This is a genomic window from Anoxynatronum buryatiense (genome assembly GCF_900182905.1).
GTDB classification, from domain to species: Bacteria; Bacillota; Clostridia; order Peptostreptococcales; family Tindalliaceae; genus Anoxynatronum; species Anoxynatronum buryatiense.
On sequence record NZ_FXUF01000007.1, the window covers coordinates 115,344 to 173,014 of the forward strand.

The following is a 57,671-nucleotide window of genomic DNA, read 5'->3' on the forward strand; positions in this document are numbered from 1 at the left end:
TCCTGCTGCCCATTCATGATTATCAGGAAAGTGAGGAAAAGGAATGAAAAGAACCCTTCTGCTGGTAGATGATGAAAGGCAAGTGATTCGTTCCCTGGAACGACTGCTAATGGACACTGACTATCGGGTTTTGTCTGCCCTCAGTGCACAGCAGGGGCTGGAAATACTGGAGAAAGAAACCATCAATCTGGTAATGAGTGATATGCGCATGCCTGAAATGGACGGGTATGAGTTCCTCAACATTGTCAAAGAGCGGTATCCCCACGTGATTCGAATAATGCTCACCGGGTATTCAGAGGAGAACGTGGTGTTGAAGGCACTGGAAGATAATACGGTAAAAGTGTATCTTTTCAAACCCTGGAAAAATGAAGAACTGATGGAAACCCTTCGCCAGATTTTTGAAACCTATGACCTTCTCAACAGTTCCCAGTTGCTGGAGATAATCAACAATGCCTCTTTTCTGCCAACCATCGAAGATGCCTACTGGGAAATCATACGGGCCATGGATCATGAGAGCGACCTTTCCAAGATTGCCTCCTATATTGAAAAAGACTCTGCCATTGCCAGCAAAGTACTTCGACTGGCCAATTCTGCCTATTACGGAGCGCGAACAGGCTCCCTGCATAAGGCGGTGACTTACATCGGGCTGAAACACACCCGCCATCTGGTGAGGTCCACCGCCATTATCGGATTCTTCCAGGGAAGTCATCATGCACGTTCGCTCATGCAGCGTCTTTGGAAACAGGCAGCCCTTTCCCATCGGCTCTATCATCATCTCTACCAACATCATCTAAACCACAAGATGCCTGAAAACAACATACCGGCAGCCCTCCTTCACAACATCGGCGTCATGTTTTTACTGGGACATTTTGGAGAAGGTTACGCAACCCTGTTGTTGCAAGCCGATGAAAAGAAACTGGCCCTGGAGGAATGTGAACGGCAGGCCTATGGCAACACACACATGGAAGCAGGCGGGTATCTCCTCAGTTGGTGGAACTTCCCCTTCCCGGTGGTGGAGGCCGCCCTGTATCACCATGCGCCTTTTGATCACCGGGTGATCAACACTGAAGTGACAGCAGCCGTTCATCTGGTTAACCGATATTCCCATCAGCTGCTGGGGTTTCCCCAATACGACGGGTATGACGATCGGGTTTTTGATTACCTGGGCGTGAATCAACAGCACTTTGAAAAAAGCCTGGAGAGTATATCCCTTGAAGAGGAGGCTTAACCCATGGATCAACGAGATGCCGTTCTTTTTGTAGACGATGAAATCAATGTGCTCAGTTCCCTTAAGCGGGGAATGATGGACGAACCTTATACCTGCTACTTTGCCTCCAGCGGGAAAGAAGCGCTGGTCATTCTGGAGGAAAAAACCATCAGCGTCATTGTCACTGATATGCGCATGCCTGAAATGACAGGGTTGAAACTGCTGCAGGAGGTGACCAAAGTATCGCCTGATACCGTTAAGATTGTACTTTCAGGATACACCCAGATTCAGCAGATTCTGGCCACCATTAATACGGTGGACATCTTTAAATTCATCACGAAACCATGGAAAATGGAAGAAGAGTTTAAAGTCATTATTCAACAGGCAGTGGCCTATTACCGCATGAAAAAAGAGCACGAGCAACTGAAACATGACCTGGAAAACCGGAACAAAGTATACCGCAACATGCTGGCCACCATGACAGGACGGGTGGCAACGGCCCAAAAACAAGTACAACTGGTGGGCGCTTTGGCAGAAAAGATGCTTGAATATGCACACCGTCATCAACACACCGAAAGCGCCGGAATCAGGGCCATGCTGGAGCAACAGCCCGTGTTTTTCCAGACTTTAGAAAAAATCATTTTGATGCAGGCAGATCAACAAACAGCTGACGAACTGGAAGCGTGGTTAAGAACTGAGCTGAGCCGGTCATTTTCCCTGGAAAAGGTGACAACCGGCAGGTTGCCGGCAGAAAAGAAAACCGGGGAAGTGGAAAAAAGACCAGTACCGGGCAGTACCGACGGCAGGCTGATGGCCGGTGGGATGAAGATGATCCTGGACATGCTGCCGCCAACCCTCCGGGATCAGCCAATTCTTCTGGAGACCACTCAACCCAGCCATCATATTTTTCATTGCCTGTTGCGAATCCCCCTGGGAGAAGGAGAGGCCGCCCAGATAGACCCCGACTGCATCCAGTACCTGAACATGGTTCTTGGAAAAGCGCTGGAAACTGTTGAGATTCATTTTTCAGCAGTTAATGAAGCGCATCATCTGGTGATGAAAATGACAACACCCCTGAAAGAACCTTCTTAAATGACGATTTTCAAAATCGCAGTTCCAAAATGCCGGTTCCAAAATGGAAGTTCCAATCACAATCGAACAGCGGCAAAGATACACGGGAGCTGATTCAACGATGAAAAGAGGCGGTACAGATGAAAATAATGTTTGACAGGGAGGGTTCCGTTGAGGGCCTGAACGCCCTGTTAACGACATTGTGTCAGGAAGAAAATGTCACAGGGGTTATGATTTTTGCTTGTGAATCCAACGAGTTCACCCCTGAAAAAGTAGACTCCTTGCTGTTAAACTGCATCAAACCTCTGTGGGGAGGCGTTTTCCCTGAAATTATTTATGAAGCTGAAAAGATATCAAAGGGAACCCTTGCCGCCGGCTTTACCTGCCCGCTGAAAACCGTCGCCATTGATGATCTTAAAAACGATTCCGCCGCCATCAGGCAAGTCATAGAAAACGCTTACGAAAAAGAAGATTTGCGGGAGCAGACCATGTTCATCTTCGCCGACGGGCTCAGTGGGTGCATCGAAACACTGCGGGACAGTCTGTTTCAGTCTCTGGGTGCCATGCCCAACTACATCGGGGGTGGTGCAGGATCCCTCCAGTTCATTCAAAGGCCCTGCATCTTTACATCGGAAGGATTGAAAGAAAATGCCGCTGTGCTGGCCCTTGTTCGTCAAAAAAGCGGTGTGGGTGTCGCCCATGGGTGGGAGCCCATATCGGAACCCCATAAAATAACGGCCGCTGAGGGTAACCGAATCATTTCAATTGACTGGCAGCCGGCGTTTGAAGTCTATCAGGAGATGGTGGAGAGCCTTTCGGGTAACAGTTTTCAGGAGTATGATTTTTTTCACCTGGCCAAAAACTACCCGCTGGGAATCATGAACATGAATCTGGAAATGATCGTGCGTGACCCCATCGCAACCAACTCAGAGAAAGACCTGATCTGTGTGGGAGACGTGCCGGTGAATGCCATTATCCACGTACTCAGAGGCGACCGGGAGTCATTGCTGCAGGGAGCGGCGGCAGCCAGAAAAAACGCTGAGATCAATTTCGAAACTGTCACCGGCCAACAGGCTGAAACAGCTGTAGCCATGCTTGTTATCGACTGTATTTCCAGGGTGCTGTACTTAAACCATGACTTTGAGGAAGAACTGAAAATTGTCAAAACAGAAGCGACAGTGATGGGAGCCCTGACACTGGGAGAATTTGCCAATCTGCGCAGCGACAATCTGGCCTTTCACAACAAAACCATCATCACAGCCCTTCTTCAGTAAAAGAAAAAAAGCAAAGAAAACAAGTAAAGAAAACAAGTAAAGAAAAACAAAGTGAAAACTGATCAGAAGCGGTTCAGATAAGTATTTGTAAGCCCGTCCACACCAGCAATCAGTCAGCGGACCACTTTTAAAAAAAACAGAAACATTTTGATGGTTTTTTCGTTAAGATATACGTTAAGACATGCAGTAAGATATAGGCCGTACAGAGGGCAGCATCAAAGGCAACATTAAGAGCATTAGGAAACAGCTGCACATAAAAACCGATGCCCCGCTGCAGGCAAGCGCGCGTCATAAAGGCATTAAACGCAATGTGCAGGTAAAGGAACACCGTGAAAAGAGGTGGTGAGGGTTGATGAAATATCTGATACCGTTGTTGATCATTGGTGTTATTCTCATCTGGCTGGGGTTTTATGGATTTGGCATCCTCATGATTCCCCAGGGCGCTTTCCCCGTCACTGTTTTCAAAGTGGTGGGGCTGCTGTTCATTCTGCTTTTCATGGGAATGGCCCTGCGGGTTTTGGTGGAACGGCTGAAAGAACTGAAAGAGGAGGAAGATGATGATTATCGTCAATACTGATTTTATCACTGGAAAAGAACTGGAAACCCTGGGAATGGTGAAGGGCTCTGTGATTCAGGCCAAACATGTGGGCAAAGACATCATGAGCGGCCTGAAAGGGCTGGTGGGCGGAGAGCTGACGGCCTATTCAGAAATGATGAACGAAGCACGGGCGAAAGCCACCAAAAGAATGGTTGAAGAAGCCCAGACCATGGGAGCCGATGGCGTCATCAACGTACGGTACACCTCTGCGGCTGTGATGCAGGGAGCAGCAGAGATCCTGGTGTATGGAACCGCCGTCCGGTTTCGGTAGACCGGGGCAAGCTCCACAAACGTGAGTGCCTGAAGGCATTTGTGAAAGTCGGTGCCAACACCCTTTAAATGGCATCTGATTGTTGTGTTGACAACAATTGGAAATCATTTGGAGGGTGTTTGTCTGTTCATGTGAAACAAAGGGGAGATGACCTAAAACCGTCCACAAGATCCACAATATCTATAGAGGCCATAAGGGTGATGTTCGAGAGTTCCGTTAAGCACCACTGAGAGCACAGCTCGTTCGTTGGAAAGAACATCGGTGGACGGAATGATAAATGATGGAATGCTGGAATGATTGAAGCGGCAGTCAATGGGATAAAAAATGAATGATACTGGATGAAAACCATATTAATTACAGACGATAACAGAACAACTAATCGAATTTTACAAAAAACATTCACATTTATATTGACCCATTTTGCCTGTCTGTGATAGGATGAGGATGCATTGAAAGGAGTGGGAATCATGTCGACAACAGCCATCGTAGGAGCCCAGTGGGGCGACGAGGGAAAAGGAAAAGTAATTGATTATCTGGCAAGCCAGGCCGAAGTCATCGTTCGTGCCCAGGGAGGCAATAACGCCGGTCACACAGTGGTGGTGGAAGATACCAAATACACCTTTCATCTGATGCCCTCCGGCGTGCTCTATGACGGTACCCTGAACCTCATTGCCAACGGCGTCGTCTTCGACCCGGAAGGGTTTTTGAAAGAAATCGAAAAACTGGAATCTCAGGGAGTCACCATCAGCCACCTGTTCATTGACGAACGGGCGCATCTGATTTTCCCTTACCATAAGCGCATTGACGAACTGCAGGAAGAAGCCCGGGGCGAAGAGTCCATCGGCACCACCAAGCGGGGTATTGGGCCCTGCTACATGGATAAAATCGAACGCACCGGCATTCAGGTGGGCGAGCTGCTTCGACCGGAACGGCTTCAGAAGTTCATTGCCAAACAGGTGGCCCGCAAAAATGCCATTCTGGAAAAAATCTATGAAACAGAGGGCTTCGATCCCCAGGCTATTTTTGAAACCTACCAGGCCTATGGAGAGAAGCTGGCGCCTTTCATTACCGACACCAACCGGTTGCTTCATGAAGCACTGGACTCAGGGAAAAAAGTGTTGCTGGAAGGTGCACAGGGAGCACTGCTGGACATTGACCTGGGCACCTATCCCTACGTCACATCCTCTCACCCCACCACAGGCGGTTTCTGTACCGGTGCGGGCATCGGGCCCAATCAAATCGATGAAGTCGTGGGCATCGTCAAGGCCTACACCACCCGTGTGGGGAAAGGCCCCTTTCCCACAGAGGAAGATAACGCCACCGGTGACGCCATTCGCATCAAAGGCAATGAATTCGGCACCACCACCGGACGCCCCCGCCGCTGCGGCTGGCTGGACGGCATCATGCTACGCTACACGGCCCGCATCAACGGCATGACAGGGATTGCCCTCATGCTGCTGGATGTGCTGGATCAGTTCGATGAAATCAAGTTCTGCACCGGCTATGAACTGGATGGCCAGGTGAGCACTCATTTCCCCGCCAGCCTGGCAGATCTCGACCGCTGCCAACCGGTTTACCAGACCCTGAAGGGCTGGAAAACCGACATCACCGGCATCACTGCCTTTGAAGACCTGCCGGCAGAAGCCAAGACCTATGTGAAAACCATTGAAGATTTCACCGGTGTTCCTGTCAAGCTGATTTCTGTGGGCCCCAAAAGAAGCCAGACCATTGTGCGGGAAGCCATGATTTAGTTTTTAAACCGCACCCCTGCCTTCCCACCGAATATCTTTGCCGAAAAACTTCACAAAACTGTAATAGGCAAAAAGGCGGGAGCAGATGCGGTCGTCGTAACGCACCATCAGTTCCCCCGGTGGCAGGTTGGTGGAAATCAGGGTTTTCTTTCCTTCCAGATGGCGGGTGTTGATAATCTGAAAAAGCTGGCCATTGGTGAAGGTATTGGTAAGCTCAGTGCCCAGATCATCGATGATCAGCAGGTCACAGTCAAAAAGACGGGTGAGCACCTGGGAATCCTGAGGGGTGCCTTCCCGGCCGAACTGGTGATTTTCAAGGAGATGAATCAGCTTGATGGCGGTCTGGTAAATCACCACTTTTTCCCGGTCAAGCAGGGCTTTGGCAATGCAGTTGGCCATAAAGGTTTTTCCCAGCCCCGTGGGGCCGTAAAAAAGCAGGTTTTTTTCATTGGGTTCATCAAAATTAAAGACAAAGCCTTCACATTCCTGCAACACCTGCAGCATATTATCCCGGGGAGAAAGCCCTTCCTCCGGGATTTCCTTTTCTGAAAATAAATCAATGCGGAAGGTTTTGAAGTTTTCCTTCGCCAGAATACCCGCCAGATTACTCATCTGATAGGCCTGGTTAATCAGTTGCTGTTTGAAACAGCTGCAATGCTTCCCTGATTTCAAAATCCCCCGGTCCTGGCAGTGGGCGCATGACCAGTGGGGTTGAAAGTCGGCTTCGGTGAGATGATGGGAGTTCATGAGAGCACTGCGCCGTTCCTGAAGGCGGTTCATCTCCTGCTCCAGCTGATGAATCAGCCTTTGCTGGTTTTGGGGATCAGACAGCAGGGCGCGGCTGATGGCCAGGCCCTGACGGGTCATTTGAGATTCCAGGGCTTCCAGCTCCGGTACCATTTCATAAATGGCCTGCACCTTTTCTTCCCGGCGCCGCTGGGCCATTCGCCGCTTTTTTTCATAGTCCTTCATGATTTCCTGTACCACGGCGGACCGTCTCATTGATCATCCTCCTTACGGGGTCTGCGTTTGCGGCCCAACAGAATTTTTTCCAGTTCATCGTTGGAATAATCTTTTCCCCGGCTCTCAGGCAAATGAAAGCCGGTTTTTTTTATGGGAGGGCTTGTGACACGCCGTCCGGCATCTTTGGCAACTGTCTTTTCAGCGGCCTGCCGGCGCCGGTCGGCTTCGTGGCGGTCAACGGCTTCAGGGGTTGCCAGCCCTTCTTTCTGCCAGCGGTCCAGAATCCCGTGGATGTACTTAATACTTGGTTTGGCGGTGCCGGCGGAGAATCCGCAGGCTTTTAAAATCATGTCCATGGAAAAGCCGAAGGCATCCAGCCACTGGTCCATCAGGCGGCTTTCTGCATCGGAGGGGAGACGGCCGTGAAAGCCCAGGGCCTTAAATACCTGGTCATATTGCCGGTAGCGCAGCTGCATGCAGTCAAGAAAAGCCTGCACCTGCTCCCCGCTGAGAAATCCTTCGTCGGCCCAGTTGCGCACAATGCCGGCCACATAGGGCACGCTGCGCACTTCTTTCTGACGCACAGCATATTCAAAGGCCATGAGCACCACTGTCTTCTCCACTTTGAAATGGTGAAGCCAGTCAAGCACCTGCATTTCTTCATTGGGAACCAGGGGGCGCTGCATCAGGCGGTTGATGGCAGCAAAGAACTGGCGAAAGCTTTCCCGTTCATTGGCTTCCAGCAATTCAGCCGGAGTGGTGGTGTGGGGCGGGGGAGTCTCGGAATCAACGGCTGGCGACGTTACCTGGGGGGTGTGCTTCAGATGAAGCGTCTTTAGGGAAAGAAACTCCACAGAAGGCTCCGGCAGCGGAGGATTTTCCGGCACATTACCGGAACCGTCGCCGGGGATATCACCGGGCACACTGCCGGCATCATCATTTGGTGCTTCCGACGGTGATTTTCCGGGAAAGCCTGCAGATGACCCCGCAGGGTGGGTTAGGCGCACCAGGCCTTTATCTTCCCAGTACTGCCAGGCTTCCAGCACCTGCTGAAGAGGAAGATTCAGATTGGTGGCGAGGGTGCGGGAGGTGAAGCGTTTCCCCTCAGAAGCTTCCAGGGCGTAGCGGTATCCCAGCAGATACACTTTGACAAAGTCACCCGGAGCCGGGGGCATATACAAATCAAGAAAGAGATTTTCCACCGGGGTATCATGAAGGTCCACCGGTGTTTTTTCCAGTCGAAAAGGCATGGGTATCACTCCTAAAAACATCATTTAAGGTTCAAACCCACTCACGGTCACAGGAGGGGGTTTTGCGGCGTATCTAATCATGACGCATCTAATCATAAAGACAGCTTTCCCTCATTATATCACAGGGCAGGGGAGGAGAAATCCTTCCGGCAAAAAAGAAGGCTGCCGAGTGTTGCCTAACGCTGGAATCGTTGCAACAAGACCATCATAAGCACAGAAACACACGTTCTGTATTGTTGCCGGGACTTTGGTAGGATATAATGATTTCGTGTGGCAGCCATATCACAAGAGGCATGGCTGCATTACGTGTTTCACCGGTGCCAGACACCGGGCACATCACCAGTGAGAACAACCGGGCAAAGAAGCACAGGACATTTGTATCAACCGGGAGGGGATAGCGGCATGTCCAAGCGTCATCGTCCAGGAAAGAAACAAAAGGGTGACTGGATTCAAGATTCACCAAATCAAGAAATGAAAGCCGTACAGGAACATGTGCAGGAAACTGAGGCACAGGAAGTCCTGCGGAATACCATACAAGAAGCTGCACAGGAAACCCTGCAGGCATCTGCACAAGAAACCGTACAAAAAAGCGTACAGGAACCCGCAAAGAACAATGTGCGGCAGACCCAGGCTCAACAAAGGCTTGAGGCAGACGGGGCGGCACGCTTGCAGGAACTTCGGAAAAAAAGAAAACCCATGGGGAAAGCGTCGGCCACTCCCATACAGGAAAAAGCAATACTGTATCTGGTCGGGCTGAAAGAGCTCGCGGCCATCACACTGAGAAAAGCGAAAGCCGGCACCCTGAAAAAGGCGGCTGACATGAAAGCTCAGGTCAAGCCTGCTTTTAAGCAGCTGTCATCAAAAATGGCATCAAGCCTTCAGAGAATCATGCCGGGAGCAGCAACGCTGGAGACTTCAAAAACGCTTGAGATACCAGAAAATGGAGGCGCAACAGCCCTCCCTGAAACCCTTGCAGCATCTGCTGAATCAATCGAATCAATTGATTCAGGCGAACATCAAACAGCCGCTCAGGTAAAAGAAGAGAACCCGTGGGTGGCAATGGCCGTCATGCTTTTCCGAAAAAAACAGGTGAAACTGGCCGTGGCGGGAATCGCTGTGGCAGCCATCGCGTTTGTTGCCGGAAACAGCTATTACAACAGTTACCAGGAAAGCCTGGTTGCCTACGAACTGACTTTGGATGGAAAATCTCTGGGGATTGTTCGGGAGGCTGATGAAGCCTTCGACGAAGCAGTGAAAACCCTGCAACGTGAAATGCGCCAGTTGTATGGGATGGAAGCATACATACCCGACACCCGGGAATGGCTGGAAGTGAAAGCAACCGACGAGGAACTCACCTCGCAGACAGCGCTGATTACCGCACTGAAAAATCAACTGGGCATCAAGGTGAAGGCCACGGCCCTCACCGTTGACGGAGAACCGCTGGTGATCCTCCCCAGCCGTCAGTTGGCTGAAAATCTGCTGGGTCAGGTTATGGAACCCTACCTGGACCCTGAAGTGGAGTACCTGGAAACCGGATTCTCTGAAAACATTGAACTGACAGAACTGGCAGCCGATCTATCAGATATTTGGGACATGGAGGAAGCACTGCAGTACCTCCAAACAGGCACCAATGAAATCAAAGTGCATGAAGTGCAGCCGGGCGAAAGCACCTGGCTGATTGCCAACCGAAATGAGATGACAGTGGAAGAAATAGAAGCCGCCAATCCGGGGCTGGTATCAGAACGACTGAGCATTGGTCAGGAGTTGAATCTAATTGTGCCGACGCCTTATCTGACGGTGCGCACCCGCGAATACGCAGAACTGGCAGAGGCCATTCCCTTTGAAACCGAAGAAGTGGAGTCAGACAGCCTTTATCAGGGAGACCGGCGCATTACCACCCAGGGGGAAGAAGGCTTTCATGAAATCAAAGCCTATCTTGTCCGGGAAAATGGCCGGGAAGCTGAGCGGGAAATTTTGGAAGAAAACCGGATTTCCGAGCCCACCACACGGGTGGTGGCGGTGGGAACCCTGCCACGGCCAGCCACCATGGCCACTGGCACATTCATGAATCCCACCCGGGGACGCCTCACCTCTCCCTTTGGCATGCGGGGCGGTTCGCGGCATACCGGGATAGACATTGCCAATTCCCGGGGAACAGCGGTGAAAGCCGCCGATGCCGGTAAAGTTTCTTTTGCTGGAACCAGAGGCGCCTATGGGCAGCTGGTGATCATTGACCATGAAAATGGCTACCAGACCTACTACGCCCATCTGAACACCATGTCTGTTTCAGCAGGCACACGGGTTCATAAAGACCAGCTTATTGGCACCATCGGCACTACCGGCCGCAGCACTGGGCCGCATCTTCACTTTGAAGTGCGTAAAAACGGCACTCCCGTGAATCCTCTGGGATTTGTCAACTACTAAATCGATCAGATCAGCCAACCCAGGCAATACCCATCAATCGAAGAATGGCACATGCAAAGCATGACACACCCATCGATAAAATATTCAAACACAAAAAACCCCGGCCACAACCGGGGTTTGAGATTGAAGACAAAGGGCTTTGGCCAGGCCAGCTGATTCCAATCTTGTGTGTTTTTAGTCGAAAGTCTCGAAAACAGCGCCTGAACTCGCTGCGCTCAAACAGCAGACACTGGCGGTTTTCTCCCCTTTTCGAAAAAACACTGACAAGATTTCCAAGGCTGTCCTTTACCAGATCCCTTGTCTTCATCTTATTTTGTCTACAGTCTGAAACCCCGGCCACAGCCGGGGTTTTTTGGTATAGGAAACAGCATGCGCAAAATAGCTGTGGATAAAGTGGTTTCTAGGCGTTGATGTGGGCTTTCCTTTTCTATTCACTATTCCCTATCACCTATCCACTGAAAACCCGCCGCAGGCGGTTTTGTTCTGTATGCCCGGAAAACGCCGGGAGCAGACACTGGTGAAATGGTGAAGCAGCAGTTCAAAAAGATGGTGGAAGGGCTATCGGCAAAACAATGCGCCAGGCAGCCATCAGAAGGCGGTGGGTTGAGAAAGCGGCCGGCCTACTTTTTTTTATGACTGATTTCTGGTATGATGCTCATAAGAACAAGGCACCGGCGGTAAATCACCCGCAGGGAGAAAAGGAAGGTGACGGTCATGAAAACCCGCATTCTCATTGTGGAAGATGAACGGAACATTGCCGATATCATTAAGTTTAATCTTGAAAAAGAAGGCTATCAGACTGAAATCGCCGGCGACGGCGAAGACGCCCTGGTGAAAGTGCGCACCTTTCAGCCCGACCTGATGCTGTTGGATCTCATGATTCCCAAAATGGATGGTTTCCAGGTGTGCCGCAAAGTGAGAGAACATCACAACTTTCCCATACTCATGCTTACTGCCAAAGAAGAAGAAGTGGACAAGGTGCTGGGGCTTGAAATGGGAGCCGATGATTACATCACCAAACCCTTTGGTATGCGGGAACTCCTGGCGCGCATCAAGGCCAACCTGCGGCGGGTGGGACCGGCGGAGGGAGATTCTCAGGAAAAAGTGGTGGCAGGTCCCCTCAGCATAGACTTGGGCAAATATGAAGTAAAAAAAGAAGAAACGGTCATTGAACTGACCATCCGTGAATTTGAGCTCCTTCGCTTTCTGGCACTGCAGCCGGAACAAGTCTTTACCCGGGAACAGTTGTTAAAGGAAGTCTGGGGGTACGAATACTACGGAGATATTCGCACAGTGGACGTGACAGTACGCCGGTTGCGGGAAAAGGTGGAAGACAACGCCAGCACCCCTCGGTATATTATGACCAAGCGGGGTGTGGGGTACTATTTCAGGAGGACCCAGCATGTTTAAAAGTATCCGCATTAAGATCATCACCATCTACTTTCTGCTGATTTTCATGGCGATGGTCATTGTGGGCCTGTTTATGATTCGTCAGTTTGAAAACTACCATCTGGGGGTGGAACGGAATAACATCGTTTCCATTTCCGGCAGCGTGGCCACCACCCTGCAAAGCATTGACTGGCAAAACCAACCCCAGGAAACCCAGGAGAACCTGAACCTGTATGAACGGGTGGGGATGGAAATCTATGTGATTGAAAGAGGCAGCCGGTTCACCATCGCAGCCAGCACCAACCTGACCTATCTCAATGAAAACGCCACCCACATTCTGGAACCAGACCTGATTCTGGGAGCCCTCAACGGCCATGATATGGAAAAAGACGTGCTGGCAGGCACCCAGGGCATCAGCTCAAAAAACATGGCGTTTCCCCTTTACGATGAAGACAACCGGATCAATGGTGTGGTCTACGTTCGCAAAGACCTGGGAGATATTTATCAAACCCTCGACCAGTCCAAATTCATCATGCTCAGGTCCACGCTGGTGGCCCTGGGCATTACCATCCTGCTGGGCTACTTTATAGCCTCCAGCATTACCGGCCCCATACGCGACGTGACAGTGAAAGCCTCCAAAATGGCCCGGGGCGATTTCGACCAGGTGGTGGAAGTGAAGTCCAGCGATGAAATTGGTCAGTTGGCCAGCATGTTCAACTACCTCACCGCCCGGCTTAAAACCTTGCTGCAGGAAGTATCCAGCGAAAAGCAGAAGCTGGATACCATCCTCACCGACATGGCCGACGGTGTCATCGCCACCACCATTGAAGGCACGCTCATTCACATAAATTCCCGGGCGCTGGCCATGCTTTCCCTTACCCGGGAAGAAGCAGAAAACAAAACCTTCGATCAGCTGTTCCAGCCCATTAATCAGCCCCTGTCGCTGAAAGTGCTGCAGGAAGAACACCGGGATTTCAGCGGGGTTGAGGTGTTGGATATGCCCGACGGCACCAAGCTGCGGGCCAGCTATGCACCCTACCGCAGTGAGGCCGGCGAAGCAGAAGGGATGGTACTGCTGCTGCAGGACATCACTGAGCACGAAAAACTGGAAAAAATGCGCAAGGAGTTTGTGGCCAATGTGTCCCACGAGCTGAAAACACCCCTCACCACCATAAAAAGCTATACTGAAACCATGCTGGAGGGCAGCATCGATGACCCGGCCATGGAACAGCGTTTTCTAAAAGTCATCAATGATGAAGCCGACCGGATGACCCGCCTTGTCAGAGAACTGCTTCAGCTTTCCAACCTGGATTACCAACAAATGAAATGGGAGCCCCAGCCTGTGAATCTTCGGGCCCTTATGGAAAAAGTGCTTCGCAACCTGGACCAGCCCCTTCAGCAAAAGCAGCACCAGGTAACCTATGATCCGCCGGAGCAACCACTGATTACCTTTGGTGATCAGGATGCCATCGAACAGGTGATTTTGAACCTTTTCAGCAATGCCATCAAGTACACCCCCGACGGAGGGAATCTGCACCTCTACCTGGAAAGGGAACAGGCCGCCATCTCCCTCACCATTCAGGACAATGGCATTGGAATTCCCAGTCAAGATCTCCCCCGGGTTTTTGAACGCTTTTATCGCGTTGATAAAGCCCGTTCACGGGAAATGGGAGGCACCGGCCTGGGTCTTTCCATTGCCAGGCAGATTGTGGAAGCCCACGGTGGCAGTATTCATCTTTACAGCAGAGAGGGCAAAGGCACCCGGGTGGTGATGCGCCTGCCCCTGTATTCCGGAGAAGAAACTTCTGAAAAAGAAGCGGTTGCTCAACCATCCTAAACATCTCTGAGGACATCATGAGGGCCTTGACAGAGTCTCTTTGCAGGTCGCCTCATTCGTATTTGTATCTTCATTTGCACCTTCATCAGCACCTTCAACAAGTGCCATCACAAGCATCGTTAACATGTGAAAATCATCGGGATCATCATCAATGTCTCTGCCATTCATGTCACCATCAACATAGGGCCGAAGCAAAGGCCAACACAGACAAAAGCCCTTTCGTTACAATGTCATGGGGTGTCACGCTATTTTAACGCGGCTGTAATCTGTTTGTAACATCGATCCGCTATAATGAAATTGTTGATACTGAAAAAGCGTTGAAAGAATATACACTGGATTCGGTGGATGATTTCGATGAGTCGTTCAGCAAGATGATTTTCTGATCGGCGGCAGTGACCTGCTGGACGGCCAATAGATGGATGCTTGTGGTGATGTGTGAAACTGATGGAGGATGAAACCCATGAAAAAATGGATCATAACTGGTTTACTGGTACTCTTGATGCTGAGTGTACAGGTGGGTCCGGTATTTGCAAATACAGATGAACAGGAAGCCGCAGCCGCGGGTTTCGAAGTGTTGGTGCCCCAAAAAGACCGGGTGACCAGTCGTGAAGTTGTCATGCTTTCATTCAGTGCTCCCCAGGGAAGCACCGTCACCGTTGAAGTGTTTCACAACACCAGTCTGACAGATGAAGATAACTTCGCTGCCCTTTATGAGCCCATGATTTTTGAAATTGGAGCCCTTGAACGTGGGTGGGTGGAACTGCAGCTGAAAAAGGGTATGAACCGCATTTTCCTCACCACCTACCTGAACGGATTGCCCGAAACACCTGTCGGTGCACTGGAATCTGAAGCCGATGAAGACCGACTGGTGATCGAACGTCGCATCACCGTGAAAGACCTGGAAGAAGTGCGGGAAGAACTGACCCGTAACGTAAGGGAAACCACCGCCACCGATCTGATTCGGCGGTTGACCAATACCACTGAGATTCCGCAGCCAACGGAGTGAGACTCCCATGATGCATAAGGAAAAATTGAAAAGCCTGCTGCTGACATTTCTTGTCGTCACCAGCGTGGTGCTTACCCAGCGTGTCTGGTTCCACTCGCCTCTGCAGCTTATCACTTCGGAGGCTTCTTATTTGGAAGAAGCTGAAATCCTTGAACAGGAAAGGGCCAGAATCATTCGGCCCGTCAGCATTGTTGCCGGCTTCGGCGGCGGTGTGGAAAACAGCCACTACAGTCTCATCAAACCCCAAGACCTGGACAGGTTCTGGCAGGAGCTTCAAGTGATCCTGAAAGATCACTTTATTTCCGAGCCCACCGTCCAGGTTGTTTCGTATGAAGATTATCAGCAGGTAAAGGGCAGCCGCAGCATTGAACTTCACTTTGCAGAAGGGTTTCCGGCAGCCCTGCTGGCCACCTTGTATGATCAGCAGGAAAACCAGGTAACGGCTGTACTCAGCCAGATTTCCCGGGTGCTGATTCCCGGTCGCTATCAGGGAACACTGTACCTGGTGGATGAAGCCGGCACCACTTACGAATTTCGGATTACCCGACAGCAAATGACAGCAGCCATTGATCCGGGAGAACTGCTGGACAGCATTCCCGTGAACAGTTACGTCAAATACTACCCGCTGTTTTCCTATGCGGGCAATGACGTGTTACTGCCCCTCACCCACCAGAGCAACCTGCCCCGCCTTTTCACCGAAAGCGAAGTGGATATCAGCAGCGATCAGCAAATGAACCTGTGGGCCGGCCGGTTTTTCAACGAAAACTTTGACTTTGTGAAAACCATTCAGGAAACCGGCGGCACCCGGATTTACATGTACGGTTACGGGCAGCAGGAGGTACGCATCACCAACCGGGGACGGCTGGAATATACTGCCGAAACCGGGAATCAGTCGAGCACCAGCGTGGGCAAAGCACTGGATACAGCCCTTCTCTTCATGGCCCGCCATGGCGGGCTGAATGCAGATCTGGTTTTGCAGGAAGTGAAGCTTCTGGAACACAACAACCAGAGAGGCTATCGTTTCACCTTTAGTTACCGTCTGCGGGAGTTGCCGGTGGCCCTTTCACGGCAACAGCAACCGGTGGAAATTGATGTGTATGGCAACAGTGTGCGCAGTTACCGCACCTTTATCCGCCGCCCCATGAGCCTGCCGGAAGTACTGCCGGAGAGCGGCATTCTCTCCCCCCACCGTCTGGTGGAGGAAAACTTTAACCAATTGCTGGCAGAGATGGCCGCTGACATTGACACCACCACCCCTCCCGGCAACGAAACAACACGTGATCCTGAAACTGCAGCAGACCCTGAAAGAGAAGGGCTGCCGCCGGCGATGGAACAGGAAGGCTCAACTGAATCAGTGAATCCAACCAATACGGCGCAACCGAATTTACAGGAACCATCTTCAGAGTCGCCTTCAGAAGCTATGCCAGCGCCATCATCAGACCCTGATTTCGATACATTGCCGGCATTATCTCCATCGGCATCCGGCCTCAGCGGCGATGAACTTCTGCAGGCCATTGAATCCATTGAACTCATCTACCTGGACAGGGAAGACACCCATCGGCGTCAGCTGATGGTCCCCGTCTGGCGTTTGATCATCAATAACCGGGTGTATGACTACGATGCGCATGAGGGCGTTCGCATCAATACCTTTACCCTTTCGGGAAGGGAGTTGTAATCGTGGACTGGACCAAAGCCAAAACCATCCTTATCGTTGCCTTTTTGATCACCAATCTCTTGCTGGTGGCAGCATTGGTGACAGATCCCACCCGGCAGCAAGCCGCCGGAGTGACTGAGGCCTATCTGCAGCAAACACTGGCTTTTCTTGAGGATGAAAACGTGGTACTGGAAACACCATTGCCCCGGCAGACCCCCTCCCTGAGCGCCATCACCGTCACCTATCGCTTTTTTGAAAACAGCATGATCACCCGCCTGTTGGGAGACAACTGGGAACAAATTGCCCCCCATACCTACCAGGGCACAGGTGGACGGGTCACCATCACCAATGACAAACTTCTGGCCTGGCAGCCGGCAGAACCCCTGTCACCTCCCGCTGATCTGAGGGAAGAAACCCTGGAAACTGTCAGCCAGGCGCTGCTGGAGAACTACGATCTCTCCACAGGAGGGCTCACCCTCAGCCAGATCTATCTGGGCATGGTGCCGGAATATGATGCAGAACCGTTGCACAAACTGGTTTATGAACAGACCTATCAGGGCCGGTTTGTGGGCGAAAGCTATGTGCATGTCTACATGAACCAGCGGGGCGTTGTGGCAGTGGAAGCCCTCCTGTTGGAAGATCCGGCTGCTTCAGATCAAACCGGCACTCCCCGGGTGATGATCAGCGCCCCTGAAGCATTGCTGCGCAAGCTGGATGAGATTGGCCGGGTACACCGGGGTGATGGCCCTGTGGTGGTCAGTCGTGTGGAAGCAGGCTATTACTTTGCCCTGACCCAGGATCCCTTTACCCAGTGGGAAAGCGTGGCCTCGGGAACAGCAGTGCCTGCCTGGAAAATCGTCTTAAAAAACGGCACCACCTTTTATCAGGAAGCCTTCTGATACCCATGACACAACGAAAAACTTGACAAAACCACCCAAATAGCATAAAGTCTTCTTGAAAGTTTTTTTCGGCAGACAAGCACACAGGCATTTCATTCTCAGACATCGGTGCTTGTTTTTTTGTCAGGAAAACCGCAACAGACTACGAGTGGATAAGGGTGGTGAATCTCCGGCTTAACTGCCGGGTACCATATGGAAAAACTGATTATTAAAGGCGGCGTTAAACTGAAAGGCCAGGTGGATGTCAGCGGATTCAAGAATTCAGCGGTGGCACTGATTCCGGCAACGGTACTGGCGGGTGCGCCCTGTGTGATCGATAATCTGCCGGGCATCAGCGATATCAAAATACTGACACAAATTCTCCGTGACCTGGGAGCCACTGTCACAGAAAATGGCCTGAACCCTGTGAATGGATCTCATTCCCTTCACATCGACACCACCACCATGACCGAATGCTATGCTGATTACGACATGGCAAAAAACCTGCGGGCATCCTACTATTTTCTGGGAGCTGCCCTGGGCCGCTTTAAAAAAGCACGCGTTGCCTATCCTGGCGGGTGCAATATTGGTGTGCGTCCCATCGATCAGCACATCAAAGGCTTTGAAGCCCTGGGAGCCACTGTATCCATTGAGCACGGCATTATTTCCGTTGAAGCGGAAAAGCTGGTGGGCACCGAAATATACCTTGATATGGTCAGCGTGGGCGCCACCATCAACGTGATGCTGGCAGCGGTGATGGCAGAAGGCCGCACCGTGATTGAAAACGCAGCCAAAGAACCTCATATTGTTGATGTGGCCAACTTTCTCAACTGCATGGGCGCCGAAATTCGTGGAGCAGGAACCGACGTGATTCGCATCAATGGCGTGGAAAAACTGGGTGGTTGTAACCATACCGTGATTCCCGACCAGATCGAAGCCGGCACCTATATGATCGCCGCTGCCGCCACTGGTGGTGATGTGGTGGTGAACAAAGTCATTCCCAAGCATTTGGAGTCGGTCACCGCCAAGCTGAAAGAAATGGGCGTTGAAATCACCGAAGAAGATGAATCCCTGAGTGTGCGGGTGAATGCCACCAAACCCCTGAAAAATGTCAACATTAAAACCCTGGTGTATCCCGGGTTTCCCACCGATTTACAGCAGCCCATGAGCGCCCTTCTTTCTGTGGCCAAGGGCATTGGGATCGTCACCGAAACCATTTTTGAAGGCCGGTTTAAACATGTGGATCAGCTGAAAAAAATGGGCGCCAACATTAAAGTGGAAGGCCGGGTGGCAGTTATTGAAGGTGTGGATAATCTCATGGGAGCCACCGTTACCGCTACCGATCTGCGGGCGGCGGCTTCGCTGGTGATTGCCGGGCTCATGGCCGAAGGCACCACCGAAGTGGAGAACATTCATTTTCTGGACAGGGGCTACGACCTGTTTCAGGAAAAAATTCAAAACCTGGGAGCAGATGTGCACCGGGTCACCGTGGAAGACTAACCGCGGGAGGCATCAGCATGGAAACCTTATTCTGTACCCTGGCCAGCGGCAGCAGCGGCAACTGTCACCTTCTCAGCAACAACGGAGAAGCCCTGCTCATTGACGCCGGTCTCAGCGGCAAACAGATTCAGCAGCGTCTGACAGATGTCAGCGTTGACCCCGCCCGGCTGACGGGGATTCTCATCAGCCACGAACATCAGGACCATATCCAGGGTGCCGGGATTTTATCCCGGCGCTTTGACTTACCCATTTATGCCAACGCTGCCACCTGGGAAGCCATGGCACCCAAACTGGGAAACATCAAGCCGGAGCATCAGCGTATTTTTGATTCAAAGAAGCCCTTCGCTGTGGGAAGCATTGGAATCACACCCTACCACCTTTCCCATGATGCGGCGGAACCGGTGGGTTTTGTCATGGAAACAGGCAAAGTGAAGGTGTGCATCGCCACTGATCTGGGGCAGATTCCCACCACCCTGATGAAAACCGTTGAAAATGCCGATTTGGTGATCATGGAATCCAATCACGATGTGGACATGCTTCAGGTGGGGCATTACCCCTACCCCTTAAAGCGCCGTATTTTGTCAGACCTGGGGCATCTGTCCAATGAAGCCGCAGGGATGGCTGTGGTGGACATGGTGCGCAACAATGTGAAGTCAGTGCTGCTGGCGCATCTCAGCCGGGAAAATAACTTTCCCGCCCTGGCCCTTTCCACCGTCACCGGCATACTGGCAGAAAACGGCATGGTGCCTGGCAGGGATCTGGAACTGAATTTGTCTGTCCGCGAGCATGTCAGCTGTTTGTACCGATTTGCCACGGGTACATAATGGAAGAGGTGTTGAAAAATGGACAAAGAAAAACGAACAGAACAGGAAATGCAAGGAAAACAGTCACACCGGCAGAATCACCAACAGGAAGAAAAACAGGTACACGAACAACAATCGGATGATCTGAAAAAAAACCAGATGGAAGAAATGGAAGCAAAAGAAATGCAGCAGCAAGAGCCGTTTCCTGAAAAACCAGAGACACCGGAAGTCAAAGAAAGACTTCAAACTGACGAGGAATCCATTCATCAGGCAGAAGAAGAGCCGTTTCAGATCACGCTGCAGCCAGAGAATAAGCAACCTTTACAGCCGCAACGGCTTGAAAAGACAAATGAACCAGAGGAAATGGATGAACCTGTGTCATACCGGGATCATCAGGAAAATCCCGATCATCAAGAAACTCAGGAAAACCCGGAAGCTTTGGAAGGCGGCATGCCTTCCCAAAACGACATATCTTTCGATAAGCCTGAAAATCCTGAGGCGCACGAGATACAGGAATCAGATGTAACCCTTGAAGAACCGGAAGACACCTTTGAGGTGGACCTGGTGGGGGAACCCCGCAAGCTGGATGATCAGGCTGCCCCCATAAACGGGGCTCAAATGGCTGTATCAGGAGGCTTCCATGCCACAACAGCTGCTCCAGAAACCGTGTCAGATACTTCTTCAGCAGCATCTTCAACGGCTTCTTCAACAGAAGCGATGATATCTAAAGCGGCACATCTCCCCATCCCCAAAGGTCACCGGTTGCTGCCCCGTCGCACCCTTTTCACCATGTTGCTGGCGGCGGTGCTGGCGGGGGCAGTTCTCAGCTTTGCCCTCTTTTATGCCATGCTGCCAACCCTTCTTCAAGTTCGGGGAATTGCCACCGGGGGTGGAAATCAGGGCTCATCAGTGGTGATTCAGCCCCATGAAGACCTGACGGTTTACAGCGCTGTCGCCCAAAAGGCCATGCCCTCTGTGGTGGGAATCACCACAGTGCAGATGCAGCAAGGATTTTTCTCCGGACCCCAGCGCTCAGAAGGGCTGGGCACCGGTGTTATCGTTGATGAGCGGGGTTATATTCTTACCAACTCCCACGTGATTCGGGACGGCCAGGCAGACGAAGTCATGGTGCTTCTCCACGACGGCAGCCAGCTTCCGGCAGAAGTCCTCTGGTTTGAGCAGTCCATGGATCTGGCGGTCATTAAAATTGAAGGTGCCGTCGATCTGGTGCCGGCCGAGCTGGGCAACAGCGATGAACTCATTGTGGGTGAAATTGTGGTGGCCATTGGCAATCCCCTGGGACTGAACTTTGAACGCACCCTCACCCAGGGCGTCATCAGCGGGCTGAACCGCAGTATAGCCGTGAGCCAGAACCAAATCATCGATAATCTCATACAAACCGATGCTTCCATTAACCCTGGCAACAGCGGCGGCCCTCTTCTCAACGCACGGGGGCAGGTGATTGGCATCAACACTGCCAAAATCCAAACCGGGGAAGGCCTTGGTTTTTCCATTCCCATCAATACATCCAAACCCATTGTTGATCAGTTCATCGAGCGGGGCGAATTCCGCCGGGTGTACCTGGGCATCAGAGGCTTTAATGCCGAAAATGTGGAAGATGCCACCGGTGTTCCTCTCAGTGTTGATAAGGGCGTCTATATTGTGGAAGTGGTGCCTGAATCGGCTGCCGAAGTCGCTGATCTGCGCCCGGGAGATGTGGTCATTGCCCTTGGGGATCAACCGGTGCAAACCATGGGTGAGCTGATTCGTGAGCTTTACAAATATCGTCCGGGTGATGAAACCACCGTCACCTACTTGCGCAACACCCGGGAAGAAACCGTCACCATTGTGCTCCAGGATTAAGGCAGTACCCGAAGCAAAATTTTATCAATGCCCATGACAACGCCCCACTGATCAGTTACTTGAAATCATAAGATTTCAGGCCTGCCAGGGGGGCGTTTTTTTAAGGCACAGGAAATAGTATGCGCAAAAGCTGTGGATAACGTTTTGGTAATGGTTTTAAGCTTTTCATTCACTATTCGCTATTCACTATCACTTAATCACTGTAAAACTGCTGTAGGCAGTTTTACTCATAGATGGAAGACAGCATAGATTGGGCATCATTGACGGCAGAGCATACTAAAAAAGAAATTCTTCTGATTTGGGGAACAGGCCGTAAAGCCCACCGGTGTGGACGAAAAGAATACGCTGGGAATCGGCAAAGAAGCCGGTGTTCTCTTCAATCTCTGTCACCAGACCCCGAAAAGCTTTTCCCGTATACACCGGGTCAAGAAAAACGCCTTCCTCTCTGGCGATGCGTCGAATAAACGCCATTTCCTCCGGCGTGTTCAGGGCATAACCCCGGCCACTGTAACCATCCAGAAAGGTGATTTCTTCTGAAGGCAGCGGTGTTCCCGGAGCCACACGGCCCAGGCATTCCGTTGTCAGCTGGGTGATGATGGGCCGAAAAAGCCGGCTGTCATCGGTAATGGGAACCCCCACCACCCGGTGACGGCTGCCTCCCAGCATATTGCCCAGCACCAGGCCAGCGTGGGTGCCGCCGGAACCAACGGCACAGACAATAGTATCAAAAGGTGCCTCAAGGGTGTCTTCCTGCAGCCGTATTTCTTCATAAGCAGCAGCATAGCCGAAGGTGCCAATGGCGTTGGAAGCGCCCATGGGCAGCAGATATGCCGGAGTTCCCTTTTCATCATAGGCCGCCTTCAGGGTGGCCATCACCTGCAGATGGCCATCGTTAAAATCTTCCGGTTCCATGAATGTAAACGTACAGCCCAGCAGCTGATCCAGTAACAGGTTGCCATGGTCTGGTCCCTGGGGGCGTCCCCGCAGCACCAGGTGACAGTCCAGCCCCAGCTTGCGTGCGGCCACCGCCGTCGCCCGGGCGTGGTTTGACTGAAGGCCGCCGCAGGTGATGAGCACCTTCGCCCCCTGCTCCAAAGCCTCTTGCAGGGCAAACTCCAGCTTGCGCACCTTGTTGCCGCTGAGTTCCATGCCGGTGAAATCATCCCGCTTCAAATACAGCTCTTTGCCCAGGGTGACAGACAGCCGTTCCAGTTTTTCAACGGGTGTTGGCAGGTGGGCCAGCGTTAGCTTCTTGGGTAATCCCATAGTCACATTCCTCCCCTTCGTTTTGTGCCCGTCATTCCATGGAAAAACTCCGTGAAGGCAGGTCCATTAAGGTGCTGCCATTAACACAGTTCAATTGAAGGCGTGCCATTAATGCAATCCAAAGGTTTGGGTCACATTCTGAATGAAGATGATCCCATTGCCTGGCTCGTCGATATGAAGCTTCTCCCGGATGGTGGCAGCAATGGCTTTGGTTTGGTGGTTTTCAGAAATAATGAGCACAATTTCTTTCTCAGGTTCAATTTCCATGGCAAAAAGGGTGCTGGTTTCATGAATACCCGAACCCCGGGCATTGATAATGGTGCCACCCCTTGAGCCTGCCTCTGTGGCGGCTTCAATCACTTCTTCAGCTTTTCCCCGGTCAACAATCACCATAATGGCCTGATGCATGGCATCTCCCATCCCTTCTGATTCGTTCGGCTGGTCACAGGCCAGCATTTCAGCACCCAGCACAGACACAATGCCTGTGCTGAAGACGATGCCTCGGTTGGCTTTATCAAATCGAAATTTGTCATTCAGTTGCTGCATGGCTTCCCGGGCAGTTGTTTTCTCTGCCGCCATGACCACAATCTCCCGGCGCACCTCATTCAGTTCCAAAAAGGCCAGCAATGTGTTGCGAATGGTTCCCTTTCCCAGAAAAATGGTGCCGCCGGTGACGCCGTGCTGCTTGGCATGTTTAATGATTTTACTGCCCATTCCAAAATTAACAATGACACAAATCAGCTCAAACTCCCGGCAACCCTCAGGATGCATCATTCGCCTTCACCCCTTCCTTTTTTGATTTTATTTCAAACAAAAGTCCCAGAATTTCCAGTGTGATAATAGGGGTGAGGGCAACGGTGGCAATCATGCCGAAGCCGTCCAATAACACGCTGGCACCCTCCACCGCATCGGCAGCCCCCTGGGTGAAGGCCAGAATGAAAGTGGCGGTCATGGGGCCGGTGGCCACCCCGCCTGCATCGAAGGCAATCCCGACAAAAAGCTTGGGCACTACATACATCAGGCCCACGGCCACCAGATATCCCGGCAGCAGATAATGCCACAGGGCAATACCGGGTGTGACCACCCGCAGCATCGACAGGGCGACAGCAGCTCCCACCCCCAGTGAAAGGGCAATGAGCACTGCGTTTCGCTTCACATAGCCACTGGTGACCTCTTCAATCTGATGGGTGAGTACGTACACCGCCGGTTCTGCCAGAATGGTGACCACTCCCAGCACAAAGCCAACCAGAATCAGTAAAAGGGGCTGATTCATCTCTGCCAGGCGCCGGCCCACTTCACTGCCCACTTCCATAAAACCGGCATTAACCCCTGTTAAAAAAATGAAGAGCCCCAAAAAAGCATACACAAAGCCTTTCACCATTCGGAAAAAAGCCCGGGATTTCAGGTGAAAAGTGATTTTCTGAAGCACCAGTAAAATGACCAGCAAAGGCAACACGGCCATGAAGCTTTCCCGCAGCACAATCGGTATCACCCCGAGAAACGGGCGAAGGATGCCTGTGGCGGCAGTGACACTCGACGGCAACGTGCCGGCGAAAGAATCTGCAGGGGATAGAATTCCCATGAGCAATACAGCAAGAATGGCTCCGGCAGAAGTGATGGCCACCAGGCCAAAGCTGTCTTTTTCAGAGGCTTTACTGTCTTTTTTCAGATGGGAGACCCCCACGGCAAGGGATAGAATAAAAGGCACCGCCAGCACACCGGTGGTGGCACCGGAGGCATCAAAGGAAATGGCCAGAAACTCGGAAGAAGTGAAAATGGCCAGCAAAAAAATGATGCCGTATAGAAAGGTTAATATCTTAAAAAGGGGCACGTTGGCAACAATACGAATAAAGCCGAAGGCCAGCATAATGGCCATACCCACAGACACCACCACCAAAATGGCTATACTGGAGATCTGCCCCGCAGTGACGGCATCCACCTGGTTGGCTAGTACAATCAGACCGGGCTCAGCAATGGAGATAAAAAAACCCAGAATCAAGCCTGCGGCAATCACAATGGAAAGCCGGTTTGTCTTGGTGAGACTGGTGCCGGTGAGGCCTCCCAGAGGAGCGATGGCAATATCGACACCAATGAGAAAGAATGCCAGGCCCAGAACAATGAGCAGGGCGCCCAGCAAAAATCGCACCAGCAGGGGGAGGCTCAGGGGTGTGATGGTCAGACCGAAGAGAAGCACAATCACCGTAATGGGTAAGACCGACGTCAGCACTTCCTTTAATTTTTCTGTCAGGATGTTCATGAAAGTCCACTTCCTTTAGTAGAGACATCCGGTTCACATATTAGAAACATCCGGTTCACAGCGGGTTGATACAGCAGTTCATCTTATTCTTATTATAGACGTAACTCATGGGGAAAGCAATGAAGGCAGTAAAAGCAATGAAGGCAGTAAAAGCAATGAAGGCAGTAAAAGCAATGAAGGCAGTAAAAGCAGTGCAGGGAATAGAAGCAGGGAAAGTATTCAGAGCAAGAAAAGTGCTACAAGCAGTGCAGGAGTGTTGAAAGAAGGGCCGGGAGAATCCTGGCAGAGATCAGGCAGCAGTAACAACCGGTTCAACCAGGTGCTTTCTATGTGCATCCGGTTACCATCGCACTTTACCGGGTAGTAATGAGACAAGCAGCGAATCATCATAAAGAACCATTAACATGAGGAAGAGGAGACTGGGCAGATGAGCGATAAAAGTGAGCAAATAACCAAAAAAAGCCTGTTGGCAGTGACGGTGGTGGCAATGCTGTTCATTGGAATGCAAGGGTGCACCATGTCGGAAACAAACCCTTCACCGGAAGAAGACAGCCTCACTCCTCAGGATGAATCCCGGTGGGAAACAGTCACCTTTGATGAATGGCGGCAGTATGCTTTTGATGCCGGGTCGCTGAAACAATGGACAGATGGTGAAGGCAATGAAATTATTGATACGTGGGTAAGGGTGACCTATGAAAATCTGCCAGGAACAGCCCTCTATGACATCCAAAAGTGGCATGTGGATGCCCGTCAGAACAGATACCGCATTTCCGACAACTTTTCCTATGATCAGGAGGATAATCTCTGCGAAACGTGATTTCTCCAATACGAAGAGGTCTCGTGGAGACACCCGGAGCAGGAAAGTCCCATTCAGCATGTGCTGGATACCATTATCGCAGCGGCAGAAAACCTGCAGTGAAACAGGTTTTATTAAACCGTCAGAGGAAGCAGGTTACACAGAGCCGGCAATCCGGCAGAAAAAGCATTCTCCCGGGCCTGTGAATCATGCTGAAAGGCAGATGAAACACTGAGAAAGTGTGTCAAGTGTATGAAAAAACATGTCAATAGTCTGAGAAAATGTCATCTAAAAAGGACAAAATTATTCTGAGAAAATGTCACTTTTTGAATGTCAAGTGTATGAAAAAGTGTTGACATATCGAAGAGATCGTGATAATTTAACTATATAAATTGCACGCAATTCAATTGATTAAAATGTAAAAAGCATATCGATTCCTTCCACAAGAACTTCATACCAAAGAACCAAAGAACCAAAGAACCAAAGAACCAAAGAACCAAAGAACCAAAGAACCAAAGAACCAAAGAACCAAAGTATCAAAGTATCAAGAATTTATATAATGGAACTGAAAGCCGCAAGGCTGACAAAAGAGAGGATGGAATATAATGGGATTCTATGAATTATCAGCAACCAATATCGACGGTGAAACAGTGAGCATGGCAGATTATAAGGGAAAAGTGGTGGTGGTGGTGAACACCGCCAGCAAATGCGGGCTGACACCTCAGTTCAAAGAGCTGGAAGCCATGTACCAGGACTACCGGGACAAAGGGTTCGAAATTCTTGGTTTTCCCACCAACCAGTTCGCCAACCAGGACCCGGGCAGCAACGATGAAATTCAACAGTTTTGTCAGTTAAACTACGGGGTTACCTTTACCATGTTTGAAAAAATTGATGTGAATGGAGAAAATGCCCATCCGATTTTTAAATACCTGAAGCAGGAGAAAAAATCCCTGTTGGGCAGTGACATTAAATGGAACTTTGCCAAGTTCCTCATCGATTCCAGTGGCCAGGTGGTCAAGCGGTACGCCCCCACCACCGCGCCGGCAAAAATGAGAAAAGATATTGAAAAACAGTTGTCTTGAACTGGATAGTCATTGTTCCAGAGAGAAGTTCATAAGCAGCATTTGAAAACAACCCCTGCCAAAAGCCCGGTAACAAAAGCTTTGGCAGGGGTTGTGACGGTATTTGGACAACAATCCGGCATCTCCTTAACAAAATAATGACAGGCTTTTTACCTGATCTTAACGCAGCGGGCCGCCACCGCTGGTACAATAAAAGCGATCAGTCAAGCGATCAAAAACTCAACATCATGGGTCGGAGAAAACAGAGTAACCTGTGAGAGGAGTCATGCAACAGTGACCACGATTTGCAGCAGCAGACCACAGAAACCCTGGTGGAGATGTTTTCATCAAGGGAAGAAGGGGAAGGCTGAAGCAGAACAGTGGTTGTGGTGCAAACGACCATCTCCCCGGTTGCTTTTTTAGTGTCATTAAACAGGTGGTGCATCGCAGGGGAAGGCGCGTTTGCAAAGTGGGTTTGAAGCAGATCGCTCAGCAAATCATTGTCACAGACCAGTGAAGCAAAACCAGAAAAAACCATTTCAGAAAACAACAGGCGCCGGCAGAATGGCCTGCGTTGAGGGAGGAAAGAAGGTGAAAGAGTACGCCACGTATCTATTTGATATTGACGGGACGCTGCTTCGCCAAAATCGGGTGTTGAATGGAGTGGATCATTTTTTAAAAAGACTGCGGAACCGGCAAAAACAGGTTCTTTTTGTCACCAATACCCCTCTGCAAACAGGGAAAATGCTGGCGACAAAGCTGAACCGTCTGGGCATTCAGGCGGCAGAAAGCGAAATTGTCACACCGGTGGATGCCCTCCACCAGTATCTTCATTTTCAGGCATGTCCACAACTGACACCACCACAGCAACAACAGGCCCAATCACAGGCCCGGCATCAGTCACAGCTACAAGATCGACCACAGCCTCAGCAACAACAAACCCAAACACAGATCCATCCACAACAACAGGCTCAATCACAGGCCCGGCCACAAAATCAGCCACAGCCGGTGAGGCTGTTGGGCGTGATTCATCCTGAAGTGGCAAAAGAAATCAGCCGCCGGGGCTGGACCATTGACCACGTGGCAGCGGCGGGAAACCGCCGGGAGTATACCCATGTCTTACTGGGCATGTACATGGAACTGGACTGCCGTCAACTGGCAAAAGGGTTGCAGCAGCTTGACAGGGGAGCACACCTGCTGGTGATGAATCCCGATGTGTACTGTCCGGTTGAGCAGGGCCGCATTCTTGACAGCGGGGCCCTCAGCAAACTGTACGAAGCCTGTATTCCCCATGAGCCGGTTTTCCTGGGAAAACCACTCCGCTGGATGCAGCAGGCCGTTAAAGAAAAACTAACCGCACCGCCGGCCCAGTGCCTTTTTGTGGGAGATTCCCCCTATACCGATATGCCCATGGGCCGGGCGCTGGAAATGGACACCCTGTTTCTGCGTAGCGGCATCACCGAGTTCATGGATGACCGGCCGCAGGTGGAAGCCACCTACACCTACGCTTCCATGGAACACCTGCCCCTGCCGGAGCCGGTATCGGGGTCAGTCAGCCTGACAGTAAACAGGAAGGGAGAGCCGGCATGATGACACACCAACAGGAAGTGATTGCCACCATCCACGATCACCAGGGGCTGGTCCAGGCACTGGGCTATTCTCAGGTAAAAACCCTGTTTGTCATGAACGGGGATCTCATGAGTTTGGCAGACACCATTGCCACCATTCACAAAGCACAGCGCCGGGTTTTTCTCCATGTGGATTTTATTCAGGGGCTGGCCACCGATGCCAAGGGCCTGGAGTACGTGGCGCAGCGGCTGAAACCAAACGGCATCATCACCACCCGAAGCCAGGTGGTGCAACTGGCGAAAAAACACGGGCTGATCACAGTGCAGCGGCTGTTTCTCATCGACACCGGGGGCCTTCAGGCGGGCATCAAAAACCTGCGCCACAGCCAGCCCGATGCTGTGGAGGTAATGCCGGGAGTGATTCCCCGGGTGATCAGGGAACTGCGACAGTCCCTCACCCTGCCCTTAATCGTCGGCGGGCTCATTCATCAGCGGGAAGAAATTCAGATGGCCTTTGATGCCGGTGCCGACGCGGTTTCACTCAGTGGATTTCAATGCTGGTATCAACAATAACAGCACTAACAATTGGATAGGAGTTGCGTATCAACAACATGTCATGAGTCACGTATCAACAACACGGGAACACCAGAACGAAAGGGGATTCATATGATCAAGAAAAGCAAACACTGGATCGTGCTCTTATTGCTGTTAACCCTGCTGGCAGGCTGTGGTGCCAGTGCCGGTCAAAGTACCGGAGGTGCCGGCGCCCCGGTGGAAATCACCTTCTATTACCCCATCGCCGTGGGAGGCCCCCTCACCAGTGTCATTGAAAAAATGGCCGCAGATTTCATGGCAGAGTACCCCGACATTAAAGTCAATCCCGTTTTCACCGGCAGCTACGCCGAAACCATGGTCACTGCCCAAACTGCCATTCAGGGGAAAGAGTCACCTGAACTGGCCGTGCTCCTTTCCACCGAACTTTACACCCTGCTGGACATGGATGCCATCATCCCTCTGGATGACCTCATCCAACAACATGGAGGCGAAGCCTATCTCAACGATTTTTACCCGGCCTTCATGGAGAACTCTCAAACAGGCGGCAGCACCTGGGGCATTCCCTTTCAAAGAAGCACCATTGTTCTTTACTACAACAAAGAAGCTTTTCGTGAAGCCGGTCTCGACCCGGAGCGCCCACCTCAAAACTGGGATGAACTCATTGAATATGCCGAAAAACTCACCGTGAAAAACACTGCCGGCGAAGTGGAACGCTGGGGCCTTGAAATTCCCACTTCCGGGTTCCCCTACTGGCTCTTTCAGGGATTTGCCCTTCAGAATGGTAAAAACCTGATGAGTGACGACGGGAAACAAGTCTATTTTGACACCCCCGGCAATGTGGAAGCTTTGCAATTGTGGATCGACCTGGCCCACAAATACGAAGTGATGCCCAAAGACATTATTGACTGGGCCACCGTGCCAGGCACCTTTGCAGAAGGTAAAAGCGCCATGATGTACCACACCACCGGTAACCTGACCAATGTGCGCAACAACGCCAACTTCGAATTCGGAGTGGCCTACATGCCCGCCAAACAGCAATTTGGAAGCCCCACCGGCGGCGGTAACTTCTACATCTTCAAAGACATATCGCCCGAAAAACAGGCAGCCGCCTGGCAGTTCATCGAATGGGTCACCCAGCCTGAACGGGCAGCCCAGTGGAGCATCGACACCGGATACGTAGCCACCCGGGCATCTTCCTATGAAACAGAGCTGATGAAAACCTATGTGGCCGATTTCCCCCAGGCCGCCGTGGCAAGAGACCAGCTGGAATACGCCGCAGCAGAGTTGTCCACTCACAGCAATGGAGAAGTATACAAAGCCATCAATGACAACCTGCAGGCTGCCATTGTGGGGCAGTTATCACCGGCAGAAGCGTTGAAGCGGGCGCAGCAGGAAGCAGAAGCCATTCTGGCTCCTTTTCAGTAGCAAGTTCGCAAGCAAGCGCGTAAACAACCTCGAAAGCAGCGTTGTAAATTGATCCACAGGCAAGGCTGCAAACTGTCCGCAAACAGGCTTGCAAACAGGCCCGCAAACAGGCATGCTGATTCCCTGGATAATTCACCCGCTTATAAAGTCATCCAAGGGTGAGCTGAATCACACGAAGGGCAGCAAAATCCCTCAGTCGAAGTGCCGACTTTATGCAGTCGGTGTTTCGGCTGAGAACTTATTACAAAAGATCTTATTTCAAAGAGAAATAAGAAAAACTTGAGGTAAAAAATAAAGGAATCAAAAAAGGAGGTACCAGATGAGGAACCTGCTACGACATCAAAGCTTTCAGGTGAACCTGCATGCCTGGTTGCTACTGCTGCCTTCCCTCATCTTCCTCTCCCTCTTTACCTTCTATCCCATTATCAGTACGGTGTGGCTCAGCTTCTTTCGCCTTGATCTGAGTACACCGTCAGCAGTTTTTAACGGAATAGGAAACTATCAGAGGTTGCTGGAAGACGCCATTTTTATCAAAACCCTGAAAAACAACCTGTGGTTTGCCGCGGGCACCATCCCCGCCAGTATGGGCCTGGGAATGGTGATGGCTCTGGCTCTGAACAAAGCCATGGTGGGCCGCAGCTGGCTGCGCACCTTTGTATTTTATCCCACGGTGATTCCCATGATCGCCATCGCCAACATCTGGATGTTCCTCTACACCCCTGAGTATGGCCTGCTAAATCAGGTGCTGGGGCTGGCAGGCGTGGGCCGCATCAACTGGCTGGGCAGCCCGGGAACTGTCATGTGGGCCATGATTGCCATGACAGTGTGGAAAGAATCCGGTTTTTATATGATTTTTTACCTGGCGGGGCTGCAGAACATCCCCCGGGAACTGTACGAAGCGGCAGAAATGGATGGTGCACCGGGAATCTCAGTCTTTCGACACATCACCTTTCCTCTCCTCATGCCCACCCACCTCTTCGTTTTCATCATTTCACTCACCAATGCCTTCAAACTGGTGGATCACCTGGTGATCATGACCCAGGGAGGCCCCAACAATGCCAGCAATCTGCTGCTTTACTACATTTATGAAACCGCCTTCAATTACTGGAACCAGGGGTATGCATCGGCTCTGACAGTGGTGATGCTCACCATCATGCTCACCATAGCCGCTATACAGTTTTTCACCACAGACCGAAAGATCCACTACAGTTAGGAGGCATGAAGTCATGCGAAAAATCAGCCATTTAATTATGACACTGGTGGCTTTTCTGTGGGCAGTGCCCCTTCTGTGGATGGTGGCCACCGCCTTTCGGCCCAAACACCTGGCCACCCGCATCAGCGTCGAAGGCCCCCTCACCCTGCAAAATTTTGCGGAAGCCTGGCAATTGGCCCCTTTTCCCATTTATTACCGCAATACCCTCATCATCGTGCTGGGCATTCTGGCCGTACAGCTGGTCACCGCCACCCTGGCAGCATACGCCTTTGCCCGCCTGGAATTTAAAGGCAAAAACCTGCTGTTCATCCTGGTGCTGGTGCAGCTGATGATTCCCACCGACATCCTCATATTCCCCAACTACCGTATTTTGCGGGAACTGTCACTTCTGAATACCCGGCTGGGAATCATGATTCCTTATTTTGCCACCGCTTTTGGCATCTTTCTCATGCGCCAGACCTTTAAGAGCGTTCCCTATGAACTGGAAGAAGCCGCCCGGCTGGACGGCTGCAACTTATTGCAGCGCATCTGGCATATTTATGTGCCCCTGGCAAAACCCACCTACATCGCCTTTGGACTGGTGTCGGTGAGTCACCACTGGAGCAATTTCCTCTGGCCTCTCATCGTCACCAAAGATGTGGCCGTCAGACCCCTCACTGTGGGGCTGTCCATTTTTGCCAAATCCTTTGAAACCGGTGCCCAGTGGGCCCAGGTGTCGGCAGCCACCCTGCTGGTGATCTTTCCCCTGCTGCTGGCTTTCTTCTTTTTCCAGCGGCAGTTCATCAGCAGCTTCATGCAATCGGGGATAAAATAGCACACAGCCACGCCACCGGAGAAAGAGCCGCCACACAAGGGGAGCCAACAAGGGAGCCACATAACAAGAGCCGCTACATAAGGAGGCATTTCAGAGGCATGAAGAGTTTATCCATCGTGTTTTGACAGTTTTCCACAATAGCAGGCGTGATATCAACAGTAAAAAGCATTTTACCCACAAGAACAAAACATTTACTCACAGGAATAAATGATTTACCCACAAAAAAGATATCATTTATCCACAAATAAGACCTCATTTGCTCTTAAAGATAAGAAAGATACCCACACATAAGCGTGATTTACCCACAGAGAAGCGTGAAATATCCACAGAGACTAACGATTTACACACAGGAGAAATCGGGTTATCAACAGAAAACAGTCACATATCCACAATTGACTGCTGGCATACGTGTTCTGCTAATATTACAGGCATGCGGCTTCTGCTGACACGACAAGCATGAGAACTCAGTAGACACTGCAGACACTGCAGACACCACAAGTCTGTAAACACAGTTAACACCGCAAGTATCCAAACACTGCCGGCATGCAGGCATAAAGAACATGGCAGGTATCAAGACACCATCGAAGATGGAATCACCAAGATAAAGAAATTGATGTGCGCCCCAAGACAAAGCCAATGAGAAACCAACAAGAAAGCCAATGAGAAAACCAGCAACAAGATCAAGAATTAAAGGAGGCCCCGCAATGGCAACCATTGAGTTAAAGCAGGTGAACAAAAGCTACGACAACCAGGTATCGGCAGTGGAAGATTTTTCCCTTACCATCGGTGAGAAAGAGTTTCTGGTGCTGGTGGGTCCCTCCGGGTGTGGAAAATCCACCACCCTGCGCATGATTGCCGGGTTGGAAACCATCACCCGGGGCGACCTGTACATCGACGGCGAAGCGGTGACCCACCGCCCTGCCAAAGAGCGAGACATTGCCATGGTGTTTCAGAACTACGCCCTGTATCCCCATATGAGCGCTTATGAAAATATGGTTTTTGGTCTGAAAATGAAGAAAGTGCCCCGGGAGGAAATCCAGCGGCGGGTGAAAGAGGCGGCGGTGATCTTAGATCTGGATGACCTGCTGCAACGAAAACCCAAAGAGCTTTCCGGCGGCCAGCGGCAGCGGGTGGCCCTGGGCCGGGCCATTGTGCGGGAGCCAAAAGCGTTTCTCATGGACGAACCCCTCTCCAATTTGGATGCTAAGCTGCGGGTGCAGATGCGTACCGAACTGAGCAAGCTGCACCAGCGGTTGCAGACCATTTTTGTGTATGTGACCCACGACCAGGTGGAAGCCATGACCATGGCCGACCGCATCGTCATCATGAAAGACGGGCGCATTCAGCAGATTGGCACACCTGCCGAAGTCTACGAAACCCCGGCCAACGTGTTTGTGGGCGGGTTTATTGGATCACCCCCCATGAACTTCATGAAAGGCCAGGTGGTGCGGGAAGGGGATGCGCTGCAGCTGATCTGCGCCGGCGAAAAATGGCAGGCAGCGGGAAGCACAGCCACCCGACTGGCAGAAAGCGGGCTTCAGCAAGTAATGGTGGGCATCCGCCCCGAAAACATGCAGTTGGCAGAAACCGCCGCCGACAATGTTACCGACAGCGGCCACCAGCGGCTTCCCTTCCAGGTGGAAGTGGTGGAATATCTGGGCGCCAACATGCTGGTGCATGGCACCGTCGGTGATCACCGGTTGGTGGTAAGCCTGAATCATCGCCAGGGAGTGAAGGCGGGGGAATGCCGGCACCTGCTGGTGAACATGAACCAGATCCACTTCTTTCATCCTGAAACAGAGCTTCGGTTGTAGGGTTTCAGGCGGTTCAACAAATACCAGAGGGACGAAACTTGAAAAATAGACTTGACAGATCACATCACCTCCTGTAAGATAATGCCTGTGAGTGCCACCCCCATGGGGGGAGGGTTCGCAGATATTATTTTCTTAACAGGAGGTTTTTCCATGACACAGCATCATACTTCACATAGTGAGACTCCCGCCACTCAGGCGGCTGCAAAGCCAGCTGCAAAGTCCTCAGCCAAGAACCCGGCCGCATCAAAGAAAAACACCTATCTGAAAGCCAACCGGGCATTTTCCCATTTGAGGAAATACGCCTGGATCTTCACCGTACTGGTGGCCATCGGCGGCCTGTGGGAACCAAAGCTGGGGCTGCTGGTCATCGGCATCATGGCCGGTCTTTCTGTCACTGCTTTTTTCAATGGCCGATACTGGTGTGGCAATGTGTGTCCCCATGGCAGTCTTTTTGACGTGGTGCTCATGCCCCTCAGCCAGAACAAAAAACTCCCCGGCTGGATCAGTTCCAAAACATTCATACTGGGCTTTTTTGCATTCTTCATGTTCAATTTTGGCCGCCGGGTTCTCATGGCCTGGCAGGCCTGGGGCAGCTATGATTTTCTTGACCGGCTGGGCTTTGTTTTCGTGGCCACCTACCTGGTGGTGATGGTGCTGGGCAGCAGTGTGGCCCTGGCAGTGAATCCCCGGGTGTGGTGCCAGTTTTGCCCCATGGGCACCATGCAAAAGGGTGTCTATCATTTAGGTAAAATCACCGGCATCGCCGAAAAAACAGACACTAAAGTCACCATTTGCAGCATTGACAAATGTGTTTCCTGTGCCAAATGCGAAAAAGTGTGCCCCTTTCAACTGTCTCCCTATGAAAACTTCGACGAAAACGGTCAGTTCAATGATGCCAACTGCATTAAGTGCCAGACCTGCGTGGCCAACTGCCCGGTGAAAGTGCTTTCCATGGAGAAGACTTCGGCCGTGGCAAAAAAAGCGGAGAAGATTTCCGGGGAAGAGGCTGACCAGAAGTCGGCATAAGGTTTGTTGATGAGAGCAAGAAAGAATTTGGGGTATGATACACAATAAGTGCTACAGACGAGACAGGTGCTACAGGTTTTGATCGGTTTAATCGATGATCGCGTAGATGCGGCAGGTGGGATGATAGGTCGCAATTGACGGGTGGTCGGCAGTGAAACATGGTGAACAGCAGGCGGCAGAGAAATGGAAAACAGGAACAGGAAGAGGGGGAAGGGCAATGGCATTCACGTATACCTATACCGTTAAAACAGTAATGCCCGTGGCAGAGGCGGTGGAAACGGTGAAAAAGAGCCTGCAGCAAAATGGTTTTGGAACCCTGTGGCAATTGAATGTACCGGAAAAGTTACAGGAGAAGGGCGTCAATTACCAGCGGGAAGCCGTGATACTGGAAGTCTGCAATCCTGAACACGCCCGTAACGCCCTGGAGGCCAATCTGCAAGTGATTTACTTTCTGCCCTGCAAAGTAGTGGTTTTTGACGATGGAGAAGAAACGTCCATCGGGATGGTGCTCCCCACGGTGATGATGGAAAACCTTCAGGATACCGCGCTCACCGCCTTTGCCCGGGAAGTGGAAGAAACCCTTCAAAAAGCACTTGATGAGGCTATTCGATAGAACCTGCCTGTTCCAGCAGACGCACAATGGCTGCAGCAGGGTCAGAAAAATCGTTCTTGATGGCCTGAAACACCAGCAAGGCCTCCGGGTACTCACCGCTGAGACGCAGGCACTGCCTGTGGCAACCGTCAATCAATACCACCAGTGAAGAAGCCTTCGTTTCGGGGGTTTCTTTTTTTTCAGTCATGAGAGGGCCCAGCTGTTCCCTGAGAGCCATATACAGCTGATTTCTGTCATATAGAGGATTACAACCGCCACAAAAATAATATGAAACCTGCATGAAAATCACCTCCCTGGTTAAGCTGCCGTCGGCAGCGTTGAATGTCGATGCAACCAGACCACAAACATGAAAGCCGTCAGAAGTGACATGGTGACACACCCCGGTAAAGGGGGTGACAGACTGCAGACAAAATAAGATGAAGACAAGGGATCTGGTAAAGGACAGCCTTGGAAATCTTGTCAGTGTTTTTTCGAAAAGGGGAGAAAACCGCCAGTGCCTGCTGTTTGAGCGCAGCGAGTTCAGGCGCTGTTTTCGAGACTTTCGACTAAAAACACACAAGATTGGAATCAGCTGGCCTGGCCAAAGCCCTTTGTCTTCAATCTCACACCCCGGTAAAGGGTGTGTCACATCTATTTTACCGCATCAAAGGATCATGTCAATCCGCCAACTCATTCCCTTGCATCACTGACATATTTCAAGTCTTTAACGTTTTTCAAGTCACTTGCCCTGCTTCACGTTAGTGGAGTTCATTGGGTTTGTTGGGCACTTCAATGCTGTTGGTACTTTCAACTCAGTCATTCCATATCAAATAGTTCGATCAAATGAACGGTATGAGTGAGAATAATCACGATGGGGTATTATGTGTTATACTGATAAAAACATCATGACAAAAAGAGACGAAATGATGTTTGGATGTCGGACGTTTATCGCATCAGTAGGATTCAGTGGGTGGCTGACGGAAGACCGACAATCATATTGGGGAGGAGTGGCTGGAAAATGTCATTACGGAAAAAGTTTTTGAGTGGCATTGGAATCAGCGTTATTGCAGTGATGCTGCTGATGACACTGATGGTGAGCCGGTCGGTTGCCGGGCTCATCGAAGCAAAAGAAAGAGAGCACCACCACCTGTTAACAGAGGCGGTGGATGCCCAAATGCAAGCCCAGCTGGATAGTGCCAGAATGTCGGTGGTTTCCATTGCCAACAATGCCCAGGTGCAGGAGCTGTTTGCACAACGGGACAGAGAGGCGTTGCTGGAGCAACTGATGCCGGTTTATGAAACTCTGCAGAACGAAGTGGCACAGATTCAGTTTCACCTGCCGGATTCAACCGCATTTCTAAGGCTTCACATGCCGGAAAACTTCGGCGACAGCCTGCGTGACTTCCGCTTTACCGTCAATGAAGCCAATGAAAAAAAGGCCATTGTGCAGGGGCTGGAAGAAGGCAGAGGTGGATACGGCTTTCGTGTGGTGGTGCCCATGAGCCATCAGGGACAGCATACGGGATCGGTTGAATATGGCAGCAATTTTGGCAACCAATTTCTTGAAAACTTAAAACAACAGTTTGGCGGTGACTATTTCATCTACACACTCACCGATGAATCAGTCTCATGGCAGGAAGGTCAGGAAGAAAATATTTTTTTGGCAGGAACACTGGAAACCGACAGGTGGCAGGAGTCTCTTGATATGATGACACACGTGATGAACGGCGAATGGGTCAGCCAGGTTTCCGAAGATGAGAACCAGTCGGTGCTGCTGATTCCTTATAAGGATTATCAGGGAAACGTGGGTGGCTATATCAAGGCAATTCTGGACAGGAGTGCCATTGTGGCCCAGAGCAACGGGATGACACGCATGCTCTATTTGCTGACAGCCGGTGTGACAGTGCTGTTGTCCCTCATCATGTTTCTCTTTCTCAACAGCGCCATTCTTAGGCCCGTCAACCGGATGAAGACATTGATTGCCGCTGTGGAACAGGGAGATTTTACAGTTGAATGCCAGGGGACATCCAAGGATGAAATCGGGCAGCTGGCAGATTCATTCAACCAAATGGTTAGAACCGTCAGAGAGATGATCGGTGATATATCCGGTGCAGCACTGAAGGTCAGCGATGCTTCTGCCACCTTGCAGCAAACGGCCCTTGAAAACACCCGCACCACTGAAGAAGTGGCGAAAGCGGTGGAAGGAATCGCCCAGGGTGCGGTGGATCAGGCAGAAAGAACAGAAGAAGGTGCACAAAAATCACAGGCAATGGGACGCATTATGGAAGAAAATCAGCAACTGACAGCAACCATGAATCAAACCAACCAACAGGCCACCAGGGTGGTGGCTGAAAGCCTGAAAAACATGGAACAACTGACGCATATCTACGAAACAACTGTACAGGCCATGGAGGCAGTGCGTCTGGGCATTCAGAATACAGACAGCAGTTCCCGACGCATCAGTGATGCCAGTGGCATGATTGCAGCCATTTCAGAGCAGACAAACCTGTTGGCATTAAACGCAGCCATCGAAGCCGCCCGGGCCGGAGAAGCCGGCAGAGGCTTTGCAGTGGTGGCAGATGAAATTCGAAAGCTGGCAGAAGAATCCAACGCCTCCACCAAAACCATTGACCAGGTGGTGGAAGACCTGCAGCAACACTCAAAAGAAGCCGTTCAAACCATTGAAAACAGCTTCGAAGTGTTGCATCGACTTCAATCTGAGATATCCCGAAACCAGCAGGCCTTCCATCAAATTGCCCAATCTTCTCAGGATTCCCATGAGCAGATGAAGGCACTGAATGCATCGACAGAACAACTGGAAAAGATGAAGCAGGAAATTCTGGATGCGATTCAGAGCCTGGCAGCCATTGCTGAAGAAAATTCCGCCTCAACAGAAGAAGTTTCGGCTTCGGTGGAAGAACAGTCGGCTTCCATGATGGAGATTGCCCAGGCAAGTGACTCGCTGGCAGAGCTGTCGCAGCACTTGCAGGAAAAAATGAGCCAGTTCAGAGCGTAAGAAGCATCAGCGGCAGTCTTTCACCGCATTTCCAAGGCTGCCCTTCACCAATTCCCTTGCCTGCATCGTGTTTTGGCTACAGTCTGTAACCGCCTGCAAAGGCGGTTATTTTTCTGTGAAAAAACCGCGCCGTCAGGCACAGGGCCGACGGCGCGGAAATAGAAAGAAATTGATTAGAATCTGGCCTTGTAAATGTCCCGGATCTCATCCCGGCTCAGTTCCACATAGTTGTTGGCCAAAAGCCGCTGCTGGGCAGCCATGACACTGTCGGCAAAGGCTTCAATTTCCTGTTCCTGCATGCCGTATTCCCGCAGCTGTTTCAGCGGAATCAGCTGGCTGAGCAGCTGATCAAGCACATCATAAACCCCTTCGTCGGCGGGAACTCCCAGCACACGTCCCAACAGTTCATTGAGCCGTTTGATGGACCCTTGGGGATTTTTGTGCTGATAGGCTTTGAACACTTCCACAAAAAGCTGATAGTTGGCTTCGCCGTGGGGCACGTGGTAGACGCCCCCCAGGGGATAAGACATGGCGTGAACGGCGCCTACGCCAGTGTTTCCAAAGGCGATGCCCGCATAGTTGCTGGCCACCAGAAAATCCTCCGCCAGTTCATGGCGGTGGTCTGGTCCTTTTTCCACAATGGCCTTATAGCCCCGAAGAATCAGCTTGATGGCCCGGGTGCTGAACAGTTCAGTGTAAGGGTTGGACCGGGGAGCCACAAAAGATTCAATGGCGTGAATCAGGGCATCCACTGAACTGGTGCAGAACACGGGGAAGGGCAGGGTGCGAATCATTTCAGGAATCAGCACCGCATCTTCCGGGTACAGCTCATCCACCGCCAGGCCCATTTTGGTACGCTTTGACTTGATTTCGGCGATGCTGATGTTGGTCACTTCGCTGCCGGTGCCGCAGGTGGTGGGCAGAATCACCAGCTTTTTATCCTTCACAATAGGCACGGTTTTTTCGAAAAAATCTTTGCAGTCGCTGACATACCGCAGGGCCAGCAGTTTGGAAATATCGATGATGGTACCGCCGCCCACGGCAATAATCCGCTTATATTCTTTTTCCTTCACCTTTGCCATGATGGCATTAATCATTTCATCGGAGGGTTCTCCGGTGCCGAATTTTTCCTGAAAGATAAAATCTGACTTCAAGTCTGCATCTTTCATAAAAGGTTCGTAAATAAACTCATTGGTAAAGATACAATCCAGCTCGCCGATTTCGAACGTTGCCGCAAATTCTTTGAAACTGTTGAACCGGTGAAGTGCCGGTTGCACTTTGAGAATGGCCACGGTTAATCCTCCTTCATGATCTTTAAGGTTGAATGGTTACGCCCATATACTTTCATCACTGGGAACGGTTGCTCCCGGGATGGTGAGGCCAATGCGGGAAACGTTGATCAGGTGTTTGTAATCCAGGTTTTCTGAAATGATGTTATTGCCCCAGGTGCCGCAGCCCAGCGTGGTGGTGGGAGCGAATCCATTGGTGAAAGACCCGCCGGCGGTGGTGGAAGAGGGGGCGTTGACCACCAGTCGGCTCACCGTCAGATTCACCCCGGCATATTCAATATGGGCCTGGTTATTGGAGTGAATGGCGGCGGTATGTCCCTTGCCCTCCAGTTCCAGGTTGGCCTGGGCCATAGAAACGGCTTCTTCAAAGGTGTCGTAGGCGAAAACGGCCATCACCGGACACATTTTTTCTTTGCAGAGCAGGTCGTTCTGATCCACACCTTTGGCCTTCAGTAGAATCACCGAAGTGCCTTCCGGGATGGTAACACCTGCCATTTCAGCCACTCTTGCAGGCGACTGGCCCACCACATCCTTGTGCATGTGGCCGTCCTGGAAAATGGTCTGACGGAACTTCTCCACAGTGGCTTCGTCGTCAATGTAGAAAGCGCCATTGGCCACGGCTGCCTGTATGACAGCATCGTACTGATCACGGGGGGCGATGATGCTCTGTTCGCCGGAGCAGATGATGCCGTTGTCGAATTTGCGGCCTGCCAGAAGTTTGGCGGTGGCATCGGCAAAATCCGCATCCCGGTCAATGATCACCTGAACGTTACCGGCGCCAACACCGTAGGCAGGTTTGCCGCTGCTGTAAGCCGCCTGCACCACACCCATGCCGCCGGTGGCCACCACCACATCCACCAGTTTCATCAGTTCGTTGGTCTTTTCAATGGAAGACTCCCTGATGATCTGAATGGCACCCTCCGGGTAGGGAATCCCCGCTTTTTCAATGGCGTCCAAAATAAGATCAATGGTGTGGGCACTGCACTTCTGTGAACGGGGATGAGGGGCAATAATGATGCTGTTGCCGCCCTTCAGTGCAAACATGGCATTACACATGGGGGTGACAATGGGGTTGGTGGTGGGGGTCACTGCCCCGACAACACCCACAGGCTTCGCCACCATCATCAGCCCTTTGGCTTCGTTTCGGTCGATGATCCCCACCGATTTCTTGTCTTTCAGCGAGTGCCAGATGGTCTTGGACTTGCCCCGGTTTTTGGCCACTTTGTCTTCATATACGCCCATTCGGGTTTCGTCCACCGCCATGCGGGCCAGCAATTCTGCATGATCATACACCGATTTTGCTATTAATTTAACAATATCATCTAATTGTTCTTGTGTAAAGCGAGACAACTCTTTTTGTGCAATTCTTGATTTTTCCACCATTTCCATAACGCTTAAGCTTGTTTTCATAACGTTTTCCTCCATTTTTTGGAAATGAACTAAAATGCCGGACCGTCAAATGAGACTTTCATTTATCTCAAAATGAATCGGTTACCTTCAGCGCCAATTGAGGTGCGAATATCGTTCTGATTTCTAAAATCAAAACGAATTAAGGGATGATTCATTTTGTTATACAAAGTATACGCAATTATCAGGCCGAATGCAAGCATAATTATCAAGAATCTTAAATTCGAGATTAAATGATAAATAATTAACGATATCGCACGAATCACGGGAAGATAGATGAATAAGGACAACTTGTTGAACCTGGCGAACAACACGATCCATCGAGCAGATTGCAGATTCGCAATTTGAGAGGGGAAGACGGTTGCATAATAGCGACTAACGTGCAATAATGCAAGGTGAAGGGCAAAGAAAAAACGGATCAATGAAAAACCAGAAACAGAAAAGCAGAGAAGCAGAAAATCTGAAAAACAGTAACGGTCGTTGAAAACATCAGCAAATGAAGTAGAGAAGGTAAATGAAGCAGAGAAGGTAAATGAAACAGAGAAGACAAATGAAACAGAGAAGACAAATGAAACAGAGAAGGCTTGTTGAAAGGGGCGTTGGCATGACAACAGAAAATCTGCTGGTGGAAGTCACCGATCAGGTGGCGGTGGTGAAAATGAACCGGCCGAAGGTGCTGAATGCACTGAACTCAGAAGTGCTCAAAGAAATTGAAGCCACCATGACACAGCTGGAAAACTCGCCGGAGGTACGGGTGATTGTGCTGACGGGAGAAGGAAAAGCCTTTGTGGCCGGTGCGGATATTGGTGAAATGAAAGACCTGTCACCCCAGGAGGCCAGAGACTTCTCCAATCTGGGGCATCGGGTGTTCATACAAATCCATACCCTCGAAGTGCCTGTGATTGCAGCTCTCAATGGGTTTACACTGGGGGGCGGCCTGGAGCTGGCGCTTGCCTGTGATTTTCGGTATGCTTCCGAAGAAGCAAAACTGGGCTTTCCTGAAGCATCCCTGGGAATTATCACCGGTTTCGGTGGCACCCAGTTCGCTGCCAGGGCATTTGGTTTGTCCCGGACAAAAGAACTGATCTATACAGGGGAAATGATTACCGCTCATCAGGCACTGAACTGCGGTCTGGTGAACCGGGTATTTCCCCACGATGATTTAATGGCTGAAACCATGGCAGTGGCCCGGCGTATCATCAGAAACAGCCCGGAAGCCATTTCTCTTGCCAAAGAAGCCATTGTGAAAGGCTATGACCTGGGGCTCCGGGAAGCGTTGGAGCTGGAAAGTGACTATTTCAGTGCCTGTTTTGCTTTGGGGGCTCACCGTGACCGCATGAAAGCCTTTTTGGAAAATCGAAAGGAGCGAAAAAAATGAAAACCATCGGAGTCATTGGCGCAGGAACCATGGGCAGCGGCATTGCCCAGCTTTTTGCCCAGCAGGGAATGAACGTGGTGATGCAGGATATTAATGAAGCGTTGCTGGAGCGGGGGCGGCAGGGTATTGAAAAAAGCCTTCAAAAACTGGCATCCAAGGGAAAACTGCCGGAAGAGGAAGTAAAGGCATCCATGGATCGTCTCACCTGCACCCTTAAAACTGAAGATCTGGCTGCCTGCGATCTGGTGATTGAAGCCGCCATTGAGCAAATGGACATTAAAAAGAAGATCCTTCAGGGAGCGGACGCCGTTTGTGGAGAAAACACCATTCTGGCCACCAACACCTCATCCCTCAGCATCACAGAACTGGCAGCAGCCACCAAACGGCCAGACCGGTTCATGGGCATTCATTTTTTCAATCCCGTGGGCGTCATGAAGCTGGTGGAGCTCATTGAAGGCATTGCCACCTCAAAGGAAACTTATGAAGCTGCTGAGGCCATTGTGAAAGCAGTGGGAAAAACCCCGGTGGCCGTTCAGGAAGCCCCCGGCTTTGTGGTGAACCGAATTCTGATTCCCATGATTAATGAGGCGGTGGGCATACTGGCGGAGGGTGTTGCTTCCAAAGAAGCCATCGACGAAGCCATGAAGCTGGGCGCCAACCACCCCATCGGCCCCCTGGCCCTGGCAGATCTCATCGGTAACGATGTGTGCCTGGCCATCATGGAAGTGCTCTATGAAGAATTTGCCGACAGTAAATACCGGCCTCATCCTCTGCTGCGCAAAATGGTGCGGGGCAACCGGCTGGGCAGAAAAACCGGCGAAGGCTTCTATCAATATTAACCACCCGGGAATATGAAAAACCCGGCACTATTGATCACCCGGTAAAGACCGCCGGATTATTCCATGACAGGAATGAGCCTGCGGTCTTCTTCACTTCGAAATCACGAACCAGCTCCGGCAGTGAATCATCCCCTGTTTTCGGCGGACAATGCAAAGGACCTCTTCTGCAGGCGGCCGGATTCACGACGGGCTCCATCGATGAGCTTGCGATTTGGACGATAGAATGATAGGAGAAGCGCCATGAAGGATAAACGAGATCAATTCAATCAACAACACCAGTCTGACCAACAGAGCCAGCCGCATCGTCAGCACAGCCGGCAGCAACAGCAGCCGGACGGCGCCAACAGTGCCAACGGCGAACATGAGGCCCTGGTGGCTGAACTGACAAAACACCGGGAGTTGAACCGGCAGATGCAGGCGGTGATGGACTCCTCCTACGACGGCATCTACCTCACCGACGGGCAGGCGAAGACCCTTTATGTGAACCGGGCCTATGAGCGTATTGCCGGCATTCAGGCAACAGCGGTGATGGGGCGAAACATGCGGGATCTGGTGGCGGCGGGGGTGGTGGATCAATCCAGTTCGCTGGAAGCCATTCGCCTCAAGCAACAGGTCACCATCCGCCAGGTGCTGCACAACGGCAAAGAAGTGCTGGTCACCAGCACCCCTGTATTTGAAAAAGAAGAAGCCGGGGGGATCCAGTACGTGGTGACCAATGTGCGGGATGTCTCTGAGCTGGTGCGGCTCCAGCAGGAGCTGCAGCATACCCGGGCTCTCAGCGAACGGTACCGCTCAGAACTGGAGCACATGAAGACCCGCATCCTCAATATTCCAGAGTTTGTCATCCGCGACCGGCAGATGCTGCGGGTGCTGGAGACCGTTCTGAAGGTGGCTGAAACCGACACCACCGTGCTGATTCAGGGAGAAACGGGCAGCGGCAAGGGCCGTGTGACCCGGCTGATCCACTCCCGAAGCAAACGGGCAGACAAAAGCTTTATCGAAGTGAACTGCGGTGCCATCCCCGGAAGTCTCATGGAATCGGAGCTTTTCGGTTACGAAAAAGGCGCCTTTACAGGAGCCCTCACCAAGGGAAAAATGGGTCTTTTCGAACTGGCCGACGGGGGCACCCTGGTGCTGGATGAAATCTCTGAAATGCCCCTGGACCTTCAGGTAAAATTGCTGAAGGCGCTGGAAGACGGCACCGTCTTTCGGGTGGGCGGCCAGAAGCCGGTGCCGGTGAATGTGCGCATCATCACCGCCACCAATCAGGATCTGGGTGAAATGGTGAAGCAGGGGCGCTTTCGGGAAGACCTCTATTACCGCCTTCATGTGGTGCCCTTATACCTGCCGCCCCTCAGAGAACGGAAAGACGACATTGTCCCCCTGTGCCACCAGTTTTTGGAAGAGTTCAACCGCCGCTACCAGTACCAGCGCCACTTCACCCCGGAAGCTCTGGAATATCTGATGCGCTATCCCTGGCCGGGAAATGTGCGGGAACTGCGGAATCTGGTGGAGCGGATGGTGGTGATGGTGGAAGAAGACCGCATTCGACCATCGGATCTCCCGGAACACCTGCTCACCCTCACCGGGACCACCCAGGGAGAAGACGCCCTGCCGGATGAACCTCTCTACCATCAGCTGCCGCTGAAAGAAGCCACCAAACTGTTTCAGCAGCGGTATATCCGTCGGATGATCAGCCAGGAAGGCTCGATGAAGGGAGCGGCCCAACAGCTGGAAATCAATCCCTCCACCCTTTACCGAAAACTACATGATACCGGAGAGGAAAGCTCGTAAGAGACATCAACAGCAACGGCATCAACAGCAACGGCATCAACGGCAAATTAAACACGTCTCCAGCAGCCGGTACAGCCACAGCAATCATAACCGTGACAGCGAGCACAATGGCCGAAAATGCAAATTTGCAATGATTGCATTATTAATTGCAAAAAAGAGAAAGTAACAATGCAAAAATGCAATGCAACAATACGAGATACCATCGGGGCAACAGAGGCCCGTCAAAATCGGTGGCGCCGCAGGTTGTTCTGAAACACAAAAACAGCGCCAGACAATCACCGGCATTTTTCTGATAAACCCAGAACCATTCAAAATGAAGGAACAAGGGACGATCAGGCGTAAAAATGTTAAAAATTTATCAAAATATCCCAAAAACCCATGGAGTTGGCACGCTTCCTGCTTAATATATCAGGCAGAAATTCAATCACACATGCAAATAACCACCCAGATTCATATCTCAACTTCCCACTTCGAGGGCCATGAGCCCATCGAATGATTCTGAAAGGAGCGTTATCCATGGCATTGAAAACAGCAAAACAATACGAGGAAAGCCTGCGAAAACTGAATTTGGAGGTTTATCTGTTTGGCAAGCGGGTGGAAAACCCGGTGGATGATCCCATCATTCGTCCTTCCATGAACTCTGTCATGATGACCTACAAGCTGGCAGAAGATCCCCAGTATGCTGCCCTCATGACAGCCACCTCCAGCCTGACTGGTGAAAAAATTAACCGATTCACCCACTTGCACCAAAGTGCAGAAGACCTGATCAATAAAGTGAAAATGCAGCGGCTCCTTGGTCAGCAAACAGCGGCCTGTTTCCAGCGCTGTGTGGGCATGGATGCCTTCAACGCGGTGTACAGCACCACCTTTGAACTGGACGCCAAGCACGGCACCCACTACCACCAGAATTTTGTGGAGTACCTGAAATATGTGCAGCAAGAAGACCTGACGGTGGATGGGGCCATGACAGACCCCAAGGGAAATCGGGGCCTTTCGCCCTCCCAGCAGGAAGACGCCGACCTGTTCCTCCGCATTGTGGAACGCCGGCCTGACGGTGTGGTGGTACGGGGGGCCAAAGCCCACCAGACAGGCATGGTGAACTCCCACGAAGTGCTGGTGATGCCCACCATTGCCATGCGTGAAGGCGATGAAGACTACGCCGTATCCTTCTCCGTGCCCACCGATGCCCCCGGCATTAAAATGATCTACGGCCGCCAGTCCTGCGACACCCGCAAACTGGAAGAAGGCACCCTCGACCGGGGCAACCCCAAGTTCGGCGGTCACGAAGTGCTGGTGATCTTTGATGATGTGTTTGTTCCTGCCGACCGCCTCTTCATGTGCGGCGAGGTGGATTTCTCCGGCATGCTGGTGGAACGCTTTGCCGGTTATCACCGCCAAAGCTACGGCGGTTGCAAGGTGGGAGTGGGCGACGTGCTCATCGGGGCTTCTTCCCTGGCAGCCCAGTACAACGGGGCGGCCAAGGCATCCCATGTGAAAGACAAACTCATTGAAATGACTCACCTTAATGAAACCCTCTACGCCTGCGGCATCGCCTGTTCTTCCCAGGGGCATCCCACCGAGGCGGGCAACTATGAAATCGACATGCTGCTGGCCAACGTGTGCAAGCAGAACGTCACCCGTTTTCCCTATGAAATAGCCCGGCTGGCAGAAGACATCGCCGGCGGCCTGTTCGTCACCATGCCTTCTGAGGCAGATCTGAGAAGCCCCGAAGTGGGCCATTACGTTGAAAAATACCTGAAGGGTGTGGGCGATGTGCCGCTCATCGACCGGCTGAAAGTGCTGCGACTCATCGAAAACCTGACCCTGGGCACCGCCGCAGTGGGCTACCGGTCTGAATCCATGCATGGTGCAGGTTCACCCCAGGCCCAGCGCATCATGATTGCCCGCCAGTCCAATATGGGCATGAAAGAAAAGCTGGCCAAAGCCATTCTGGATATTGAGGAATAGGCAATGAAGACCACTGGTCTCACCGAAGTCAACGAAGTCACCGAAGCCAACGAAACCAGAAAAACCACATGCACCACTGAAGTAATCGAAACCATTTTGAATGAACAGGTACGTCCCCGCCTCCAGTCAGACGGAGGCGATGTGGAGCTGGTAAGCTGGGACAGCAACACCAAAGAAGTCATCCTGCGATTACGGGGACAGTGCTGCAGCTGTCCCCACTCACAGGAAACCATCGACCGCATCGTTGTGAAAGAACTGCAGGAACACCTTCCGGAAGCGGTGAGCATCCGGGTGGAAACAGGTCTTTCAGAAGACCTGCTGGCTCTGGCCAGAGACATGTTGAACAGGAGGAAGGCAGAATGAGTTTGCAGGAACACTCCCAAAGCAATTGGCAGGCAGCCTACCGACAAAAATGCGGCACTGCCGCAGAAGTGATACAGCACATTCCCAATAACAGCCGGGTGGCCATCGGCCATGCCGCCGGTGAACCCCTCACGTTGGTGGAAGCCATGGTGGCGAATTTTCGGCAGTATGAAAACGTGGAAACCACCCACATGTTTCCCCTGGGAGGCTGCGGTTACATGGAACCGGGCATGGAGCCGCATTTTCGGCACAACGGCCTGTTTTTGGGCGGCATTGCCCGTGACGCCGTGGCCGATGGCCGGGCCGACTACACCCCCAGCTTTTTCTTTGAAATTCCCCAGCTCTTTAAAAACGGAACCCTCCCGGTAGACGTGGCCCTGATTCAGGTATCCCCTCCCGACCAGCATGGGTATTGCAGCCTGGGGGTTTCGGTGGACTACACCCGCAGCATCACCGACGCCGCCAGGATCCTCATTGCCCAGGTGAACGACCAGATGCCCGTCACCTACGGTGATACCTTCGTGCACGTGAGCCAGATGGATTACATTGTCGAAGACTCCCGCCCTCTGGTTGAAATTCCCCTGCCAAAGGTGGGAGAGGTGGAACATCAAATAGGGGCTCACTGCGCCAGTCTCATTGAAGACGGAGCCACCCTGCAACTGGGTATCGGTGCTTTGCCCGACGCCGTGGCCACCTTTTTGAAAGATAAAAACGACCTGGGACTTCACACCGAAATGTTCTCCGACGGTGTGCTGGACCTGCTGGCCAACGGCAACATCAATAATCGGAAAAAAGGGATTCATGAAGGCATCTCCATTGCCAATTTTCTCATGGGAACCCGGCGGCTCTATGATTATGTGCATCAAAATCCGGCAGTGCAGCTGTACCCTGCCGATTATGTGAACCACCCCATGACCGTGGCGAAGAATAACCGGATGGTCTGCATCAATTCAGCCATTCAGGTGGATCTCATGGGCCAGGTGGTGGCAGAAACCATGGGTTACCGCCAGTTCAGCGGCACCGGCGGCCAGGTGGATTTCGTGCGGGGGGCATCCCTGTCTCCCGGGGGCAAATCCATCATTGCTTTCTCCGCCACTGCTGCCAAAGGGAAGGTGTCCCGTATCGTTCCACTTCTTGATGAAGGGGCGGCGGTTACCACCTCCCGCAACGATGTGCACTATGTGGTGACAGAATACGGTATTGCCCAGCTAAAGGGCAAAACCCTGGAAGACCGGGCCCGGGCACTTATCGCCATTGCCCACCCCGATTTCAGAGACCAGCTGGCCGAAGCAGCCAAAAAGCGGTTTTCCCGCTTCAGCCTGTAGCCGGCGGCACCCTTTAACGGCAACTAAATGATTGCAACAGCACATAACTGAACCAGCAAATGGCTGAAACAGTACCGGTTTTCGGGGAAGCCCCGGCACCGGGCTGATTCAATACAAGATTAAGGAGGCGTCAACATGGATTTTAACTTGTCAAAGGAGTACATCATGCTTCAGCGCATGTATCAGGAATTCGCTGAAACCGAAGTGAAGCCCCTGGCAGAAGAAGTGGACGAAACCGAGGAGTTCCCCGTGGAAACCGTGAAAAAACTGGCTCGCTACGGCTTCATGGGCATTCCCTTCCCCAAAGAGTTCGGCGGTGAGGGAGGCGATGTGCTGGCTTACGCCATGGCAGTGGAAGAACTGTCAAAAGTGTGTGCCACCACCGGGGTGATTGTTTCGGCCCACACCTCACTGTGTGCCACCCCCATCTATGAGTTCGGCACCCCCGCTCAAAAAGAAAAATACCTGGTACCCCTGGCCAAAGGGGAGAAGCTGGGAGCCTTCGGCCTGACTGAAGCCAATGCAGGTACCGACGCTTCATCCCAGCAGACCACTGCCGACCTCGAAGGTGACGAATATGTGCTCAACGGCTCCAAAATCTTCATCACCAATGCGGGTTATGCCGACACTTACGTTGTCATGGCCATGACCGACAAAACCAAAGGCAACAAAGGTATTTCTGCCTTTATCGTAGAAAAAGACACCCCCGGGTTCACCATCGGCAAGAAAGAAGCCAAAATGGGGATTCGTGGTTCGGCCACCTGCGAACTGATTTTTGAAAACTGCCGCATTCCCAAAGATAACCTGCTGGGCACCGAAGGCAAAGGGTTCCGCATTGCCATGCAAACACTTGACGGCGGCCGTATCGGCATTGCCTCCCAGGCCCTGGGCATCGCCGCCGGCGCCCTGGAACAAACAGTGAACTACGTGAAAGAGCGCAAGCAGTTTGGCAAGCCCATTGCCGCCTTCCAGAACACCCAGTTTCAGCTGGCAGACATGAACACCAAAGTGGAAGCCGCCCGCCTGCTGGTCTACAAAGCTGCTGTTCAAAAGCAGAACAAAATGCCCTATTCCAAAGAAGCGGCCATGGCAAAGCTTTATGCTGCCGAAGTGGCCATGGAAGTCACCACCAAGGCTGTACAGCTTCATGGCGGTTATGGCTACACCCGCGAATATCCGGTGGAGCGCATGATGCGGGATGCAAAAATCACCGAAATATACGAAGGCACTTCAGAAGTACAAAAAATGGTTATCGCAGCACATCTGCTGAAATAGGGAGGGAAAGACATGAAAATAATTGTCTGCATCAAACAGGTTCCTGATACCAATGAAGTGAAGCTGGACCCCAAAACCGGCACCCTGATCCGGGATGGCGTTCCCAGCATTATTAACCCCGATGATAAAAGTGGTTTGGAAGCCGCCCTGCGCTTGAAAGATCAAAAGGGCGCCCATGTCACCGTCATCTCCATGGGTCCCCCCCAGGCAGATGCCGCCCTTCGGGAAGCCCTGGCCATGGGTGTTGACCGGGCTATTCTTCTCACCGACCGGGCTTTCGGCGGCGCCGATACCTGGGCCACCTCCACCACCCTGGCAGGTGCCATCAAAAAAATGGACTACGACCTGATCATCACCGGCCGCCAGGCCATCGACGGCGACACCGCTCAGGTGGGCCCCCAGATTGCTGAACATTTGAACCTTCCCCAGGTTTCTTACGTGGAAGGCATGGAAGTGGATGGTCAGCACTTCATCTTCAAGCGCATGTTTGAAGACGGCTATCACCGCATCAAGGTGAAGCGCCCCTGCCTCATCACCACTCTGCAGGAAATGAACGAACCCCGCTACATGAAAGTGGGCGGCATCTTCGACGCCTACCGGGAAAAAGAAGTGGAAATCATGACCCTGGCTGATATTGATGTGAACCTGGAGCACATTGGCCTGAAAGGTTCCCCCACCAAGGTGAAAAAATCCTTCACCAAAGGGGTGAAATCAGCGGGCAAAGTCTACGAACTGGCACCCAAAGAAGCCGCAGACCTCATCGTGGACAAACTGAAAGAAAAGTTTATCATCTAATATCCAAGACAATCAAACAGCGTTCATTTCGACAGTTCGTTTTGTCAGCTCGGTTTAACAGACCGTTTCGATAGTTCATTTCTAAGGAGGACTCCCCTATGGATATCAATGCATATAAAGGCGTATGGGTCTTTGCAGAGCAGCGGGAAGGCGTACTTCAAAAAGTATCCCTTGAACTGCTGGGCAAAGGCCGTGAATTGGCAGAAACCCTGGGCGTCAGCGTCACCGCTGTACTGCTGGGTGACCAGGTGAAAGACCTGGCACAGGAGCTTATTTATTTCGGTGCCGATGAAGTGCTGCTGGCAGAAGATGCCATGTTGAAGCTGTACAGCACCGAACCCTACACCAAAGTCTTTTCAAGACTGGTGAAGGAACGCAAGCCGGAAATCGTTCTTTTTGGTGCCACCGCTCTGGGCCGTGACCTGGCCCCCCGGGTATCTGCCCGGGTGCACACCGGCCTCACTGCCGACTGCACCTCCCTTGACATCGACGAAGAAACCAAGAACCTGCTTCAAACCCGCCCCGCCTTCGGCGGCAACATCATGGCCACCATCATCTGCCCCGACTTCCGTCCCCAGATGTCCACCGTGCGACCCGGCGTGATGATCAAACTGGAGCGGGATGAAAGCCGTCAGGGAGAAATCATCACCTGCCCCACCGATCTGGAACCGGCAGACATGAATGTGGAAATCATCGAAGTGGTGAAGGAAACCAAGGAAAAAATCAATATCGAAGACGCCAGCGTACTGGTATCCGGTGGCCGCGGCCTTTCCAACAAAGAGAACTTTGTGATTCTGGATGGTTTGGCCAAACAGCTGAAAGGCATTGTTTCCGGTTCTCGCGCCGTGGTAGATGCCGGCTGGATCGAGCGTGACCGCCAGGTGGGCCAAACAGGAAAAACCGTACGACCCGGCCTCTATGTGGCCTGCGGTATCTCCGGCGCCATCCAGCATTTGGCAGGTATGGAAGAATCCGATTACATCGTGGCCATCAACAAAAACGCCTCCGCCCCCATTTTCGACGTGGCTGACCTGGGCATTATCGGCGACGTGAATAAAATTGTCCCCGCCCTTGAAGAAGCCCTGAAACAGGCAAAGCTGAAAGAGGCGTAGGCTTCAAGGCGACACCCGCTTCCTGATCAGTCTCAGACTACCCTCCCCCATCGCCGGGCATGGCGGCGGGGGAGTTTTTGTTCACTATTCCCTGTCACCTGTTCACTGCAAAACTGCTGGAGGCGGTCAGACTGTAGACAAAATATGATGAAGACAAGGGATTTGGTAAAGGGGAGCCTTGGAAATCTTGTCAGTGTTTTTTCGAAAAGATGAGAAAACCGCCAGCGCCTGCTGTTTGAGCGCAGCGAGTTCAGGCGCTGTTTTCGAGTCTTTCGACTAAAAACACACAAGATTGGAGTCAGCTGCCCTGGCTAAATCCCTTTGTCTTCAACCTACCCGCCGTAGGCAGTTTTATTCTGTGGCATCATGGCGCTTCAACTGTTACAATGGAGTCAATGATGAAAACAGAATGCCACGATTCAGCACAGGTTCACTGACAGGTGCAACAAAACACACACATTCACTCACTCACATGTTCAACTACATATTCAACCACGCGGCTCATTTAAAAGCAAAGGAAAGTGAGGTTTAGCCATGACCTACGAAGCCCCCCTCTACCGACCACCCAGCGAAGCCCGCAGCCTGATTTTACAGCTGACCCTGGGCTGTTCCCATAACCAGTGCACCTTTTGCTACATGTACAAAGGCAAGCCCTACCGGGTGAAATCGCCGGAAGCCATGCGGGAACACATCGCCTGGGGAAAAGCCATTGACCCGGGTGCCCGGCGCATTTTTCTTGCCGACGGCAACGTGCTGGGGTTGGAAACCCCGCTGCTGCTGGAAATCCTCACCACCCTGTACCGGGAGTTTCCCGCCCTGGAACGGGTGAGCCTTTACGGCGGCCCCGGTGATATGCTGGGAAAAACCCCGGAAGAACTGGCATCCCTTCACAAGACCGGGCTGCAGCTGGTGTACCTGGGAGTGGAAAGCGGCAGCGACACCGTGCTGCAACAAGTGCGCAAAGGAGTCACTTCAGAAGAAATGATCACCGCCGGGGTGCGGGTGCGTGAAGCAGGCATTCACCTTTCCTGTATGCTCATTTCAGGGCTGGGAGGCACCACCCATTGGGAGGAACACGCCCTTGAAAGCGCCCGGGTCATCAGTGCCATCAACCCGGAATACCTGGGCCTCCTCACCCTGCTGGTGGAAGACAATACCCCCCTCCATCGCCAGATTCAGCAGGGAAGCTTTCACCTGCTGCCGGCGGAAAAAGTGCTGGCAGAAACCCGGCTGCTGCTGGAAAACCTTCAAGTCACCGATTGCACCTTTCGAAGCAATCACCCCTCCAATTACCTGAACCTGGCAGGGGTGCTGAACCAGGATCAACAGCGGTTGCTGGCAGAAATACAGGAAGCCGGAGAACAGGGCCGCCTTCGCCCCGAAGGCTGGCGGGCTCTGTAAGGCGCAGTCATTCATAACAGCTCGATCTAATGAACGAATCTCCATCACCACAGAGAGGAAGAACTCCCATGTTGCAGCAGGTATACCCCCACATCTACAAAAACGAAATTCAGCTTCCAGGCAATCCTTTGAAAGCAGTACACAGCTACCTCATCACCTCGCCAGAACGCAACCTGCTCATCGACACCGGCTTCAATCGGCCCGACTGCCTGGAAACCCTGCTTCAGGGAATGACAGAAGCCGGGGCAGAACTGGAAAAAACAGATCTGTTCATCACCCACCTTCATTCCGACCACAGCGGCCTGGCGTCGGCTCTCAGCCAGCGGGGGGTGAAGGTGTACGCCAGCCAGTGGGACGGTGATGCCGTGAATGAAATGAGCCAGGTCAGCTATTGGCAGCGATTTGAAGGCTTCCGGGTTCTCTTTGACCTGGAACAGGATCAAGTCACCTTTCAGGACCACCCGGGGTATAAATACCGCAGCCCCCAACCCGTTTCTTTTCAGACCCTTCAAGAGGGCGACACCCTCACCCTGGGAGACTACGTTTTTGAAGTCATCGAAATCCCCGGCCACACCCCCGGCCAGCTGGGGCTCTATGAGCGAACCCACCGCCTCTTTTTCTGCGGTGACCACATCCTTGACCGGATAACCCCCAACATTGCCTTCTGGGATTTTCAGTGGGACATTCTCGATGTCTACCTGAACAACCTACAGAAAGTGGCCGCCTTTGACATTAACCATCTTTTTTCCGCCCACCGGGGAACCGTTGCTGATCACCGGCAGCGCATACAGGAACTGACCCACCACCACCAGCTGCGGCTGACAGAAATCATGGGAATCCTGAAAGAAGGCCACACCACCGTGCGAGAAGTGGCCGCCCGTATGCACTGGGAACTGCGTTATAACAGCTGGGATGATTTTCCCCATGCCCAGAAATGGTTTGCCGCAGGGGAAGCCATGTCACATCTGGAGCACCTGGCTGCCACAGGTCAGATCACCAAAGAAGAACGGCAGGGAGTGCTCCACTATCAGATTCTCTGACTCCCATACGATAACAACCGTTGAAAAAATGATGAAGACAAATGTGAAACCCTTGCCTTTATCATTTGTTGCCTGCAATCTGACCTGATGTTCAACGTTGAACATCAGGTTTTTAAAAAAAGTTCATAAAAAATGCGTCTGGAGTTTCATTTATGGGTTAACGGGTAGTATAATGGGAGTTGCAAGACACCTTGAAAGCTCAAGGAGGAGAAAAGGTGCTGGATTGGCTGGTTTTTCGACCGGAGACCATATTGGTGCTGGCCCAGTTGCTGTTAAGCCTGGTGATCACCGGAACACTGTGGCAACACCGAAAGTATTCAAAAGCCAGTCGGCTTCTGGGTATGTTTTTTGCGTCCAATTCGCTGGGAACACTGTTTCACTATCTGACATATGCAGGCATGGTGGTAGCCATTGAGTACTGGACAGATGCCCTGACGCTGTTTTTCTATTTGATGGGAGCACTGTTTCTCATCGAATTTGCCCATGCTTATCCAAAGGAGTCGCCGAAGCAGGCTAAAAAATGGGTTGACAAGCTTTATCCTTTTGCAATGATGGTGCCTGGAATATGGGGCGGCATTGCTTATGCAGTTACCGGCAAACACCCCTACTTAATGATTCTTTTGGCCCTGAACGTCATTGGGTATCTGGGTGCGGTGTTTGTCTTGTTCTTTCGGGCTAAATCATTTTTACCATCACAGAAGATGAGAGAACAATCACAAACAGGCAAAATGAACAGGCTTGCCGCTATGAGAGCATGGATTGACGATGCAGGGCGAGTACTACATGAACCACAGGAACGTACGATTAAAGCAATGCGGGCGTTTATGCTGAGTGTCGCATTGTATTTTTTTCTCAGTATCATGTCTGCTGTGTACTGGATTATATTGTATGTTTGGATTCCGCTTCGGATATACTACATGTTTAATGTTGCGGGAATGATGCTGTTTCTTGTTTTTTTCATTCAAGCGTATCTGGCACACTCGCTGGAACCCACCACATTCATGACAAAATTGAACTTGAGCACTTTGGCACTGGTTCTATTCATCACTGCAGCTGTGGGCTTCATTTATATTGAAGGGGTTCGGCACGAGTACTATCAGGAATGGCTGGGAGAAGTTAAAGAGGTGGTCCAGTATATGGATGAAGGTCAGCAGGATCCTGGTGATAGATATAACAATGCGAAAGCTGCTTTTGTCATATCGTATCCGGCGGAAGCGGTTAAACTGGCAACAGAACGAGCAATAAGCACGTATGAATCACCTGCAGGACATGAAGCAGCGAAGATACATTTCCTGCAGGATCAAGGTTTCTATCTGGCTGATTTTAAGAGAGATCGGTTTGTCACCGAATCATATCAGCCTGGACGAGGGTATACAGGCAATTATCCCCAGAATACCTATATTTCATACTCATTTGATCACAATGACAGGCATTATGTGGTTGGGTTTCCTGTGAGTGATCTTCAAAGAGTTATCAACCCGGTCGCTCTACAAGTGAAGGGACTTCTTGTGCTGGGACTGGCAATAGTCCTGTTGATTTTCCCCAGATTTTTCAGGTGGAGTCTTGTGGAGCCCCTGCGCTTGTTGCTCAATGGGGTTCAGGAAGTGGGAGAAGGAAATCTGAAGGTACAGGTACCGATTATTTCGAGAGATGAAGTGGGTTTACTGGCGCACACGTTTAACCAAATGGCCGGGTCGCTTGACCGAGCAGATCAATTTATGAAAAGTCATCACGAAATCTTGCAAGAGCAAGTCAATGAAAGAACTGCGGAACTTAAAGAAGCCCTTACAGAAAGCAGGCAGTTACAACATAAGCTGTATCATGAACGGGAACTTTTAAAAACCACTGTCTTTTCCATGGGTGACGCTTTGATTGCCACTGACGAAAATGGAAACATTACCATTATGAATGAACTGGCAGAGCGGTTGACGGGATGGCCTCAGGCAGTGGCGCAGGGGAAAGCCTTTGATGAAGTTTTTTGTATGATTGATGAACATAGCGGAATGGCACACAAGAGCCCGGTGGAACAGGTACTGGTGAACAAAGCAGCCTACAGCCTGCCGCCGAATACCCTGCTGGTAGCCAGAGATGGCAGTCAACTCCCCATTGAAGACAGTGTGGCACCCATTAAAGATGAAGAGGGCCGTGTGACAGGTGTGGTGGTGGTCTTCAGGGACTTCACAGAGAAAAAAGAGAAGCAGGAAAAAATTCTGCATTTAAGTTATCATGACCAACTGACCGGTGTCTTTAACCGCCATTTCTTTGAGGCAGAGCTGAAAAGGCTGGATACCCATCGCAACCTGCCTTTGTCATTGCTAATCCTTGATCTGAACGGTCTTAAACTCATCAATGATGCTTTTGGACACCAGGTGGGCGATCAGGCAGTTCAGCGGGTGGCAGCAGTGATGCAGCAGGCATGTCGCAATGATGAAATCATTGCCCGAATCGGCGGCGATGAATTTGTGATCATTTTGCCCGGCACCCGTAAAGAGGATGCTGAAAAACTGGCAAAGCGTATTCAGCAGCGCATCAGTGAAGTGCCC

General features: G+C 51.6%; 48 protein-coding genes (2 of these 48 cut by a window edge). 40 read left to right on the forward strand and 8 right to left on the reverse strand.

Features of this window, described 5'->3' with window-relative positions; translation table 11 throughout:
• The 7 genes from QOL74_RS10455 to QOL74_RS10485 form a co-directional block, all read left to right on the forward strand.
• Positions 1 to 47, forward strand: the final stretch of a protein-coding gene (locus QOL74_RS10455; protein ID WP_283409419.1) for a response regulator. The gene continues 1,264 nt to the left of window position 1, outside the view; 47 of the gene's 1,311 nt are visible here — the last part of the coding sequence; its start codon lies off the left edge, out of view; it ends in the stop codon at positions 45 to 47.
• Complete coding sequence (locus tag QOL74_RS10460) at positions 44 to 1,228, forward strand: HDOD domain-containing protein (protein WP_283409420.1); 1,185 nt, start codon at positions 44 to 46, stop codon at positions 1,226 to 1,228. Before QOL74_RS10455 ends, QOL74_RS10460 begins: the two co-directional genes overlap by 4 nt.
• Before the next feature lie 3 nt (positions 1,229 to 1,231).
• A complete protein-coding gene (locus tag QOL74_RS10465) occupies positions 1,232 to 2,299 on the forward strand; it encodes a response regulator (protein ID WP_283409421.1) in 1,068 nt (355 codons plus the stop codon).
• 119 nt (positions 2,300 to 2,418) lie between these two features.
• Positions 2,419 to 3,552 (forward strand): FIST signal transduction protein, encoded by a 1,134-nt coding sequence (locus tag QOL74_RS10470; protein ID WP_283409422.1) that lies wholly within the window; start codon positions 2,419 to 2,421, stop codon positions 3,550 to 3,552.
• 352 nt (positions 3,553 to 3,904) lie between these two features.
• The gene (locus QOL74_RS10475) at positions 3,905 to 4,129 is read left to right on the forward strand and encodes a hypothetical protein (RefSeq protein ID WP_283409423.1); all 225 of its coding nucleotides are present in this window, start codon (positions 3,905 to 3,907) and stop codon (positions 4,127 to 4,129) included.
• Positions 4,110 to 4,421 (forward strand): YbjQ family protein, encoded by a 312-nt coding sequence (locus tag QOL74_RS10480; protein ID WP_283409424.1) that lies wholly within the window; start codon positions 4,110 to 4,112, stop codon positions 4,419 to 4,421. The genes QOL74_RS10475 and QOL74_RS10480 overlap by 20 nt, the downstream gene beginning before the upstream one ends.
• Positions 4,422 to 4,888: 467 nt before the next feature.
• Complete coding sequence (locus QOL74_RS10485) at positions 4,889 to 6,172, forward strand: adenylosuccinate synthase (protein WP_283409425.1); 1,284 nt, start codon at positions 4,889 to 4,891, stop codon at positions 6,170 to 6,172.
• A 3-nt stretch (positions 6,173 to 6,175) separates the two neighbouring features.
• Here QOL74_RS10485 and QOL74_RS10490 read toward each other — a convergent pair whose 3' ends face one another.
• Both QOL74_RS10490 and QOL74_RS10495 read right to left on the reverse strand, forming a co-directional pair.
• Positions 6,176 to 7,174 (reverse strand): ATP-binding protein, encoded by a 999-nt coding sequence (locus tag QOL74_RS10490; RefSeq protein ID WP_283409426.1) that lies wholly within the window; start codon positions 7,172 to 7,174, stop codon positions 6,176 to 6,178.
• Positions 7,171 to 8,385 (reverse strand): DnaD domain-containing protein, encoded by a 1,215-nt coding sequence (locus tag QOL74_RS10495; RefSeq protein ID WP_283409427.1) that lies wholly within the window; start codon positions 8,383 to 8,385, stop codon positions 7,171 to 7,173. The genes QOL74_RS10490 and QOL74_RS10495 overlap by 4 nt, the downstream gene beginning before the upstream one ends.
• A gap of 402 nt (positions 8,386 to 8,787) precedes the next feature.
• Here QOL74_RS10495 and QOL74_RS10500 point away from each other — a divergent pair, with 402 nt between their 5' ends.
• From QOL74_RS10500 to htrA, 9 genes are all read left to right on the forward strand, one after another.
• Positions 8,788 to 10,809: a LysM peptidoglycan-binding domain-containing M23 family metallopeptidase gene (locus tag QOL74_RS10500; protein WP_283409428.1), complete on the forward strand. Its 2,022-nt coding sequence runs from the start codon at positions 8,788 to 8,790 to the stop codon at positions 10,807 to 10,809.
• 714 nt (positions 10,810 to 11,523) lie between these two features.
• A complete protein-coding gene (locus QOL74_RS10505) occupies positions 11,524 to 12,219 on the forward strand; it encodes a response regulator (protein WP_283409492.1) in 696 nt (231 codons plus the stop codon).
• Positions 12,212 to 14,035 (forward strand): sensor histidine kinase, encoded by a 1,824-nt coding sequence (locus QOL74_RS10510; protein WP_283409429.1) that lies wholly within the window; start codon positions 12,212 to 12,214, stop codon positions 14,033 to 14,035. Before QOL74_RS10505 ends, QOL74_RS10510 begins: the two co-directional genes overlap by 8 nt.
• A 460-nt stretch (positions 14,036 to 14,495) precedes the next feature.
• Positions 14,496 to 15,041 (forward strand): hypothetical protein, encoded by a 546-nt coding sequence (locus tag QOL74_RS10515; RefSeq protein WP_283409430.1) that lies wholly within the window; start codon positions 14,496 to 14,498, stop codon positions 15,039 to 15,041.
• Between the two features lie 7 nt (positions 15,042 to 15,048).
• Positions 15,049 to 16,716, forward strand: a complete 1,668-nt coding sequence (gene yycH, locus QOL74_RS10520) for a two-component system activity regulator YycH (RefSeq protein ID WP_283409431.1) — start codon at positions 15,049 to 15,051, stop codon at positions 16,714 to 16,716.
• Positions 16,717 to 16,718: 2 nt separating this feature from the next.
• Entirely contained in the window at positions 16,719 to 17,594 is an 876-nt protein-coding gene (gene yycI, locus QOL74_RS10525; RefSeq protein ID WP_283409432.1) for a two-component system regulatory protein YycI, read from the forward strand.
• A 192-nt stretch (positions 17,595 to 17,786) separates the two neighbouring features.
• Positions 17,787 to 19,073, forward strand: coding sequence for a UDP-N-acetylglucosamine 1-carboxyvinyltransferase (gene murA, locus QOL74_RS10530; RefSeq protein ID WP_283409433.1), 1,287 nt, complete (start codon positions 17,787 to 17,789; stop codon positions 19,071 to 19,073).
• Between the two features lie 17 nt (positions 19,074 to 19,090).
• The gene (locus tag QOL74_RS10535; RefSeq protein ID WP_283409434.1) at positions 19,091 to 19,897 is read left to right on the forward strand and encodes an MBL fold metallo-hydrolase; all 807 of its coding nucleotides are present in this window, start codon (positions 19,091 to 19,093) and stop codon (positions 19,895 to 19,897) included.
• An 18-nt stretch (positions 19,898 to 19,915) separates the two neighbouring features.
• Complete coding sequence (htrA, locus tag QOL74_RS10540; protein ID WP_283409435.1) at positions 19,916 to 21,739, forward strand: serine protease HtrA; 1,824 nt, start codon at positions 19,916 to 19,918, stop codon at positions 21,737 to 21,739.
• Positions 21,740 to 22,015: 276 nt separating this feature from the next.
• Here the strand turns inward: htrA and QOL74_RS10545 are convergent, their stop codons facing one another.
• The 3 genes from QOL74_RS10545 to QOL74_RS10555 form a co-directional block, all read right to left on the reverse strand.
• Positions 22,016 to 23,005: a D-cysteine desulfhydrase family protein gene (locus tag QOL74_RS10545; protein WP_283409436.1), complete on the reverse strand. Its 990-nt coding sequence runs from the start codon at positions 23,003 to 23,005 to the stop codon at positions 22,016 to 22,018.
• Positions 23,006 to 23,113: 108 nt separating this feature from the next.
• Positions 23,114 to 23,779, reverse strand: a complete 666-nt coding sequence (locus QOL74_RS10550) for a P-II family nitrogen regulator (protein ID WP_283409437.1) — start codon at positions 23,777 to 23,779, stop codon at positions 23,114 to 23,116.
• On the reverse strand, positions 23,766 to 25,262 hold the full coding sequence (locus QOL74_RS10555; RefSeq protein ID WP_283409438.1) for a DUF1538 domain-containing protein: 1,497 nt from the start codon (positions 25,260 to 25,262) through the stop codon (positions 23,766 to 23,768). The genes QOL74_RS10550 and QOL74_RS10555 overlap by 14 nt, the downstream gene beginning before the upstream one ends.
• Before the next feature lie 119 nt (positions 25,263 to 25,381).
• Between QOL74_RS10555 and QOL74_RS10560 the strand changes: the two genes are divergently transcribed.
• From QOL74_RS10560 to QOL74_RS10610, 11 genes are all read left to right on the forward strand, one after another.
• A complete protein-coding gene (locus QOL74_RS10560; RefSeq protein WP_283409439.1) occupies positions 25,382 to 25,522 on the forward strand; it encodes a hypothetical protein in 141 nt (46 codons plus the stop codon).
• A 167-nt stretch (positions 25,523 to 25,689) separates the two neighbouring features.
• Positions 25,690 to 26,079, forward strand: coding sequence for a hypothetical protein (locus QOL74_RS10565; RefSeq protein WP_283409440.1), 390 nt, complete (start codon positions 25,690 to 25,692; stop codon positions 26,077 to 26,079).
• Between the two features lie 584 nt (positions 26,080 to 26,663).
• Positions 26,664 to 27,140, forward strand: coding sequence for a glutathione peroxidase (locus QOL74_RS10570; protein ID WP_283409441.1), 477 nt, complete (start codon positions 26,664 to 26,666; stop codon positions 27,138 to 27,140).
• Positions 27,141 to 27,710: 570 nt separating this feature from the next.
• A complete protein-coding gene (locus tag QOL74_RS10575; RefSeq protein ID WP_283409442.1) occupies positions 27,711 to 28,709 on the forward strand; it encodes an HAD-IIA family hydrolase in 999 nt (332 codons plus the stop codon).
• A complete protein-coding gene (locus QOL74_RS10580; RefSeq protein WP_283409443.1) occupies positions 28,706 to 29,260 on the forward strand; it encodes a glycerol-3-phosphate responsive antiterminator in 555 nt (184 codons plus the stop codon). The genes QOL74_RS10575 and QOL74_RS10580 overlap by 4 nt, the downstream gene beginning before the upstream one ends.
• Positions 29,261 to 29,353: 93 nt before the next feature.
• On the forward strand, positions 29,354 to 30,667 hold the full coding sequence (locus tag QOL74_RS10585) for an ABC transporter substrate-binding protein (protein WP_283409444.1): 1,314 nt from the start codon (positions 29,354 to 29,356) through the stop codon (positions 30,665 to 30,667).
• A gap of 319 nt (positions 30,668 to 30,986) precedes the next feature.
• A complete protein-coding gene (locus QOL74_RS10590; RefSeq protein WP_283409445.1) occupies positions 30,987 to 31,880 on the forward strand; it encodes a carbohydrate ABC transporter permease in 894 nt (297 codons plus the stop codon).
• A gap of 13 nt (positions 31,881 to 31,893) precedes the next feature.
• The gene (locus QOL74_RS10595) at positions 31,894 to 32,694 is read left to right on the forward strand and encodes a carbohydrate ABC transporter permease (RefSeq protein WP_283409446.1); all 801 of its coding nucleotides are present in this window, start codon (positions 31,894 to 31,896) and stop codon (positions 32,692 to 32,694) included.
• Positions 32,695 to 33,398: 704 nt separating this feature from the next.
• On the forward strand, positions 33,399 to 34,508 hold the full coding sequence (locus QOL74_RS10600; RefSeq protein ID WP_283409447.1) for an ABC transporter ATP-binding protein: 1,110 nt from the start codon (positions 33,399 to 33,401) through the stop codon (positions 34,506 to 34,508).
• Between the two features lie 150 nt (positions 34,509 to 34,658).
• On the forward strand, positions 34,659 to 35,534 hold the full coding sequence (locus tag QOL74_RS10605) for a 4Fe-4S binding protein (protein ID WP_283409448.1): 876 nt from the start codon (positions 34,659 to 34,661) through the stop codon (positions 35,532 to 35,534).
• 217 nt (positions 35,535 to 35,751) lie between these two features.
• Positions 35,752 to 36,147, forward strand: a complete 396-nt coding sequence (locus QOL74_RS10610; RefSeq protein ID WP_283409449.1) for a DUF302 domain-containing protein — start codon at positions 35,752 to 35,754, stop codon at positions 36,145 to 36,147.
• Here the strand turns inward: QOL74_RS10610 and QOL74_RS10615 are convergent.
• Positions 36,137 to 36,427, reverse strand: a complete 291-nt coding sequence (locus QOL74_RS10615) for a hypothetical protein (RefSeq protein WP_283409450.1) — start codon at positions 36,425 to 36,427, stop codon at positions 36,137 to 36,139. The genes QOL74_RS10610 and QOL74_RS10615 overlap by 11 nt on opposite strands.
• A gap of 717 nt (positions 36,428 to 37,144) precedes the next feature.
• Between QOL74_RS10615 and QOL74_RS10620 the strand changes: the two genes are divergently transcribed.
• Complete coding sequence (locus QOL74_RS10620; protein WP_283409451.1) at positions 37,145 to 39,142, forward strand: methyl-accepting chemotaxis protein; 1,998 nt, start codon at positions 37,145 to 37,147, stop codon at positions 39,140 to 39,142.
• Between the two features lie 173 nt (positions 39,143 to 39,315).
• On the opposite strand, the gene QOL74_RS10625 is transcribed toward QOL74_RS10620, so the two are convergent.
• A complete protein-coding gene (locus tag QOL74_RS10625; RefSeq protein WP_283409452.1) occupies positions 39,316 to 40,434 on the reverse strand; it encodes a 4-hydroxybutyrate dehydrogenase in 1,119 nt (372 codons plus the stop codon).
• Between the two features lie 36 nt (positions 40,435 to 40,470).
• Positions 40,471 to 41,841 carry an aldehyde dehydrogenase family protein gene (locus QOL74_RS10630; RefSeq protein WP_283409453.1) on the reverse strand — a complete coding sequence of 457 codons (1,371 nt, stop codon included), beginning with the start codon at positions 41,839 to 41,841 and terminating at the stop codon, positions 40,471 to 40,473.
• Between the two features lie 601 nt (positions 41,842 to 42,442).
• Between QOL74_RS10630 and QOL74_RS10635 the strand changes: the two genes are divergently transcribed.
• The 12 genes from QOL74_RS10635 to QOL74_RS10690 form a co-directional block, all read left to right on the forward strand.
• Positions 42,443 to 43,216 carry an enoyl-CoA hydratase/isomerase family protein gene (locus QOL74_RS10635; protein ID WP_283409454.1) on the forward strand — a complete coding sequence of 258 codons (774 nt, stop codon included), beginning with the start codon at positions 42,443 to 42,445 and terminating at the stop codon, positions 43,214 to 43,216.
• Positions 43,213 to 44,055 carry a 3-hydroxybutyryl-CoA dehydrogenase gene (locus QOL74_RS10640; RefSeq protein WP_283409455.1) on the forward strand — a complete coding sequence of 281 codons (843 nt, stop codon included), beginning with the start codon at positions 43,213 to 43,215 and terminating at the stop codon, positions 44,053 to 44,055. The genes QOL74_RS10635 and QOL74_RS10640 overlap by 4 nt, the downstream gene beginning before the upstream one ends.
• A gap of 240 nt (positions 44,056 to 44,295) precedes the next feature.
• Positions 44,296 to 45,849, forward strand: a complete 1,554-nt coding sequence (locus tag QOL74_RS10645; RefSeq protein WP_283409456.1) for a sigma-54 interaction domain-containing protein — start codon at positions 44,296 to 44,298, stop codon at positions 45,847 to 45,849.
• 516 nt (positions 45,850 to 46,365) lie between these two features.
• Complete coding sequence (locus QOL74_RS10650) at positions 46,366 to 47,817, forward strand: 4-hydroxyphenylacetate 3-hydroxylase family protein (protein WP_283409457.1); 1,452 nt, start codon at positions 46,366 to 46,368, stop codon at positions 47,815 to 47,817.
• Between the two features lie 3 nt (positions 47,818 to 47,820).
• Positions 47,821 to 48,180, forward strand: a complete 360-nt coding sequence (locus QOL74_RS10655) for a NifU family protein (RefSeq protein WP_283409458.1) — start codon at positions 47,821 to 47,823, stop codon at positions 48,178 to 48,180.
• Positions 48,177 to 49,505: an acetyl-CoA hydrolase/transferase family protein gene (locus tag QOL74_RS10660; RefSeq protein ID WP_283409459.1), complete on the forward strand. Its 1,329-nt coding sequence runs from the start codon at positions 48,177 to 48,179 to the stop codon at positions 49,503 to 49,505. Before QOL74_RS10655 ends, QOL74_RS10660 begins: the two co-directional genes overlap by 4 nt.
• Before the next feature lie 135 nt (positions 49,506 to 49,640).
• Complete coding sequence (locus tag QOL74_RS10665) at positions 49,641 to 50,780, forward strand: acyl-CoA dehydrogenase (protein WP_283409460.1); 1,140 nt, start codon at positions 49,641 to 49,643, stop codon at positions 50,778 to 50,780.
• Between the two features lie 12 nt (positions 50,781 to 50,792).
• Positions 50,793 to 51,575 carry an electron transfer flavoprotein subunit beta/FixA family protein gene (locus QOL74_RS10670; RefSeq protein WP_283409461.1) on the forward strand — a complete coding sequence of 261 codons (783 nt, stop codon included), beginning with the start codon at positions 50,793 to 50,795 and terminating at the stop codon, positions 51,573 to 51,575.
• Between the two features lie 98 nt (positions 51,576 to 51,673).
• Positions 51,674 to 52,687, forward strand: a complete 1,014-nt coding sequence (locus QOL74_RS10675) for an electron transfer flavoprotein subunit alpha/FixB family protein (protein WP_283409462.1) — start codon at positions 51,674 to 51,676, stop codon at positions 52,685 to 52,687.
• A gap of 534 nt (positions 52,688 to 53,221) precedes the next feature.
• Positions 53,222 to 54,088 (forward strand): radical SAM protein, encoded by an 867-nt coding sequence (locus QOL74_RS10680; RefSeq protein ID WP_283409463.1) that lies wholly within the window; start codon positions 53,222 to 53,224, stop codon positions 54,086 to 54,088.
• 68 nt (positions 54,089 to 54,156) lie between these two features.
• Entirely contained in the window at positions 54,157 to 55,128 is a 972-nt protein-coding gene (locus QOL74_RS10685; protein WP_283409464.1) for an MBL fold metallo-hydrolase, read from the forward strand.
• A gap of 215 nt (positions 55,129 to 55,343) precedes the next feature.
• Positions 55,344 to 57,671: the 5' portion of an HD domain-containing phosphohydrolase gene (locus tag QOL74_RS10690; RefSeq protein WP_283409465.1), read on the forward strand. 693 nt of this gene lie beyond the right edge of the window; only the first 2,328 of its 3,021 coding nucleotides appear in the window; the start codon lies at positions 55,344 to 55,346; its stop codon lies beyond the right edge, outside the window.

Bases quoted from the DNA above. Each gene is read 5' to 3' on its own strand.
- QOL74_RS10545 (WP_283409436.1), bottom strand. From the start codon at position 23,005: ATGGGATTACCCAAGAAGCTAACGCTGGCCCACCTGCCAACACCCGTT.
- QOL74_RS10595 (WP_283409446.1), top strand. From the start codon at position 31,894: ATGCGAAAAATCAGCCATTTAATTATGACACTGGTGGCTTTTCTGTGG.
- QOL74_RS10610 (WP_283409449.1), top strand. From the start codon at position 35,752: ATGGCATTCACGTATACCTATACCGTTAAAACAGTAATGCCCGTGGCA.
- QOL74_RS10630 (WP_283409453.1), bottom strand. From the start codon at position 41,841: ATGAAAACAAGCTTAAGCGTTATGGAAATGGTGGAAAAATCAAGAATT.
- murA (WP_283409433.1), top strand. From the start codon at position 17,787: ATGGAAAAACTGATTATTAAAGGCGGCGTTAAACTGAAAGGCCAGGTG.
- QOL74_RS10515 (WP_283409430.1), top strand. From the start codon at position 14,496: ATGAAAAAATGGATCATAACTGGTTTACTGGTACTCTTGATGCTGAGT.
- QOL74_RS10570 (WP_283409441.1), top strand. From the start codon at position 26,664: ATGGGATTCTATGAATTATCAGCAACCAATATCGACGGTGAAACAGTG.
- QOL74_RS10470 (WP_283409422.1), top strand. From the start codon at position 2,419: ATGAAAATAATGTTTGACAGGGAGGGTTCCGTTGAGGGCCTGAACGCC.
- QOL74_RS10670 (WP_283409461.1), top strand. From the start codon at position 50,793: ATGAAAATAATTGTCTGCATCAAACAGGTTCCTGATACCAATGAAGTG.
- QOL74_RS10590 (WP_283409445.1), top strand. From the start codon at position 30,987: ATGAGGAACCTGCTACGACATCAAAGCTTTCAGGTGAACCTGCATGCC.
- QOL74_RS10480 (WP_283409424.1), top strand. From the start codon at position 4,110: ATGATTATCGTCAATACTGATTTTATCACTGGAAAAGAACTGGAAACC.
- QOL74_RS10605 (WP_283409448.1), top strand. From the start codon at position 34,659: ATGACACAGCATCATACTTCACATAGTGAGACTCCCGCCACTCAGGCG.
- QOL74_RS10635 (WP_283409454.1), top strand. From the start codon at position 42,443: ATGACAACAGAAAATCTGCTGGTGGAAGTCACCGATCAGGTGGCGGTG.
- QOL74_RS10655 (WP_283409458.1), top strand. From the start codon at position 47,821: ATGAAGACCACTGGTCTCACCGAAGTCAACGAAGTCACCGAAGCCAAC.
- QOL74_RS10640 (WP_283409455.1), top strand. From the start codon at position 43,213: ATGAAAACCATCGGAGTCATTGGCGCAGGAACCATGGGCAGCGGCATT.
- QOL74_RS10555 (WP_283409438.1), bottom strand. From the start codon at position 25,262: ATGAACATCCTGACAGAAAAATTAAAGGAAGTGCTGACGTCGGTCTTA.
- QOL74_RS10475 (WP_283409423.1), top strand. From the start codon at position 3,905: ATGAAATATCTGATACCGTTGTTGATCATTGGTGTTATTCTCATCTGG.
- QOL74_RS10465 (WP_283409421.1), top strand. From the start codon at position 1,232: ATGGATCAACGAGATGCCGTTCTTTTTGTAGACGATGAAATCAATGTG.
- QOL74_RS10685 (WP_283409464.1), top strand. From the start codon at position 54,157: ATGTTGCAGCAGGTATACCCCCACATCTACAAAAACGAAATTCAGCTT.
- QOL74_RS10580 (WP_283409443.1), top strand. From the start codon at position 28,706: ATGATGACACACCAACAGGAAGTGATTGCCACCATCCACGATCACCAG.
- htrA (WP_283409435.1), top strand. From the start codon at position 19,916: ATGGACAAAGAAAAACGAACAGAACAGGAAATGCAAGGAAAACAGTCA.
- QOL74_RS10485 (WP_283409425.1), top strand. From the start codon at position 4,889: ATGTCGACAACAGCCATCGTAGGAGCCCAGTGGGGCGACGAGGGAAAA.
- QOL74_RS10665 (WP_283409460.1), top strand. From the start codon at position 49,641: ATGGATTTTAACTTGTCAAAGGAGTACATCATGCTTCAGCGCATGTAT.
- QOL74_RS10615 (WP_283409450.1), bottom strand. From the start codon at position 36,427: ATGCAGGTTTCATATTATTTTTGTGGCGGTTGTAATCCTCTATATGAC.
- QOL74_RS10600 (WP_283409447.1), top strand. From the start codon at position 33,399: ATGGCAACCATTGAGTTAAAGCAGGTGAACAAAAGCTACGACAACCAG.
- QOL74_RS10495 (WP_283409427.1), bottom strand. From the start codon at position 8,385: ATGCCTTTTCGACTGGAAAAAACACCGGTGGACCTTCATGATACCCCG.
- QOL74_RS10645 (WP_283409456.1), top strand. From the start codon at position 44,296: ATGAAGGATAAACGAGATCAATTCAATCAACAACACCAGTCTGACCAA.
- QOL74_RS10535 (WP_283409434.1), top strand. From the start codon at position 19,091: ATGGAAACCTTATTCTGTACCCTGGCCAGCGGCAGCAGCGGCAACTGT.
- QOL74_RS10560 (WP_283409439.1), top strand. From the start codon at position 25,382: ATGAAGGCAGTAAAAGCAATGAAGGCAGTAAAAGCAATGAAGGCAGTA.
- QOL74_RS10550 (WP_283409437.1), bottom strand. From the start codon at position 23,779: ATGATGCATCCTGAGGGTTGCCGGGAGTTTGAGCTGATTTGTGTCATT.
- QOL74_RS10680 (WP_283409463.1), top strand. From the start codon at position 53,222: ATGACCTACGAAGCCCCCCTCTACCGACCACCCAGCGAAGCCCGCAGC.
- QOL74_RS10500 (WP_283409428.1), top strand. From the start codon at position 8,788: ATGTCCAAGCGTCATCGTCCAGGAAAGAAACAAAAGGGTGACTGGATT.
- QOL74_RS10460 (WP_283409420.1), top strand. From the start codon at position 44: ATGAAAAGAACCCTTCTGCTGGTAGATGATGAAAGGCAAGTGATTCGT.
- QOL74_RS10510 (WP_283409429.1), top strand. From the start codon at position 12,212: ATGTTTAAAAGTATCCGCATTAAGATCATCACCATCTACTTTCTGCTG.
- QOL74_RS10660 (WP_283409459.1), top strand. From the start codon at position 48,177: ATGAGTTTGCAGGAACACTCCCAAAGCAATTGGCAGGCAGCCTACCGA.
- QOL74_RS10620 (WP_283409451.1), top strand. From the start codon at position 37,145: ATGTCATTACGGAAAAAGTTTTTGAGTGGCATTGGAATCAGCGTTATT.
- QOL74_RS10650 (WP_283409457.1), top strand. From the start codon at position 46,366: ATGGCATTGAAAACAGCAAAACAATACGAGGAAAGCCTGCGAAAACTG.
- yycH (WP_283409431.1), top strand. From the start codon at position 15,049: ATGATGCATAAGGAAAAATTGAAAAGCCTGCTGCTGACATTTCTTGTC.
- QOL74_RS10565 (WP_283409440.1), top strand. From the start codon at position 25,690: ATGAGCGATAAAAGTGAGCAAATAACCAAAAAAAGCCTGTTGGCAGTG.
- QOL74_RS10490 (WP_283409426.1), bottom strand. From the start codon at position 7,174: ATGAGACGGTCCGCCGTGGTACAGGAAATCATGAAGGACTATGAAAAA.
- QOL74_RS10505 (WP_283409492.1), top strand. From the start codon at position 11,524: ATGAAAACCCGCATTCTCATTGTGGAAGATGAACGGAACATTGCCGAT.
- QOL74_RS10585 (WP_283409444.1), top strand. From the start codon at position 29,354: ATGATCAAGAAAAGCAAACACTGGATCGTGCTCTTATTGCTGTTAACC.
- QOL74_RS10675 (WP_283409462.1), top strand. From the start codon at position 51,674: ATGGATATCAATGCATATAAAGGCGTATGGGTCTTTGCAGAGCAGCGG.